This is a genomic window from Micromonospora chalcea, assembly GCF_028768405.1.
Taxonomy (GTDB): Bacteria; Actinomycetota; Actinomycetes; order Mycobacteriales; family Micromonosporaceae; genus Micromonospora; species Micromonospora chalcea.
The window spans coordinates 3,325,738-3,381,233 of sequence record NZ_CP118233.1 but is presented as its reverse complement, the minus strand read 5'-3'; the positions used below and the strand labels follow the sequence as shown (position 1 = coordinate 3,381,233).

At 73.0% G+C, this 55,496-nt stretch carries 57 protein-coding genes and 1 riboswitch (2 of these 58 only partly in view); of the genes, 38 read left to right on the top strand and 19 right to left on the bottom strand.

Annotated elements, in window-relative coordinates; translation table 11 throughout:
- The 4 genes from PVK74_RS14600 to PVK74_RS14585 all read left to right on the top strand — a co-directional run.
- Positions 1 to 633, top strand: partial view of a ComEA family DNA-binding protein gene (locus tag PVK74_RS14600; RefSeq protein WP_210887421.1) — the 3' portion only. Its footprint begins 246 nt before the window's first position; only the last 633 of its 879 coding nucleotides appear in the window; the start codon falls outside the window, past its left edge; the stop codon is at positions 631 to 633.
- Positions 630 to 3,044, top strand: coding sequence for a ComEC/Rec2 family competence protein (locus PVK74_RS14595; RefSeq protein ID WP_420800528.1), 2,415 nt, complete (start codon positions 630 to 632; stop codon positions 3,042 to 3,044). Before PVK74_RS14600 ends, PVK74_RS14595 begins: the two co-directional genes overlap by 4 nt.
- 122 nt (positions 3,045 to 3,166) lie before the next feature.
- Positions 3,167 to 4,147, top strand: coding sequence for a DNA polymerase III subunit delta (holA, locus tag PVK74_RS14590; protein WP_043328991.1), 981 nt, complete (start codon positions 3,167 to 3,169; stop codon positions 4,145 to 4,147).
- Positions 4,144 to 4,608, top strand: coding sequence for a hypothetical protein (locus PVK74_RS14585; protein ID WP_043328992.1), 465 nt, complete (start codon positions 4,144 to 4,146; stop codon positions 4,606 to 4,608). Before holA ends, PVK74_RS14585 begins: the two co-directional genes overlap by 4 nt.
- A 173-nt stretch (positions 4,609 to 4,781) precedes the next feature.
- Here PVK74_RS14585 and rpsT read toward each other — a convergent pair whose 3' ends face one another.
- Both rpsT and PVK74_RS14575 read right to left on the bottom strand, forming a co-directional pair.
- On the bottom strand, positions 4,782 to 5,048 hold the full coding sequence (gene rpsT, locus PVK74_RS14580) for a 30S ribosomal protein S20 (protein ID WP_030503107.1): 267 nt from the start codon (positions 5,046 to 5,048) through the stop codon (positions 4,782 to 4,784).
- Between the two features lie 345 nt (positions 5,049 to 5,393).
- Positions 5,394 to 6,470, bottom strand: a complete 1,077-nt coding sequence (locus PVK74_RS14575; protein WP_274479220.1) for a phosphotransferase family protein — start codon at positions 6,468 to 6,470, stop codon at positions 5,394 to 5,396.
- Between PVK74_RS14575 and PVK74_RS14570 the strand changes: the two genes are divergently transcribed.
- The 7 genes from PVK74_RS14570 to PVK74_RS14540 all read left to right on the top strand — a co-directional run bounded on the left by PVK74_RS14570 (position 6,469) and on the right by PVK74_RS14540 (position 13,360).
- Positions 6,469 to 7,005, top strand: a complete 537-nt coding sequence (locus tag PVK74_RS14570) for a DUF4240 domain-containing protein (RefSeq protein WP_043328995.1) — start codon at positions 6,469 to 6,471, stop codon at positions 7,003 to 7,005. The genes PVK74_RS14575 and PVK74_RS14570 overlap by 2 nt on opposite strands.
- Before the next feature lie 106 nt (positions 7,006 to 7,111).
- Positions 7,112 to 8,989, top strand: a complete 1,878-nt coding sequence (lepA, locus tag PVK74_RS14565) for a translation elongation factor 4 (protein WP_069087980.1) — start codon at positions 7,112 to 7,114, stop codon at positions 8,987 to 8,989.
- A 220-nt stretch (positions 8,990 to 9,209) separates the two neighbouring features.
- Positions 9,210 to 9,497, top strand: a complete 288-nt coding sequence (locus PVK74_RS14560) for a GlsB/YeaQ/YmgE family stress response membrane protein (RefSeq protein WP_043328996.1) — start codon at positions 9,210 to 9,212, stop codon at positions 9,495 to 9,497.
- 250 nt (positions 9,498 to 9,747) lie between these two features.
- The gene (locus tag PVK74_RS14555) at positions 9,748 to 10,032 is read left to right on the top strand and encodes a GlsB/YeaQ/YmgE family stress response membrane protein (protein ID WP_043328998.1); all 285 of its coding nucleotides are present in this window, start codon (positions 9,748 to 9,750) and stop codon (positions 10,030 to 10,032) included.
- A 222-nt stretch (positions 10,033 to 10,254) separates the two neighbouring features.
- The gene (locus PVK74_RS14550; protein ID WP_064448694.1) at positions 10,255 to 11,547 is read left to right on the top strand and encodes a sugar ABC transporter substrate-binding protein; all 1,293 of its coding nucleotides are present in this window, start codon (positions 10,255 to 10,257) and stop codon (positions 11,545 to 11,547) included.
- On the top strand, positions 11,544 to 12,530 hold the full coding sequence (locus PVK74_RS14545) for a carbohydrate ABC transporter permease (RefSeq protein WP_166457759.1): 987 nt from the start codon (positions 11,544 to 11,546) through the stop codon (positions 12,528 to 12,530). The genes PVK74_RS14550 and PVK74_RS14545 overlap by 4 nt, the downstream gene beginning before the upstream one ends.
- Positions 12,527 to 13,360: a carbohydrate ABC transporter permease gene (locus tag PVK74_RS14540; protein ID WP_064448692.1), complete on the top strand. Its 834-nt coding sequence runs from the start codon at positions 12,527 to 12,529 to the stop codon at positions 13,358 to 13,360. The genes PVK74_RS14545 and PVK74_RS14540 overlap by 4 nt, the downstream gene beginning before the upstream one ends.
- A 14-nt stretch (positions 13,361 to 13,374) precedes the next feature.
- Here PVK74_RS14540 and PVK74_RS14535 read toward each other — a convergent pair whose 3' ends face one another.
- Both PVK74_RS14535 and PVK74_RS14530 read right to left on the bottom strand, forming a co-directional pair.
- Entirely contained in the window at positions 13,375 to 14,235 is an 861-nt protein-coding gene (locus tag PVK74_RS14535; protein WP_030503116.1) for a hypothetical protein, read from the bottom strand.
- Positions 14,236 to 14,384: 149 nt separating this feature from the next.
- Positions 14,385 to 15,170, bottom strand: a complete 786-nt coding sequence (locus tag PVK74_RS14530; RefSeq protein WP_043331020.1) for an enoyl-CoA hydratase-related protein — start codon at positions 15,168 to 15,170, stop codon at positions 14,385 to 14,387.
- A 19-nt stretch (positions 15,171 to 15,189) separates the two neighbouring features.
- On the opposite strand from PVK74_RS14530, the gene hemW reads away from it, so the two are divergent.
- Positions 15,190 to 16,413, top strand: coding sequence for a radical SAM family heme chaperone HemW (hemW, locus tag PVK74_RS14525; RefSeq protein WP_176722777.1), 1,224 nt, complete (start codon positions 15,190 to 15,192; stop codon positions 16,411 to 16,413).
- 39 nt (positions 16,414 to 16,452) lie between these two features.
- Here the strand turns inward: hemW and PVK74_RS14520 are convergent, their stop codons facing one another.
- Entirely contained in the window at positions 16,453 to 17,097 is a 645-nt protein-coding gene (locus PVK74_RS14520) for a DUF4870 domain-containing protein (RefSeq protein ID WP_274479219.1), read from the bottom strand.
- Between the two features lie 233 nt (positions 17,098 to 17,330).
- On the opposite strand from PVK74_RS14520, the gene hrcA reads away from it, so the two are divergent.
- From hrcA to PVK74_RS14505, 3 genes are all read left to right on the top strand, one after another.
- Positions 17,331 to 18,353 (top strand): heat-inducible transcriptional repressor HrcA, encoded by a 1,023-nt coding sequence (gene hrcA, locus PVK74_RS14515; protein WP_030503120.1) that lies wholly within the window; start codon positions 17,331 to 17,333, stop codon positions 18,351 to 18,353.
- Positions 18,354 to 18,426: 73 nt separating this feature from the next.
- Positions 18,427 to 19,572, top strand: a complete 1,146-nt coding sequence (gene dnaJ / locus PVK74_RS14510; protein ID WP_176722776.1) for a molecular chaperone DnaJ — start codon at positions 18,427 to 18,429, stop codon at positions 19,570 to 19,572.
- 1 nt (position 19,573) lies between these two features.
- Complete coding sequence (locus PVK74_RS14505; RefSeq protein WP_064448691.1) at positions 19,574 to 20,308, top strand: 16S rRNA (uracil(1498)-N(3))-methyltransferase; 735 nt, start codon at positions 19,574 to 19,576, stop codon at positions 20,306 to 20,308.
- Positions 20,309 to 20,323: 15 nt separating this feature from the next.
- Here PVK74_RS14505 and PVK74_RS14500 read toward each other — a convergent pair whose 3' ends face one another.
- Positions 20,324 to 21,085, bottom strand: a complete 762-nt coding sequence (locus PVK74_RS14500; RefSeq protein WP_274479218.1) for an SDR family NAD(P)-dependent oxidoreductase — start codon at positions 21,083 to 21,085, stop codon at positions 20,324 to 20,326.
- Between the two features lie 93 nt (positions 21,086 to 21,178).
- Here PVK74_RS14500 and PVK74_RS14495 point away from each other — a divergent pair, with 93 nt between their 5' ends.
- The 8 genes from PVK74_RS14495 to PVK74_RS14460 all read left to right on the top strand — a co-directional run bounded on the left by PVK74_RS14495 (position 21,179) and on the right by PVK74_RS14460 (position 28,587).
- Positions 21,179 to 21,523: a histidine triad nucleotide-binding protein gene (locus tag PVK74_RS14495; RefSeq protein WP_013475524.1), complete on the top strand. Its 345-nt coding sequence runs from the start codon at positions 21,179 to 21,181 to the stop codon at positions 21,521 to 21,523.
- Entirely contained in the window at positions 21,520 to 22,896 is a 1,377-nt protein-coding gene (locus PVK74_RS14490; protein ID WP_113972682.1) for a serine hydrolase domain-containing protein, read from the top strand. The genes PVK74_RS14495 and PVK74_RS14490 overlap by 4 nt, the downstream gene beginning before the upstream one ends.
- A 134-nt stretch (positions 22,897 to 23,030) precedes the next feature.
- Positions 23,031 to 24,089: a PhoH family protein gene (locus tag PVK74_RS14485; protein WP_030503125.1), complete on the top strand. Its 1,059-nt coding sequence runs from the start codon at positions 23,031 to 23,033 to the stop codon at positions 24,087 to 24,089.
- 38 nt (positions 24,090 to 24,127) lie between these two features.
- Complete coding sequence (gene ybeY / locus PVK74_RS14480) at positions 24,128 to 24,601, top strand: rRNA maturation RNase YbeY (protein WP_030503126.1); 474 nt, start codon at positions 24,128 to 24,130, stop codon at positions 24,599 to 24,601.
- Positions 24,577 to 25,986: a hemolysin family protein gene (locus PVK74_RS14475; protein WP_176722779.1), complete on the top strand. Its 1,410-nt coding sequence runs from the start codon at positions 24,577 to 24,579 to the stop codon at positions 25,984 to 25,986. The genes ybeY and PVK74_RS14475 overlap by 25 nt, the downstream gene beginning before the upstream one ends.
- On the top strand, positions 25,979 to 26,365 hold the full coding sequence (locus tag PVK74_RS14470) for a hypothetical protein (protein WP_030503128.1): 387 nt from the start codon (positions 25,979 to 25,981) through the stop codon (positions 26,363 to 26,365). Before PVK74_RS14475 ends, PVK74_RS14470 begins: the two co-directional genes overlap by 8 nt.
- Positions 26,362 to 27,258 (top strand): GTPase Era, encoded by an 897-nt coding sequence (gene era, locus PVK74_RS14465; protein WP_064448689.1) that lies wholly within the window; start codon positions 26,362 to 26,364, stop codon positions 27,256 to 27,258. Before PVK74_RS14470 ends, era begins: the two co-directional genes overlap by 4 nt.
- A 150-nt stretch (positions 27,259 to 27,408) precedes the next feature.
- A complete protein-coding gene (locus PVK74_RS14460) occupies positions 27,409 to 28,587 on the top strand; it encodes an acyltransferase family protein (protein WP_064448688.1) in 1,179 nt (392 codons plus the stop codon).
- A gap of 6 nt (positions 28,588 to 28,593) precedes the next feature.
- Here PVK74_RS14460 and PVK74_RS14455 read toward each other — a convergent pair whose 3' ends face one another.
- On the bottom strand, positions 28,594 to 29,373 hold the full coding sequence (locus tag PVK74_RS14455; RefSeq protein ID WP_043331022.1) for a DUF4097 family beta strand repeat-containing protein: 780 nt from the start codon (positions 29,371 to 29,373) through the stop codon (positions 28,594 to 28,596).
- A 102-nt stretch (positions 29,374 to 29,475) separates the two neighbouring features.
- On the opposite strand from PVK74_RS14455, the gene recO reads away from it, so the two are divergent.
- The 4 genes from recO (at position 29,476) to PVK74_RS14435 (ending at position 31,759) form a co-directional block, all read left to right on the top strand.
- Positions 29,476 to 30,348, top strand: a complete 873-nt coding sequence (recO, locus tag PVK74_RS14450; RefSeq protein WP_043329020.1) for a DNA repair protein RecO — start codon at positions 29,476 to 29,478, stop codon at positions 30,346 to 30,348.
- Complete coding sequence (locus tag PVK74_RS14445) at positions 30,345 to 31,157, top strand: isoprenyl transferase (protein ID WP_166457763.1); 813 nt, start codon at positions 30,345 to 30,347, stop codon at positions 31,155 to 31,157. The genes recO and PVK74_RS14445 overlap by 4 nt, the downstream gene beginning before the upstream one ends.
- 70 nt (positions 31,158 to 31,227) lie before the next feature.
- A complete protein-coding gene (locus tag PVK74_RS14440) occupies positions 31,228 to 31,413 on the top strand; it encodes a hypothetical protein (RefSeq protein WP_013287960.1) in 186 nt (61 codons plus the stop codon).
- Between the two features lie 121 nt (positions 31,414 to 31,534).
- Positions 31,535 to 31,759 (top strand): hypothetical protein, encoded by a 225-nt coding sequence (locus PVK74_RS14435; RefSeq protein WP_043329023.1) that lies wholly within the window; start codon positions 31,535 to 31,537, stop codon positions 31,757 to 31,759.
- 15 nt (positions 31,760 to 31,774) lie between these two features.
- On the opposite strand, the gene gndA is transcribed toward PVK74_RS14435, so the two are convergent.
- The gene (gene gndA, locus PVK74_RS14430) at positions 31,775 to 33,217 is read right to left on the bottom strand and encodes an NADP-dependent phosphogluconate dehydrogenase (protein WP_274479217.1); all 1,443 of its coding nucleotides are present in this window, start codon (positions 33,215 to 33,217) and stop codon (positions 31,775 to 31,777) included.
- 344 nt (positions 33,218 to 33,561) lie between these two features.
- On the opposite strand from gndA, the gene PVK74_RS14425 reads away from it, so the two are divergent.
- A complete protein-coding gene (locus PVK74_RS14425) occupies positions 33,562 to 33,855 on the top strand; it encodes a hypothetical protein (protein ID WP_274479216.1) in 294 nt (97 codons plus the stop codon).
- A gap of 258 nt (positions 33,856 to 34,113) precedes the next feature.
- Here the strand turns inward: PVK74_RS14425 and PVK74_RS14420 are convergent, their stop codons facing one another.
- The 3 genes from PVK74_RS14420 to PVK74_RS14410 all read right to left on the bottom strand — a co-directional run bounded on the left by PVK74_RS14420 (position 34,114) and on the right by PVK74_RS14410 (position 37,028).
- The gene (locus tag PVK74_RS14420) at positions 34,114 to 34,914 is read right to left on the bottom strand and encodes an energy-coupling factor transporter transmembrane component T family protein (RefSeq protein WP_043329026.1); all 801 of its coding nucleotides are present in this window, start codon (positions 34,912 to 34,914) and stop codon (positions 34,114 to 34,116) included.
- Positions 34,911 to 36,329 (bottom strand): ABC transporter ATP-binding protein, encoded by a 1,419-nt coding sequence (locus PVK74_RS14415; protein WP_274479215.1) that lies wholly within the window; start codon positions 36,327 to 36,329, stop codon positions 34,911 to 34,913. The genes PVK74_RS14420 and PVK74_RS14415 overlap by 4 nt, the downstream gene beginning before the upstream one ends.
- A 108-nt stretch (positions 36,330 to 36,437) precedes the next feature.
- Positions 36,438 to 37,028 (bottom strand): ECF transporter S component, encoded by a 591-nt coding sequence (locus PVK74_RS14410; protein ID WP_064448685.1) that lies wholly within the window; start codon positions 37,026 to 37,028, stop codon positions 36,438 to 36,440.
- Between the two features lie 75 nt (positions 37,029 to 37,103).
- Positions 37,104 to 37,210, bottom strand: a riboswitch (TPP riboswitch).
- Positions 37,211 to 37,286: 76 nt separating this feature from the next.
- Here PVK74_RS14410 and PVK74_RS14405 point away from each other — a divergent pair.
- The 4 genes from PVK74_RS14405 (at position 37,287) to PVK74_RS14390 (ending at position 41,546) form a co-directional block, all read left to right on the top strand.
- Positions 37,287 to 38,123: an alpha/beta fold hydrolase gene (locus tag PVK74_RS14405; RefSeq protein ID WP_199495982.1), complete on the top strand. Its 837-nt coding sequence runs from the start codon at positions 37,287 to 37,289 to the stop codon at positions 38,121 to 38,123.
- Positions 38,120 to 38,869, top strand: a complete 750-nt coding sequence (locus tag PVK74_RS14400; RefSeq protein WP_030503141.1) for a sugar isomerase domain-containing protein — start codon at positions 38,120 to 38,122, stop codon at positions 38,867 to 38,869. The genes PVK74_RS14405 and PVK74_RS14400 overlap by 4 nt, the downstream gene beginning before the upstream one ends.
- Positions 38,870 to 38,960: 91 nt before the next feature.
- Positions 38,961 to 39,464 (top strand): DUF6328 family protein, encoded by a 504-nt coding sequence (locus tag PVK74_RS14395; protein ID WP_043329032.1) that lies wholly within the window; start codon positions 38,961 to 38,963, stop codon positions 39,462 to 39,464.
- Between the two features lie 108 nt (positions 39,465 to 39,572).
- Entirely contained in the window at positions 39,573 to 41,546 is a 1,974-nt protein-coding gene (locus PVK74_RS14390) for an acyl-CoA dehydrogenase family protein (RefSeq protein WP_274479214.1), read from the top strand.
- Positions 41,547 to 41,945: 399 nt separating this feature from the next.
- Here PVK74_RS14390 and PVK74_RS14385 read toward each other — a convergent pair whose 3' ends face one another.
- The 6 genes from PVK74_RS14385 to PVK74_RS14360 form a co-directional block, all read right to left on the bottom strand.
- Complete coding sequence (locus PVK74_RS14385) at positions 41,946 to 42,551, bottom strand: hypothetical protein (RefSeq protein ID WP_274479213.1); 606 nt, start codon at positions 42,549 to 42,551, stop codon at positions 41,946 to 41,948.
- Positions 42,552 to 42,603: 52 nt separating this feature from the next.
- On the bottom strand, positions 42,604 to 42,906 hold the full coding sequence (locus PVK74_RS14380) for an ArsR/SmtB family transcription factor (RefSeq protein ID WP_030503145.1): 303 nt from the start codon (positions 42,904 to 42,906) through the stop codon (positions 42,604 to 42,606).
- 43 nt (positions 42,907 to 42,949) lie between these two features.
- Positions 42,950 to 43,825, bottom strand: a complete 876-nt coding sequence (locus PVK74_RS14375; RefSeq protein ID WP_043329036.1) for a metal ABC transporter permease — start codon at positions 43,823 to 43,825, stop codon at positions 42,950 to 42,952.
- Between the two features lies 1 nt (position 43,826).
- Positions 43,827 to 44,591: a metal ABC transporter ATP-binding protein gene (locus PVK74_RS14370; RefSeq protein ID WP_030503147.1), complete on the bottom strand. Its 765-nt coding sequence runs from the start codon at positions 44,589 to 44,591 to the stop codon at positions 43,827 to 43,829.
- Entirely contained in the window at positions 44,588 to 45,535 is a 948-nt protein-coding gene (locus PVK74_RS14365; protein WP_043329040.1) for a metal ABC transporter substrate-binding protein, read from the bottom strand. Before PVK74_RS14365 ends, PVK74_RS14370 begins: the two co-directional genes overlap by 4 nt.
- An 88-nt stretch (positions 45,536 to 45,623) precedes the next feature.
- A complete protein-coding gene (locus PVK74_RS14360; RefSeq protein ID WP_030503149.1) occupies positions 45,624 to 45,887 on the bottom strand; it encodes a DUF6703 family protein in 264 nt (87 codons plus the stop codon).
- A gap of 27 nt (positions 45,888 to 45,914) precedes the next feature.
- Here PVK74_RS14360 and PVK74_RS14355 point away from each other — a divergent pair, with 27 nt between their 5' ends.
- The 5 genes from PVK74_RS14355 to dusB all read left to right on the top strand — a co-directional run bounded on the left by PVK74_RS14355 (position 45,915) and on the right by dusB (position 51,099).
- A complete protein-coding gene (locus PVK74_RS14355) occupies positions 45,915 to 46,256 on the top strand; it encodes an antibiotic biosynthesis monooxygenase family protein (RefSeq protein WP_030503150.1) in 342 nt (113 codons plus the stop codon).
- A 94-nt stretch (positions 46,257 to 46,350) separates the two neighbouring features.
- Positions 46,351 to 46,824: a hypothetical protein gene (locus PVK74_RS14350; RefSeq protein ID WP_043329042.1), complete on the top strand. Its 474-nt coding sequence runs from the start codon at positions 46,351 to 46,353 to the stop codon at positions 46,822 to 46,824.
- A 113-nt stretch (positions 46,825 to 46,937) separates the two neighbouring features.
- The gene (locus PVK74_RS14345) at positions 46,938 to 48,317 is read left to right on the top strand and encodes a glycine--tRNA ligase (RefSeq protein WP_013475540.1); all 1,380 of its coding nucleotides are present in this window, start codon (positions 46,938 to 46,940) and stop codon (positions 48,315 to 48,317) included.
- Positions 48,318 to 48,473: 156 nt separating this feature from the next.
- Complete coding sequence (locus PVK74_RS14340) at positions 48,474 to 49,898, top strand: MFS transporter (RefSeq protein ID WP_274479212.1); 1,425 nt, start codon at positions 48,474 to 48,476, stop codon at positions 49,896 to 49,898.
- 37 nt (positions 49,899 to 49,935) lie between these two features.
- Entirely contained in the window at positions 49,936 to 51,099 is a 1,164-nt protein-coding gene (gene dusB / locus PVK74_RS14335; protein WP_104112439.1) for a tRNA dihydrouridine synthase DusB, read from the top strand.
- A gap of 59 nt (positions 51,100 to 51,158) precedes the next feature.
- On the opposite strand, the gene PVK74_RS14330 is transcribed toward dusB, so the two are convergent.
- Together PVK74_RS14330 and PVK74_RS14325 are read right to left on the bottom strand one after the other, a co-directional pair.
- Positions 51,159 to 51,815 carry a C39 family peptidase gene (locus tag PVK74_RS14330; RefSeq protein WP_274479211.1) on the bottom strand — a complete coding sequence of 219 codons (657 nt, stop codon included), beginning with the start codon at positions 51,813 to 51,815 and terminating at the stop codon, positions 51,159 to 51,161.
- 720 nt (positions 51,816 to 52,535) lie between these two features.
- Positions 52,536 to 54,296 (bottom strand): beta-N-acetylhexosaminidase, encoded by a 1,761-nt coding sequence (locus PVK74_RS14325; RefSeq protein WP_274479210.1) that lies wholly within the window; start codon positions 54,294 to 54,296, stop codon positions 52,536 to 52,538.
- A gap of 310 nt (positions 54,297 to 54,606) precedes the next feature.
- On the opposite strand from PVK74_RS14325, the gene ppdK reads away from it, so the two are divergent.
- Positions 54,607 to 55,496: the 5' portion of a pyruvate, phosphate dikinase gene (gene ppdK, locus PVK74_RS14320; protein WP_274479209.1), read on the top strand. It continues 1,819 nt past the right edge of the window; the window shows 890 of its 2,709 coding nt (coding positions 1-890); the start codon lies at positions 54,607 to 54,609; its stop codon lies off the right edge, out of view.

Sequence of the window (55,496 nt, the reverse complement as noted above, 5' to 3'; positions counted from 1 at the left end):
CCCGGCAGCCGGGGTGTGCGGGCGCTCGCGGCGGTGGCGGCAGTGGTGGTCGTGGTGGCCGCCGTCTGGGCCTGGCGCTCGCGTCCGAGCACCGAACCCGTGCCGCCGGTGACGGCGTCCTCCGAGGCGCCTGTGGGCGCGGCGACCGAGGCGGTCACCGGGGTGCCCGCGTCAGCCGGCGCACCGGGTCAGGTGGTCGTCGCGGTGGCCGGGAAGGTCCGCCGCCCCGGCCTGGTCCGGCTGCCGGCCGGCGCCCGGCTGGCCGACGCCGTCGAGGCAGCAGGCGGCGCGCTGCCCGGCGTCGACGTCGCGCTGCTCAACCCCGCCCGCAAGGTCACCGACGGTGAACTGATCCTGGTCGGTGTGACCGCCCCACCGGGACCGGGCGGGCCCGCCGCGGCGGGCGCAGGCGGTGCGCCGGGCGGACCTGCGGCGCCGGCCGGACCGGTCAACCTGAACACCGCGACGCTTGCCCAGCTCGACGCGCTACCCGGCGTCGGCCCGGTGCTCGCCCAGCGGATCCTCGACCACCGCGACCAGCACGGCGGCTTCCGGTCCGTGTCCGACCTGCGGCAGGTCGACGGCATCGGCGACGCCCGGTACGAGCAGCTCAAGGAACTGGTGACGGTGTGACCGGCCGGCGTGCCGCTGCCTCGCCCGTCCTCGACGGTGACCCTGCGCCTGTCCGCGACGTGCCCGACCTGCGGCTGGCCGGGTTGGCGGTGGCCGCGTGGCTCGCCGCGCTGGCCGGGCTGCACCTCACCGTCCGCGCGACCGTGTGGACGGCCGCCGTCGCCGCCGCGCTCGCCCTCCTGGCGGCCCTGCGCTGCTGCGGCGTGCTCGGCCGACCGGGGGAACCGACCCGCCGCTACGGCTGGATCGTGGTCGCCGTGCTGCTCGGCGTGGTCTGCGGGGCCGCCGCCACCGGCGCCCGGCTCGCGATCCGCGACGCCACGGCGGTACGCGCTCTGGTCACCGAAGGCGCAGTGGTCACCGCCGACCTGGTGCTGCGCGACGATCCCCGCCCGGTACGCGGTGCCCCCGGCCGGCCACCGATGCTCCTGGTCCGCGTCGACCTGGTCCGCCTCACCGGAGGCGACGGCGCGCGGGTCACCGGCCCGGTACGCGCCCTGGTGCTGGCCACCGACCCGGCCTGGCGGCCGCTGCTGCCGGGTCAGCGGGTCACCACCCAGGGGCGGCTGTCCGCCCCGCGCGGCGGTGACCTGACCGCCGCCGTGCTCTCCGCCGCCGATCCGCCCACGCTGCGCGGCAGCGCGTCCTGGCCGCAACGGGCGGCCGGGGTGCTGCGATCAGGGCTCCAGCGCGCCTGTGCGCCGCTGCCGGACGCGCCGGGCGGGCTGCTGCCCGGCCTCGTGGTGGGGGACACCAGCCGGCTGCTGCCCGAGGTGGAGGAGGACTTCCGGGCCACCGGGATGACGCACCTCAACGCGGTGTCCGGCTCCAACGTGGCGATAGTGGTCGGCGCGGTGCTGCTGCTGGCCCGCTGGGCGCGCGCCGGTCCGCGTACCGCCGCCACGCTGTGTGTGCTCGCCCTGGTCGGGTTCGTCATCCTGGTACGGCCCTCGCCGAGCGTGGTGCGCGCCGCCGCGATGGGTGCGATCGGGCTCGCCGCGCTGGCCGCCGGGCGGTCCCGGTCGGCGCTGCCCGCGCTCGCCGCGGCGGTCACCGGGCTGATCCTGTACGACCCGGACCTCGCGGGCGACCCGGGGTTCGCGTTGTCGGTCTGCGCCACCGGGGGACTGCTGCTGCTCGCGCCGGGATGGCGGGACGCGCTGCGCCGCCGGGGCGTACCGCCCGGGCTGGCCGAGGCGCTCGCCGTGCCGGCCGCCGCGCAGCTCGCCTGCGGCCCGGTGATCGCCGGACTGTCCGCGACGGTGAGCCTGGTGGCGGTGCCGGCGAACCTGTTGGCGGTGCCGGCCGTCGCGCCCGCCACTGTGCTCGGTGTGCTGGCGGCGGTGCTGTCGCCGGTGTGGCCGGGCGGCGCGGAGTTCCTGGCCTGGCTGGCGAGTTGGCCGGCGCGCTGGCTGGTGGCGGTGGCCGCGCACGGGGCGGACCTGCCGGCCGGGAACCTGCCCTGGGTGGGCGGGGTGGCCGGGGCCCTGCTGCTGGCGGGGGTGAGCGTGGCGCTGCTGCTCGCCTTCCGCCGACGCCGGGCGCGGCGGCTGGTCGCGGTCGTGGTGATGGCGGTGGTGCTCGGCGCGGTGCCGATCCGGTTGCTTGCCTCCGGCTGGCCGCCGCGCGGCTGGGTGGTGGTGGCGTGCGCGGTGGGACAGGGGGACGCCGTGGTGCTGCCGGTGGCGGCCGGCCGGGCCGTGGTGGTCGACGCCGGACCGGACCCGTCCGGCGTGGACGCCTGCCTGCGCCGCCTGCGCGTACGTGAGGTGTCGCTGCTGGTGGTCAGTCACTTCCACGTCGACCACGTCGGCGGCGTGGCCGGGGTGTTCCGGGGCCGGCGGGTGGGCGCGGTGGTGGGTCCGTCCTGGTCCGAGCCGCCCTACGGCGCCGCCCAGGTACGCGAGGCGGCCCGCCGGGCCGGTGCGCCGCTCGCCGCCGCGCAGGCGGGCTGGCGGTGGCGGGCCGGAGCGGTGGACCTGGTCGCGGTCGGGCCGCCGTACCCGCTGCGGGGCAGCCGGTCCGACCCGAACAACAACTCACTCGTCCTGACCGCCACCGTGGCCGGGGTACGGGTCCTGCTCGCCGGTGACGCCGAGACGGAGGAGCAGCGGGCGATGCTGGAGACGATGCCGGCCGCCGCGATCCGGGCCGACGTGCTGAAGGTGGCCCACCACGGCTCGGCGTACCAGGATCCGCAGTTCCTCGCCGCGGTGCGCCCGGCGGTGGCGCTGGTGTGCGTGGGCGTCGACAACGACTACGGGCATCCCAACGCCGGGCTGCTGGACCGGCTGACCCGGGGCGGCGCGCGGGTGCTGCGTACCGACACCGGCGGTGACCTGGCCGCCGTGCGCGTCGGCACCGGCCTCGCCGTGGTGACGCGCGGCCCCGATCCGGTACGACAGCGGTGAGGTGGCGAGTCTTGTTGCGATAGATGGTGCATCAAGGCAAATGTCTGGATTTGCGCTGAGTGCGGGCTGTGCCGTCACAGTCCTCGATGACCAGGTCCGATCGGGTCGGAGGGCGTGCGAGTATGGGCGACGTGACCCCCGCCGACCTGCCTCCTATTGTGCTCGTCCTCGGCGACGAGGAGCTGCTCGCCACGCGAGCGGTGACCGAAGCCGTCGCCCGGGCCCGCGAGGTGGACCCCGACGTGGACGTGCGGGAATACCAGGCCGGCACGCTCACCGTCGGCGAGATCGCCGAGATGCTCAGCCCGTCGCTGTTCGGCGGCCGCCGGGTGCTGGTGCTCCGCTCCGGTCAGGACGCCCGCAAGGACCTGTCCACCGCGCTACTGGCGTACGCGAAGAACCCCGACCCGGACGTGCAGCTCGTCGTGCTGCACCTGGGCGGGGCCAAGGGCAAGGCGTTCGCCGACGGGCTTCGGGCGGCCGGTGCCACTGTGGTGCCGGCGATGAAGCTCAAGGGCGACCGGGAACGGGCCGCCTTCGTGCGGGACGAGATCCGTCGCAACGGGGGCAAGTGCACGCCGGACGCGGCCGACGCCCTGGTCGCGGCAGTCGGCAACGACATGCGTGAGCTGGCCGCCGCCTGCTCGCAGCTGCTCGCCGACACGGACGGGCGGATCAGCGCGGACACGGTGGCCCGCTACTACCGGGGGCGGGCCGAGGTGACCGGCTTCACGGTGGCCGACGCGACGATGGTCGGCGACGTGCCCGGCGCGCTGGAGGCGCTGCGCTGGGCGCTGCACGTCGGCGTCGATCCGGTGCCGATCGCCGACGCGCTGGCCGACGGCGTACGAACCGTGGCCCGGGTCGCCGCCGCCGGGCGGGGAAGCCCGTTCCAGCTGGCCAAGACGCTGGGCATGCCGGCCTGGAAGATCGAGAAGGCTCAGGTGCGGGCACGGGGCTGGACACCCGAGGGCCTGGTCGAGGCGATGCGGGTGGCCGCCGAGTGCAACGCGGCGGTCAAGGGCGGCGCCGACGACCGGGCGTACGCGCTGGAGCGAGCCGTGTTCTCGGTGGCCGCGGCCCGGCAGGGCGGCGCCCGGTGACCCGATCGTGGTCGACTGTGGCCACGGACGAGGAGCGGTACCGCCCGCTCTACGCCCGGGTGCTGGGCCTGCGCTTCGTCAACCCGGGCGGGGTGCTCTGCTTCCTGTTCTTCGAGGGCGCGATGGCGCTCGCCGTGCTGCTCGCGCTCGCCGAACTGGTGAGCTGGTGGGCGGTGCTGGTGCTGCCGGTCGCGGTGGCCGCGATGGTCAAGCTCAACGACGTGGTCGCCGAGATGGTCGTCCGCACCGCGGCGCTGGTGCCCGAGCAGGAGCGGGACCGCTTCCGGCGGCAGATGGAGCCGGTGGTCGGCCGGGCCCGGGTGCCCGCGAGCGCCCGCGCGCTGCCGAGCGGCGCGGTCCGGAGCGTCCGGTCGTTGCCGGGCGGCACGCCAGCCGACTCCCGGGGCGTCCGCTACCACCACCCGCAACGCGCGACGTTCGACCGCCCGACCGAGCGCTAGCAGCGCCTCTTCCCCCGCGCCGCGCCCCGCGCCTTCGCGCGGAGATCTTGGTACGGAACCGCCCCTCAGGGGGCCGTTTCGTACCAAGATCTGCGGCGTGATCGGAGTGGGACAGCCGGAAGCCCCGTGGGCTCGATGGCCCCGGGGCTTCCGGTCGGGATCTGCGGTGCCGGTCAGGCAGAGAACGAGGCGACGCGCTTGGCGATCGCCGACTTCCGGTTGGCCGCCTGGTTGGCGTGGATGACACCCTTGCTGGCAGCCTTGTCCAGCTTCCGGGTGGCCTCACGCATCAGCACGGTGGCCTTCTCGGCGTCGCCCGCCTCGGCAGCCTCGTGGAACTTCCGGATGGCGGTCTTCAGCGACGACTTGACCGACTTGTTACGCAGCCGGCGCTTCTCGTTCTGCCGGTTGCGCTTGATCTGGGACTTGATGTTCGCCACGCGACAGCCTCGTCTTGATAGCTCGGGTTGGTCTGCTTTCGCGCACGACGAGCATGCGTCATCGCCGCGCGAAAAGCCAGGCTACCAGGTCGGTCCCCGACGAGCCAAAACGCCTCCGGCCGGGGCCCACCTGCCACCGTCACCAGCATGCCGTCGCACCCAGCGATCACACCAGTCCGATCGGCGTTTCCAGGCTGGTCGAGCGGCGCGCCACTTCGGGGAAGTGGCGGGGCCAGGGCCGGTGTGATGCGGCCACCTCCCCGTGCTGGTGTGGATCAAGGGGGCGGTGGGATGCGCGCCACCTTGTTGAGCTGGGGTGGGTCATGGGGAACCGGCGGGGTGGGGTCAGGACCAGCCTCGCCGCTCGGCCAGCCAGCTGAGCGCCTGCTCGCCGCTCCAGCGCTGGTGGGCGCGCAGGTGCGGGGACGCCGTCGACGGTTCGGCGGCGGCCCCGGTCAGGTAGTAGCCGGCCAGCGCGGCCAGCGTCACGTCCAGCGCATCAGCGGGCGCCCCTGCCACCGCCGGGTGACCGGCGAACGCGCCGTCCGCGTCCAGGCCACTGGCGTACGCGGTGAGCAGCAGCCCGGCCAGGTCGAACCAGGCCGGCCCGTGACAGAGCCACGGCCAGTCGCACAGCCAGGCGCGCCCGCCGGAGTCGATCAGGAGGTTGTCCACCCGCAGGTCGCCGTGGGCCAGCCCGGGGGCCGCGTCGGCGTACCCGGGCAGGCGCGACTCCAGCGCCACCAGCTCGGCCAGCGGGGCGCCGGCGGCCTGCTCGGGCAGTGGCTCGCGCCCGGCGGCCACCTCGCCCCACCAGAGGATGTCGTCGCGGGCCAGGTCCGCGAGCCGGGGGAGCGGGAGCGCGGCCAGCTGCGCAGGCGGGTCGGCGAGGGCGGCGGCCACCTCGGCGTACGTGGCGAGGGCGGCGTCCAGCTCGGCCGGCGCCCAGGGCAGCGCGGGGGTGTGCCCGTCGATCGCGTCGAGCGCCAGCGCGTACCAGCCGGACTCGGTGAGCGCCCAGCGCGGCCGGGGCACCGGCAGGCCGGCCGGGAGCCGGGCCAGGATCGCCGCCTCGTGGGCGTACCAGTCGACCAGGTGCCGTTGCCCGTGCAGCGCCGCCGCCTTGACGAACACGCGCTCACCGTCTGGGCCGGTCAGCACGGCGGCGAATCCGCTGGTGAACCCGCCGGCGGCCACCCGTACCGCCGCCGGTGGGCCGCCGAGCCGGGCGGCCAGCGCGTTCCGCAGCCCGGCCGGCAGGTCGGCCCAGCCCGGCCGCACGGCCGTCGACCCGTACGCGACGGGCGGGAGTGAGATCGCACGCACCGCACCATGCTGCCGCACGCGGGCCGCGCCGCCCCGCCGCACCGGTGGCGCGCGGCGAACCGGCGCGTCGGAGGGCTCTGCCAGACTGCCTGCCATGAGGACCGACGAGTTCTGGCAGCTGATCGACGACGCCCGCGCCGGGGCCGGGGGAGAGCCCGACGCGGTCGCCGCCCGGGCGGTCGCGCTGCTGGCCGAGCGCGACCCGGAGGAGATCGTCGGGTACGCCCACCACCAGCGGCGGGTGCTCGCCGCCTCCTACCGGGTGGATCTCTGGGGCGCGGCGTACCTGATCAACGGCGGCGCCTCGGACGACGGCTTCGAGTATTTCCGGGGCTGGCTGATGACCCAGGGCCGGGCGGTGTTCGCCAAGGCGGTCGGCGACCCGGACTCGCTCGCCGAGTTGCCGCAGGTGCGGGCGGCGGCGCTCAGCGGCGAGGAGTTCGAGTGCGAGGACATGCTGGCGGTGCCGTGGGACGCGTACCGGAAGGCCACCGCGACCGACCTGCCGGCCGAGCGTGACCCGGTGCCGGTGCCCGACCTGAACGACTTCTGGGACTTCGACGACGAGGAGGAGGCCCGGCGTCGGCTGCCGAGACTGGCCACCCTCTTCGTGGAGCCGCCCGTGGAATAGCAGTGGAGTAAAGGGGGAGTCCGGGCGCTCCCGGGGCGACGTGGGACCATGGAGGGGGCCGGCGGCGCGCCGGCCCGCTCACGTCAGCCGACCAGAACGGACCGCTGTGCCACCGACGCTCGATCCCGGCGCGAACGCTCCTGGTGCCACCGACCCGGCGCGCATCCGGAACTTCTGCATCATCGCCCACATCGACCACGGGAAGTCGACCCTGGCCGACCGGATGTTGCAGCTCACCGGTGTGGTCGACCCACGGCAGATGCGCGCGCAGTACCTGGACCGGATGGACATCGAGCGCGAGCGCGGCATCACCATCAAGAGCCAGGCCGTGCGGATGCCGTGGACGATCCGCGAGGGCGACCGGGCCGGTGAGACGGCCGTGCTCAACATGATCGACACTCCGGGCCACGTGGACTTCACCTACGAGGTGTCCCGTTCGCTGGCTGCCTGCGAGGGTGCGATCCTGCTCGTCGACGCCGCGCAGGGCATCGAGGCGCAGACGCTCGCCAACCTCTACCTGGCGCTCGAGAACGACCTGCACATCATCCCGGTGCTCAACAAGATCGACCTGCCGGCCGCCCAGCCGGAGAAGTACGCCGAGGAGCTGGCGCACCTGATCGGCGGCGACCCGGCGGACTGCATCAAGGTCTCCGGCAAGACCGGCGAGGGCGTGCCGTACCTGCTGGACGAGATCGTCCGGCAGTTCGTGCCGCCGGTGGGTGACGCCGAGGCCCCGGCCCGCGCGATGATCTTCGACTCGGTGTACGACGTCTACCGGGGCGTGGTCACGTACGTCCGGGTGATCGACGGCCGGATCTCGGCCCGGGACCGGATCAAGATGATGTCCACCGGCGCGGTCCACGAGCTGCTGGAGATCGGTGTCATCTCGCCGGAGATGGTCAAGGCCGACGCGCTCGGCGTCGGCGAGGTGGGCTACCTGATCACCGGCGTGAAGGACGTGCGCCAGTCCCGGGTCGGTGACACGGTCACCATCAACAACAACCCGGCCAAGGAGGCGCTCGGCGGTTACAAGGACCCGAAGCCGATGGTCTACTCGGGGCTCTACCCGATCGACGGCTCGGACTACCCGAACCTGCGCGAGGCGCTGGACAAGCTCAAGCTCAACGACGCCGCGCTGGTCTACGAGCCGGAGACCTCTGGCGCGCTGGGCTTCGGCTTCCGCTGCGGCTTCCTCGGCCTGCTGCACCTGGAGATCATCCGGGAGCGGCTGGAGCGGGAGTTCAACCTCGACCTGATCTCCACCGCCCCGAACGTGGTCTACCGGGCCATCCAGGAGGACGGCGAGGAGATCGTGGTCACCAACCCGAGCGAGTACCCGACCGGCAAGATCGCGGAGGTGTACGAGCCGACGGTGCGGGCGACGGTGCTGACCCCGAACGACTACGTCGGCGCGGTGATGGAGCTGTGTCAGGGCCGCCGGGGCAGCCTGCTCGGCATGGACTACCTCTCCGCCGACCGGGTGGAGCTGCGCTACACGCTGCCGCTGGCCGAGATCATCTTCGACTTCTTCGACCAGCTCAAGAGCCGTACCAAGGGTTACGCCTCACTGGACTACGAGCCCTCCGGCGAGCAGGCGTCGGACCTGGTGAAGGTGGACATCCTGCTGCACGGCGAGCCGGTCGACGCGTTCAGCGCGATCGTGCACAAGGACAAGGCGTACACGTACGGCACGACGATCGCGGCGAAGCTGCGTTCGCTGATCCCGCGCCAGCAGTTCGAGGTGCCGATCCAGGCGGCGATCGGCAGCCGGGTGATCGCCCGGGAGACCATCCGCGCGATCCGCAAGGACGTGCTCGCCAAGTGCTACGGCGGTGACATCAGCCGCAAGCGCAAGCTGCTGGAGAAGCAGAAGGAGGGCAAGAAGCGGATGAAGATGGTGGGCCGGGTGGAGGTCCCCCAGGAGGCGTTCATCGCGGCGCTCTCGTCCGACTCCGGTGACGGCAAGCCCGCCGGCAAGAAGTAGCGGTCCGGCTCCGCGCAGCGGCCGGCGTCCCCTCGCAGGGGCGCCGGCCGTTCGCGTACCCAGGAGATTTTCAGCCTCTGGCAGCGCTCCCACCTGCGGGTTCGCGTCAGTCGGGAGGGTGGCGGTCGATACGGCCGGTTTCGGTTTTCGATGCGTCGGGCACTTAGCGGTCACGACAGCAACCGCACAGAACGTGCGAAATCGCTTTAGGAGGACGACCGTGGAGTTCACCGTCTGGGGCATCATCACCGCGCTGGTCGTGGGTCTGATCGTCGGCGCGCTGGGCCGGCTGGTCGTGCCGGGCCGGCAGAACATGCCGATCTGGCTGCACATGGTGATCGGCGTCGGCGCGGCGCTGCTGGGCACCGTCCTGGCCCGCGCGCTCGGCATCGCCACGCAGACCGCCGGCATCGACTGGGCCGAGCTGGCCGTGCAGGTCGTGCTCGCCGCCATCGGTGTGGCCCTGGTGGCCGGCGTCGGCCGCCGCAGCAGCGTCTCGCGTTACTGATCGCATCACGCGCCTCGACGGGTGCCCGGCCGCATCGGCCGGGCACCCGTCGGCGTATTCGGCGCATTGAACCCCGTCGGTGTGCCGGGCCCGCCCGCCGCGCCCGGTTTCGGGGAGAAGCAGCAGGTCAGGGTACGTCTGAACAATTCGTCATCGGAGTCGGTTTGGATTTCCGGGCGGTCGGGAACTTAGCGATCACGACAGTAACCACACAAAAACGTGTGACCGGATCTTAAGGAGGAGGGCGACCATGGAGCTCACCGTTTGGGGCATCATCACGGCGCTGGTCGTTGGTCTGATCGTCGGCGCGCTGGGCCGGCTGGTCGTGCCGGGCCGGCAGAACATGCCCATGTGGCTGCACATGCTGATCGGCGTCGGCGCCGCGCTTCTGGGCACGCTCGTCGCCCGGGCCTCCGGCTTCGCCGAGACCGCCGGCATCGACTGGCGCGAGCTGATGCTGCAGGTGCTGTTCGCCGCGATCGGCGTGGCCCTGGTGGCCGGTGTCGGCCGTCGCCGCGGCGTCTCGCGCTACTGACCCCGCACCACGCGCCTCGACGGGCGCCCGGCCTCACCGGCCGGGCGCCCGTCGGCGTTCGTGGGCTCTGAACTGCCCGGACGGCATCGATGTCGGCCGGGCCCCGGCTGCGATACGGTCGCCTGTGCCCTCCGTCACGAACACCCCCTGTTGTAAAGGAAATTTTCCTACTAAGGTGCGGCGGAGAAGGTTAGTGCCAAACGGCCCTGAGGGAGATATGGCGTGAACAGGTGGAAGCGGCTGGCTCCGGTCACCGCCATCGTGGCGTCGGCCGCGTTGGTGCTGACCGCGTGCGGTGGCTCCGGCGACGACGACAAGGCCGCCGACAACAGCAAGCTCACTGTGTGGATGATGGGTGAGGGCGGCGACGCCCAGACCGCGTTCCTCGACAGCGTCGAGGCGGAGTTCAAGAAGAAGCACCCCGAGACCGACGTGGTGGTGCAGTACATCCCCTGGCTCGAGGCGCCGAAGAAGTTCCAGGCCGCGCTCGCCGGTGGCGAGGGCCCGGACGTCACCGAGCTGGGCAACACCGAGACCCAGGGCTGGGCCGCTCAGGAGGCCCTGGCCGACGTCTCGGACAAGTTCAACGCCTGGTCCGAGGGCAAGGACATCCTGCCCGACCTGGTCAAGAACGCTCAGCTCGACGGCAAGCAGTACGGCGTGCCGTGGTACGCCGGCGTGCGCGCCGTCTACTACCGCACCGACTGGTTCGCCGAGGCCGGCGTGAAGCCGCCGACGACCTGGGACGAGATGGTCGCCGCCGCGAAGGCCGTGCAGGCCAAGAAACCCGGCACCTACGGCATCGCCCTGCCCGGCAACTCCGAGCTGCCGTTCTACTCCTTCCTCTGGAGTGCCGGCGCGGAGATCGCCACCAAGGAGGGGGACAGCTGGAAGTCCGGCTACAACACCCCCGAGGCGCAGAAGGCGGTCAAGTTCTGGACCGACCTGGTGACAGTGCACAAGGTCGCCCCGCCGGCCGCCGCCGGATGGAACGAGGTCGACGCCCGTACCCAGTTCGCCACCGGCAAGGCCGCGATGGCGTTCGCCGGTAGCTGGCAGGGCGGCGCGATGAAGAAGGACAACCCGGACATCGAGAAGGTCTGGGGCACGTTCCCGATCCCCGGTCCGGACGGCAAGGCCGCCCCGGCGTTCGCCGGTGGCTCCGACATCGCCATCTGGAAGGACAGCGAGCGGCAGGCGCTGGCCTGGGACTACATGACCGTGCTGCTGAGCAAGCAGAAGGACAAGGAGTTCGCCAGCAGCCTCGGGTTCTTCCCGGTCTACCAGGACCTGGTCAGCAGCGGTGACTACGCCAACGACAAGGTGATGGCGGCGTTCGCCACGGCCATCCAGAACACCAAGCTGACCCCGCTCACCCCGAAGTGGGTCGAGGTCAGCCGCACCAAGACGGTGACCCAGGCGATGAACAGCTCGGTCATCAAGGGCCAGAAGACGGTCGAGAAGGCCACCGCCGACGCGGCCACCGAGATCGAAAGCATCCTCAACGCCAAGTGACCACGCTGACCGAGGCCACCGGCGAGGCCGCCGCGCGGGAGACCCCCGCGCGGCGGCGCCGTCGCCGGGTGGACCACCTTCCGTACCTGCTGCTCCTGCCCTGCCTGGCGATCATCGCCGTGCTGCTGCTCTGGCCGCTCGGCCAGGTCGTGTGGATGTCCTTCCACAAGCTGGACAGCGTCCGGCAGCTGCGCGGCGACCGCGAGTGGCCGTGGATCGGCCTGGCCAACTACGCGCAGATCCTCGGCGACCCGTTCTTCCGTACGGTGCTGCGCAACACGGTGCTGTTCGCGGTCGCCAACGTGGCGCTCACGATGGTCCTCGGCACGCTGGTCGGGCTGCTGCTCAACCGCCTGGGCAAGAAGATGGCCACGTTCGTGGCGAGCTGCGTGATGCTCGCCTGGGCCACCCCGGCGCTGACCGGCACGATCGTCTGGAAGTGGATCTTCGACGACACGAGCGGCCTGGTCACGTGGCTGTTCAACAAGCTCCCGGACGGGCTGTCCACGGCGCTGTTCGGGCGCAGCGACTGGACCGGGTACGGCTGGTTCAACGACCCGCTGCTGTTCTTCGCCATCCTGACGCTCGTGGTGGTCTGGCACTCGTTCCCGTTCATCGCGGTGAGCGTGCTGGCCGGGCTCAAGAGCGTGCCGGCGGAGTTGCAGGAGGCGGCCCGGGTCGACGGCGCCGGCCCGTGGAAGGTGTTCTGGAAGGTGACGTTCCCGATCCTGCGGCCGGTCTTCGGCATCCTCGTGGTGCTCTCCACGATCTGGGACTTCAAGGTCTTCACCCAGCAGTTCGTGCTGGCCGGCGGCACCCAGGACCGGTCGACGTTCATGCTGTCGATCTACTCGTACGCGGAGGCGTTCTCACCGCCGCCGAAGTACGGCCTCGGCTCCGCCATCGCCGTGATCCTCACCGTGATCCTGCTCGTGGTGACCGCCCTGTACGTCCGCATGGTGCTGCGGCAGGAGGACGAATGATGAAGAAGATCGCCCTCAACGGCGCGGGCCTGCTGGTCGCGCTCTTCGCCGCGTTCCCGGTCTACTGGATGGTGGCGACGTCGCTGAAGCCCAACCGGGAGATCTTCTCGTCCACGCCCCGGCCGGTGCCGGCCGAGCCGACGCTGGAGCACTACCGGGAGATCCTCACCGGCAACCTGATCCCGGGCGTGACGTTCACCGACTTCTTCCTCAACAGCGTGCTCGTCGCGGGGGCCACGGTGCTGCTGAGCGGGCTGGTCGCGCTGCTCGCCGCGACAGCCGTGGCCCGGTTCCGGTTCAAGCTGCGCACCACGTTCCTGATCATGCTGCTGGTGGTGCAGATGATCCCGCTGGAGGCGCTGGTCATCCCGCTGTTCCTGATGATCCAGCGGCTCGGTCTCTACAACACGCTGCCCAGCCTGATCCTCACGTACCTCGGCTTCTCGCTGCCGTTCGCGGTCTGGATGCTGCGCGGCTTCGTCGCAGCGGTGCCGAAGGAACTGGAGGAGGCCGCCGCCATCGACGGCGCCAGCCGGGCCCAGACGTTCCGCAAGGTGCTGTTCCCGCTGGTCGCGCCCGGCCTGGTCGCCACCAGCATCTTCTCGTTCATCACCGCCTGGAACGAGCTGATCTTCGCGCTGACCTTCATCAACGACCAGCAGAAGTACACGCTGCCGGTGGCGATGACGTTCTTCTTCGGCCGCGACGACACCGCCTGGGGCTCGGTGATGGCCGCGTCCACGCTGTTCACCCTGCCGGTGATCGTCTTCTTCCTGCTGGTGCAGCGCCGGATGGTCTCCGGCCTGGTCGCGGGAGCTGTGAAGGGCTGAGGGCGGCGGGCCGGTCAGGCCGCGGCGAACACCTCGGCGCGTACCTCGGTGGCCGGGTCGCCCTTCACCCGGGCCCAGGAGCCCTGCTCGGCGGTCCACTCCAGGTTGCCGAAGCGGACCTTCTTCACGCCGTGGTCGTCGGCGTGCGAGACCAGCCAGTGCGCGTACCGCCAGCCGTTGCGGTCGTCGCCCGCCGGCACGGTGAGCGCGGTCAGGTCCGTCGCCGTGGCCAGCCGGGGCAGCCCCCAGTCCAGCGACAGGCTCTCCAGCACGGCGCTGGCGGCGGCCGGCCCGCGCATCGTCGGCGGCGAACTCACCGTGCAGGCCACCGCGCCGGTCGCGTGGCCGAGCAACGCGCGGGTCAGGACCTCCGACTCGTCGGCCCACTTCTCGTACGCCTCGGGGAAGGCCGACCGCTGCACCCGCTGGGCGGCGTCGGTGACCCGCATCCGCTCCCAGCCCTTGACCTTCTTCAGCGCGGCGTAGAACTTGTTCGCCGCGTACCGCGGGTCCTGGACCTGCTCCGGGGTGCCCCAGCCCTGGCTCGGGCGCTGCTGGAACAGGCCGAGCGAGTCGCGGTCGCCGTGCGCGATGTTGCGCAGGTGCGACTCCTGGTACGCGGTCGCCAGCGCCACCACCACCGCCCGCTCGGGCATCCGGCGCTGCATGCCGATGGCCGCGATGGTCGCCGCGTTCGCCATCTGGTCGGCGCCGAGCACCACCTCGCCGTCGGCCTGCACCGTGCAGGTCCGGCTGGCCAGGGGGAGCCGCAGGTGCTCGCCGAACTGCTTGGTCACGACATAGACCGCGAGCAGCGCCAGTACGCACACCGCAACACCAGATGCCACGATCGCCGCTCGCGTCCGCACCCGCACCCCCTGTCCCGACAGTCCGACAAGCGTACGTCGGCCCCGCGCCGCCGCGTCTCGGCCGAGTGGCCGTCCCGCCACCACGTGACCGGCGCCGTGCCGCCGCGCGGGGCCCGCCACCACCGAAGGTGACCAGCCGGGCCCCGCCGCGTACCTCAGTCTCCGGCGGGCACCCAGGCGGCGGGACGCTTCTCCCGGAACGCCATGACGCCCTCACGCCCCTCGTCGGAGAGGAAGTACCCGGTGGACAGCGCCGCCAACTCGGCGATCTCGGCCCGCAGGTCCGTGGCGGCGGGCCGGCGCAGCAGCTCCTTCGCCCCGGCCAGCGCCCCCGGCGCACCCCTGACCAGCGAGGCGCAGTAACGCTCGACGGCGGCGTCCAGCTCGCCGGCCGGCACCGCGGCGGTGACCAGGCCGACCTCGGCGGCGCGGCGGCCGTCGAACGTGTCGCCGGTCAGGTACAGCTCGGCGGCGGCCCGCTGGTCCAGCCGGGGCAGCACGGTCGCCGAGATCACCGCCGGGATCACCCCGATCCGCACCTCGGTGAACGCGAACGTCGCCTCCTGCGCGCAGACCGCCAGGTCAGCGGCGGCGATCAGGCCCAGCCCACCGGCCCGGGCCGGCCCGGCGACCTTCGCGACCACCGGCTTCGGGCACTCCCGCACCGCCACCAGCACGTCGCCGAGCATCCCGGCGGGCACCGTGCCGCTGGCGTACGCGGCGGCGGTCTCCTTCAGGTCGGCGCCGGAGCAGAAGACCGGGCCGGTGTGGTCGAGCACGATCGCGCGTACCGCGTCGTCGGCGACCGCGTCGGCGAGCCCGGCCAGCAGCTGGGTCATCAGGGGGGTGGAGAGCGCGTTGCGGTTGTGCGGGCTGTCCAGGGTGAGGGTGGTCACCCCACGGGCCGTGGCGACTCGCACGAGAGCGTCCGGAGAGGTCATGCCGGGCACACTAGTGGCCATGCCCGGCGTCCTTCCAGAAGGCGAACCCGTCCCGCGCGACGGATCGCTGCCCGCCACCGCCCGTCGCGCCGTCGGCGCGCGCGGCTTCGGCGTGTACGTCCACGTGCCGTTCTGCGCCAGCCGGTGCGGTTACTGCGACTTCAACACGTACACCGCCTCCGAGCTGGGCGGCGGGGCGAGCCGGGAGACGTACGCCGACTCGGTGCTGGCCGAGCTGGCGCTGGCCGCCCGGGTGCTGGGCGACTCGCCGCCGCAGCGGGTCGACACCGTCTTCGTCGGCGGCGGCACGCCGACCCTGCTGCCCGCCGACGACCTGGCCCGGATCCTCGACGGCATCGACCGCGTCTGGGGGCTGGCCGCCGACGCGGAGGTGACCACCGAGGCCAACCCGGAGTCGGTGACCCCGGAGTCGCTCAAGACGCTGCGGGCGGCCGGCTACACCCGGATCTCGCTGGGCATGCAGTCCGCCGCGCCCGGGGTGCTCGCGGTGCTGGACCGGCGGCACAGCGCGGGCCGGGCCACCGCCGCCGCGCTGGAGGCGCGCGACGCCGGGTTCGAGCACGTGAACCTGGACCTGATCTACGGCACGCCGGGCGAGACGGCCGACGACTTCGCCGCCTCGCTGGCCCAGGTGGTCGACGCGGGGGTGGACCACGTCAGCGCGTACGCCCTGATCGTGGAGGACGGCACCCGGCTGGCCGCGCGGATGCGCCGGGGCGAGCTGCCGTACCCCTCCGACGACGTGGCGGCGGACCGCTACCTGGCCGCGGAGGCGGCGCTCGGCGCGGCCGGCTTCTCCTGGTACGAGGTGTCGAACTGGGCCCGCTCGGCGGCGGCGGCGTGCCGGCACAACCTGCTCTACTGGACCGGCGCCGACTGGTGGGGCCTGGGCCCGGGGGCGCACAGCCACGTCGGCGGCGTGCGCTGGTGGAACGTCAAGCACCCGAGCGCGTACGCGGCGCGGCTGGCCGAGGGCGCCTCGCCGGCACTGGCCCGGGAGGTGCTCAGCGCGGACGAGCAGCACATGGAGGACGTGATGCTGCGGGTGCGGCTCGCCTCCGGGCTGCCGCTGGACGTGCTGGACGAGCCCGGCCGGGCGGGCGCCGAGCGGGCCCGGGACGCCGGGCTGCTCGACGCCGGGGCGTACGCGCGGGGGCTTGTGGTGCTGACGCTGCGCGGACGGCTGCTGGCCGACGCGGTGGTACGCGACCTGCTGCCGTGACCGGCGCCGGCCGGCCGCCCCCTCGGCCGGCCGGCGGTGTCACTTCACGAAGTTGTAGGTCATCGGGTAGCGGTAGAGCATACCCTCGTTGGCCTTGACCCCGCCGATGATCCCGAAGATCAGCGGCACCAGCCAGACCAGCATCGGGACGAAGAACAGGATCCCGCAGGTGATGACCGTGATCACCCAGGCGAGGACGCTGGCGATGGTCCAGGTGATCTGGAAGTTCAGCGCCGCGACCGCGTGGGCGCGTACGGTCGGCGACTGCTGGCCGCGGGTCATCATCGCGATCAGCGGGGCGACCCAGCCGAGCAGACCGCCACCGATGATGACGCCCGCGGCGCCACCGAAGTGCGCCACCAGGGCCCAGGTCTTCTCGTCGTTGTTGGCGTACCCGGCCGGGCCGTAGCCGCCACCGCCGGGATAGCCGCCACCGGCGCCGTAGCCCGGCGCGCCGGCCGGCGGGGGGTAACCACCAGGGGGCGGGTAGCCGCCCGGCGGAGGCTGGGCACCGGGGGGCGGGTAGCCGCCCGGGGGCGGATAGTCACCGGGCGGGGGATACCCGCCCGCGCCCGGCGCGCCGGACAGTGGAGCGGTGGGCGGCTCGCCGGAGCCGTAGGGCGCCGACGGGTCGGGCTGGGGGCCGGAGTCCCCTGCTCCGGGAGGGCGAGGAGGTTCAGTCATGGAGGTCACGGTAGGGCCAGCGGGCAAGTCGCACCAGGGCGACACAGACCGAGCGTGACCGGCTGTTCGGCCCTGGCGTGCCGCGTGGTGTGGTGGGCCGCACCGCAGGTCCGTCAGGCGATCATCGCGTCGGTGGGGGTGCCGACGTAGACTGGCACTCGCTACAGTCGAGTGCCAGCCGCCCGGCGGATGCCGCGTGCCGGCCCGGCCGAGGTGTGTCAGGAGGTGGGGACATGGGTCTCGACGACCGCAAACTCGCCGTGCTGCGCGCGATCGTCGAGGACTACGTCGCCACGCAGGAGCCGGTGGGCAGCAAGGCCCTGGTCGAGCGGCACCAGCTCGGCGTCTCCCCGGCGACGGTGCGCAACGACATGGCGGTGCTGGAGGAGGAGGGCTACATCCGGCAGCCGCACACCAGCGCCGGCCGGGTGCCCACCGACCGCGGCTACCGCCTCTTCGTGGACCGGCTCTCCCGGGTCAAGCCGCTCAGCCCCGCCGAGCGCCGCGCCATCGAGCGCTTCCTGGTCGGCGCGGTCGACCTGGACGACGTGGTGCACCGCACGGTCCGGCTGCTCGCCCAGCTCACCCGGCAGGTCGCCGTGGTGCAGTACCCGAGCCTGGCCCGGTCCAAGGTGCGTCACCTGGAACTCGTGCCGATCTCCACCACCCGGCTGATGGTCGTCATGATCGCCGACACCGGCCGGGTCGAGCAGCGGCTCGTCGAGCTGCCCGCCCCGGTTCCCGCCGACGACGTGACCGACCTGCGCCGGCTGGTGAACGAGAAGCTCGTCGGCAGCCAGCTCTCCGAGACGCCGCCGCTGGTGCAGGCCCTGGTGGACGAGTCCGCGCCGCACCTGCGCCCGGCCATGACCACGCTGTCCACGGTGCTGCTGGAGACACTCGTGGAACGGCACGAGGAGCGCCTCGCGCTGGCCGGCCAGGCCAACCTCACCCGGGGCGGCCTGCTCGACTTCCAGGGCTCGCTGCGGCCGATCCTGGAGGCGCTCGAAGAAGAGGTAGTGCTGCTCAAACTGATCGGCGAGACCGAGCCGAGCACCACCCGCGTGCTGATCGGCGACGAGAACGAGTTCGACAACCTGCGGGCCGCCTCGGTGGTCAGCACCGGCTACGGACCGGGCAGCACCATCGTCGGTGGGCTCGGCGTGCTCGGGCCGACCCGGATGGACTACCCCGGCAATATCGCCATGGTGAGGGCCGTGGCACGCTACGTGGGCGAACTGCTGGCCCAGAACTGACCAGTCAGGGCCGACGGCCGGTTGCGGCCGACGACCGGAGCGACGCGAGACGAACATGAGGACACCTAACGCAGTGGCCAGGGACTACTACGGCATTCTCGGCGTGAGCCGGGAAGCCTCCGACGACGAGATCAAGCGCGCCTACCGCAAGCTGGCGCGGCAGTACCACCCGGACGTCAATCCGGACCCGGAGGCCCAGGAGAAGTTCAAGGACATCAACGCCGCGTACGAGGTCCTCTCGGACGACCGGAAACGGCAGATCGTCGACCTCGGCGGCGACCCGCTCGCCCCCGGCGGCGGTGGCATGGGCGGCCCGGGCGGGCCCGGCGGCGCCGGTCCGTTCGTCGGTTTCCAGGACATCATGGACGCGTTCTTCGGCGGCGCGGCGGGCGGCAGCCGGGGACCCCGGCCGCGCACCCGGCCCGGCGCGGACGCGATCCTGCGCCTGGAACTGGACCTCAACGAGACCGCGTTCGGCGTCGAGGCGCCGATCACCGTCGACACCGCGGTGCTCTGCACCACCTGCTCCGGCGCCGGCACCGCCGCCGGCACCCACCTGGCCACCTGCGAGGCGTGCGCCGGCCGGGGCGAGGTGCAGTCGGTGCAGCGCACGTTCCTCGGCCAGGTGGTCTCCGCCCGGCCGTGCACCGTCTGCCAGGGCTACGGCACCACCATCCCGCATGCCTGCCCGACCTGCGCCGGTGAGGGCCGGGTGCGTACCCGCCGCTCGCTGACCGTCAAGATCCCGGCCGGCGTCGAGGACGGCATGCGGATCCGCCTGGCCCAGCAGGGCGAGGTCGGCCCGGGCGGCGGCACCGCCGGCGACCTCTACGTGGAGATCCACGAGCGGCCGCACGACGTCTACTCCCGCAAGGGCGACGACCTGCACTGCCGGGTGACGGTGCCGATGACCGCCGCCGCGCTCGGCACCCGGCTGACCATCAAGACGCTGGACAGCGAGGAGACCGTCGACGTCAAGCCCGGCACCCAGCCCGGCAGCACGCTGCGGCTGCGCGCCCGGGGCGTACCGCACCTGCGCGGCACCGGCCGGGGTGACCTCTACGTGCACCTGGACGTGCGTACCCCGACCAAGCTCGACGCCGACCAGGAGCGGATGCTGCGCGACTTCGCCAAGACCCGCGGCGAGGAGGTCGCCGAGCTGACCAAGCAGGGCGGCTTCTTCTCCCGGATGCGCGACGCCTTCAACGGGCACGCCTGAGGTGTCCGCCCCGCTGTTCCTGGTCGAGGCGCTGCCCACCGGTGACACGCTGACGCTGGACGGCCCGGAGGGCCACCACGCGGCCACCGTGCAGCGGCTGCGGGCCGGTGAGGAGCTGCTGCTCGCCGACGGCCGGGGCGGCACCGCCGCCGCGGTGGTCACCGCCGTCGGCCGGGGCACGCTCGACCTGCGCGTCACCAGCCGGGGGTACGCGGACGCGCCCGTCCCGCGGCTCGTCGTGGTGCAGGGCATCGCCAAGGGTGACCGGGGTGAACTCGCCGTGCAGGCGATGACCGAGGTCGGGGTGGACGAGATCGTGCCGTGGGCGGCGTCCCGCTCGGTGGCGCAGTGGCGCGGCGACCGGGGCGTACGGGCCCGGCAGAAGTGGGTGGCCACCGCCCGGGAGGCGGCCAAGCAGGCCCGCCGCCCGTGGCTGCCGGTGGTGGCCGGCGCCCCGGACGAGTCCACCGCCACGGTGGCCCGCCGGATCGCCGGCGCGGCTGCCGCGTTCGTGCTGCACGAGGGCGCGCAGGACCGGCTGACCACAGTCGACCTGCCGACGGCCGGGGAGATCGTCCTGGTGGTCGGCCCAGAAGGCGGCATCGCCGACCACGAGCTGGCCACGTTCGCCGAGGCGGGCGCCCGCACGGTCCGCCTGGGCCCGTCGGTGCTGCGTACGTCCACAGCGGGCGTGGCCGCCCTGACAGTCCTGGCCACCCGCCTGACCCACTGGTAGCGGGGGAGGGGTGGGTCAGGAGCGGAGGTAGGAAGCGCCGTTCAGGTCGATGATCGTTCCCGCCGCCCACTCGGCCTCGGGGCTCGCCAGCCAGTGCACCGCCGCCGCGATCTCCTCCGGACGCGCCACCCGGTGGAACGGGGACTGCGCGCGTACCGCCTCGCCCCGCTCTGCCTTCAGGTGCTCGTTGGTCATGTCCGTCTCGACGAAGCCGGGCGCCACGCAGGCCACCCCGATGCCGTACGGCGCCAGGGCCACCGCCAGCGACTGGGCCATCGCGTTCATCCCGGCCTTGCTGGCCCCGTACGCCGGGTTGGCCGGCTCGCCCCGGAACGCGCCCCGGGACGAGACGTTGACGATCCGGCCCCCACTGTCGCGCATGTGCTGCGCGGCGCACCAGGCCGCGTTCGCCGCGCCGACCAGGTTGGTGTCGAGCACCTCCCGCCACCGCGCCCGCCACTGCTCGTAGCTGCTCTCGAAGACCGGGTGCGGGGGATCGGCCGGCCCGAACACACCGGCGTTGTTCACCAGCACGTCGAGGCCACCGAGCCGCTGGGCCGCCTCGTCCACCATGGCGCGTACCGCGTCGGGGTCGGCCAGGTCGGCGCGCACCACCACGTGCCCGTCGCCGGGCAGCTCGGCGCGCAGCCGTTCCGCCAGCTCGGCGGAGTCCCGGTGGTGGATCGCCACCCGGTCCCCACCTGCGGCGAACGCTCGCGCCACCGCCCGCCCGATGCCCCGCGAGGCCCCCGTCACCAGCACCGCCCGTCCCGCCATGGCGGCCATCCTGCCGCACCGGCCCGGGGTGTTAAGAAGGGCCCCTTCCCATGCCGGAGGCGTTAAGCGGGGGCCCTTCCTTACACTGCTGCGATGGACTGCCTCTTCTGCCGGATCGTCGCCGGGGAGATTCCCGCCACCATCGTCCGCGAGACCGCCACCACCCTGGCCTTCCGGGACATCGACCCGAAGGCGCCCACGCACGTGCTGGTGATCCCGAAGGAGCACTACGCCGACGTGGCCACGCTGGCCCAGGGCGCGCCCGAACTGGCCGGGGAGGTGCTCCAGACCGCCGCCGTGGTGGCCGAGGAGGAGGGCCTGACCGTGGACGGGTTCCGGCTGATGTTCAACACCGGCCCGTACGGCGGCCAGGAGGTCTTCCACGTGCACGCCCACCTGCTCGGCGGCGCGCCGCTCGGCCCGATGCTCTGCCGATGACCGACGTGTCCGACCGGCTCGGCCGGATGGTGCGCCAGGCGCAGGCCACCGGGCGGATCCCGGCGGTGTCGGCCGCCCTGCACCGCGCCGACCGGCCGCTCTGGACCTGCGCCGTGGGCGACACCGGCAACGACACCCCGCTGGGGCCGGAGACGGTGTTCCGGATCGGCTCGGTCACCAAGACGTTCACCGCGGCACTCGTCATGCAGTGCCGCGACGACGGCCTGCTCGACCTGGACGACCCGGTCGGGCGGCACCTCGACCTGCCGGCGCACGGCGAGCTGACCGTACGCCGGCTGCTGTCGCACACCGCCGGCCTGCAACGCGAGCCCCACGGCGACGTGTGGGACAGCCTGCGCGCCCCGGCCGTGGAGGAGCTGCTGGCCGATCTGGCCCGGGTCGAGCGGGTGCTGCCCACCGGGCGGCGCTTCCACTACTCCAACCTCGGCATGGCCCTCCTGGGCGAGATGGTGGCCCGGCTGCGCGGCGGGACCTGGGCCGAGGTGCTGGCCGACCGGGTCCTCGCCCCGCTCGGGCTGACCGCCACCGGTCCGGCCCCGACCGAGCGTGCCGCGACCGGGTTCCTGGTCGACGCGTACTCCGACGAGGCCCACCCGGAGCCACCGGCCGACTTCGGCGCGGTGGCCCCCGCAGCCCAGCTCTGGAGCACCGCGCCGGACATGGCCCGCTGGGCCGCCTTCCTGGCCGACCCGGCGGCGCTCGACCCGGACGGCGCGGTGCTCGCCGCGGCCACCGTCGAGGAGATGCGCTGGCCGCTCACCACCACCGACGAGTCGGTCTGGACGGCCGGCTTCGGCCTCGGGCTGATCCTGGTGCCGCAGCCCGAGCGGGTGACCCACGTGGGGCACGACGGCGCGATGCCCGGATTCCTCGCCGCCGTCTACGGGCGGCGCGGCGGGCAGGGCACCGCCGGGGCGATGGGCGCCGCGGTGCTCGGCTCGTCCGGCGCCGGCGTGGAGGTGTTCGACCTGGCGCACCGGCTGCTCGCCGCCGCCGCCGAGCACGACCCGGCGGAGATCGAGCCGTGGCGTCCCGGCCCGCCCGCGCCGGCGCACCTGCGCGGCATGCTGGGCCGCTGGTGGGGCGAGGGTTTCGAGTACGTCTTCTCCTGGCACGACGGGACGCTGCGGGCCCGGGGCGCGGACGACCCGGCCGGGAAGCCGCCTGCGGTGTTCGCGCCGCTGCCGGACCGGCCGGACGTGTTCCGCACGGTCTCCGGCCGCGAGGTGGGGGAGCTGCTGCGGCTCACGCGCGACGAGCACGGCGTCGTGGTCCGGATGCACTGGGCGACCTACCGCTTCACCCGCCGCCAGGAGACCTTCGACGGGTACGACTTCCGCGCCGGTGACTGATCGCCGAGCGCCGGAAATGGGCGCGGTGTGCGCGGTGCCGACCCGATACGATGGGAGGTAACCGTACGCCGCGCCAGCAGGGCCCGGCACAGAGAAGCGGAGAGCAGGTGGCGCAGGGCCCGACGGCCCGACCTATGACCGGCACCCCACCTCCCGGCACGCCGCGCGTGCAGACCAGGATCACGGTCGGAGACCAGAAGATCATGGTGAACCTGCTCGGCGCGGGCGACGAGATCCTGCGACTCGTCGAGCGTTCGGTCAACAGCGACGTCCACGTGCGCGGCAACGAGATCACCATCACCGGCGCGCCCGCCGACAACGCCCTCGCCGAGCGTCTCTTCAGTGAGCTGCTCGAACTGATCGAGAAAGGCGAGACCCTGACCACAGACGCGGTACGGCGTACCGTCGGCATGCTCGAGCAGGGCGGCGCCGAGCGGCCCGCCGAGGTTCTGACGCTCAACATCCTCTCCCGGCGCGGCCGCACCATCCGTCCCAAGACGCTCGGGCAGAAGAAGTACGTCGACGCGATCGACGCGCACACCATCGTCTTCGGCATCGGGCCGGCCGGCACCGGCAAGACCTACCTCGCGATGGCGAAGGCAGTGCAGGCGCTGCAGGCCAAGCAGGTCAACCGGATCATCCTGACCCGCCCGGCGGTCGAGGCGGGGGAGCGGCTGGGCTTCCTGCCCGGCACCCTGAACGAGAAGATCGACCCCTACCTGCGCCCGCTCTACGACGCGCTGCACGACATGCTCGACCCGGAGACCATCCCGAAGCTGATGGCCGCCGGGACGATCGAGGTCGCGCCGCTGGCATACATGAGGGGCCGCACGCTTAATGACGCGTTCATCATCCTGGACGAGGCGCAGAACACCACGCCCGAGCAGATGAAGATGTTCCTCACCCGGCTCGGCTTCGGCTCCAAGATCGTCGTCACCGGTGACGTCACCCAGGTGGACCTTCCCGGCGGGACGACCAGCGGCCTGCGCGTGGTCCGGGAGATCCTGAACAACGTCGAGGACGTGCACTTCGCCCAGCTCTCCAGCTCCGACGTGGTCCGCCACAAGCTGGTGGGTGAGATCGTCGACGCGTACGCCCGCTGGGACGCCGAGCGGGAGAACCAGCAGGCCCAGAGCGTGCACGCCGTACCCGGGCGGACCGCCCAGGGCGGCCGGGCCGGCCGGCGCCGCTGACCACCGGCGCAAGCCGTCACACCATCAGAGGAAGACAGTTGTCCATCGAGATCGCCAACGAGTCGGGTGTCGAGGTCGACACCGACGCCGTGCTCGCCGTCGCGCGGCACGCCCTCGACGAGATGGGGGTCAACCCCCTCGCCGAGCTGTCCGTGCTGCTCGTCGACATCGAGTACATGTCGGAGCTGAACCACCGCTGGATGGGCGGCGACGGCCCGACCGACGTGCTCGCCTTCCCCATGGACGAGGGCAGCGTCGACCACGGCCCGGGCGAGAGCGCCCCGGCCGGCGGTGAGCCGGCCCTGCTCGGCGACATCGTGCTCTGTCCGGAGGTGGCGGCCAAGCAGGCCGCCGTGGCCGGGCACTCGGCGGCCGACGAGCTGCACCTGCTCACCGTGCACGGCGTGCTGCACCTGCTGGGCTACGACCACGCCGAGCCCGAGGAGGAGCGGGAGATGTTCGGTCTCCAGGCCCGGCTGCTGGCCAGCTGGCGGTCGACCCGGTCGCGGTGATGGACACCTTGGCGGCGGTCCGCGCGCCCGCCGGCCTGCCCGATCTTCAACTCCTGGTCTTCGCCGCCGGGCTGGTGGTCCTCGCCGGCCTGATCGCGATGACCGAGGCGGCGCTCGCAGCGGTCTCCCCGGCCCGCGCCGCGGAGCTGACCCGGGACGGGGCGCGCGGCGGGCGGGCCCTGCAGGTGGTCGCCGGTGACGTGGTCCGCCATCTGAACCTGCTGCTCCTGCTGCGGCTGCTGGCCGAGCTGACCGCCACCACGCTGGTCGCGCTGGTGGCTGTGGACACGTTCGGCGCGGGCTGGCGGGCGGCGCTGGTGACCGCCGGCGCGATGACGGTGGTGAGCTTCGTGGTGGTCGGGGTCGGGCCGCGCACGATCGGCCGCCAGCACGCGTACGCGGTCGGCCGCGCGGTCGCGCCGCTGGTGCGCTGGCTGGGCCGCGCGCTCAACCCGCTGGCGTCGCTGCTGATCCTGATCGGCAACGCGGTCACCCCGGGCAAGGGCTTCCGCGAGGGGCCGTTCGCGACCCAGGTGGAGCTGCGGGAGCTGGTCGACCTGGCCGAGCAGCGCGGCGTGGTGGAGCACGGCGAGCGCCAGATGATCCACTCGGTCTTCGCGCTCGGCGACACCATCGCGCGCGAGGTGATGGTGCCGCGTACCGAGATGGTGTGGATCGAGGAGCGCAAGACGCTCGCCCAGGCGCTGGCGTTGTTCCTGCGCTCCGGGTTCAGCCGCATCCCGGTGATCGGCGAGAACGTCGACGACGTGCTCGGCGTGCTCTACCTCAAGGACCTGATCCGGCGGGTGCAGGGCGACCAGGGCGCCCGGCAGATGCCGGTGGCCGAGCTGATGCGCCCGGCCACGTTCGTGCCGGAGTCCAAGCCGGTGGACGACCTGCTCTCGGAGATGCAGGCGGCCCGCAACCACCTGGTCATCGTGGTCGACGAGTACGGCGGCACCGGTGGGCTGGTCACCATCGAGGACATCCTGGAGGAGATCGTCGGGGAGATCACCGACGAGTACGATGTCGAGCGCCCGCCGGTCGAGCATCTGCCGGACGGGGCCGTGCGGGTGACCGCGCGGCTGCCGGTGGAGAATTTGGGCGAGCTGTTCGACACCGAGCTGCCCACCGACGAGGTGGAGACGGTCGGTGGCCTGCTGGCGCAGGCGCTCGGCCGGGTGCCCATCCCGGGCGCCGAGGCCGAGGTGGCCGGCCTGCGGCTGATGGCCGAGGGCACCACCGGCCGGCGCAACCGGATCGACACGGTTCTGGTGAGCCGCGTCGACCGGGGCGACGCGCCGGAGGGCGCGAACCGAAACGACCCGCCCGATTCCCGTGGCGACAACAACCGTTCCGAGGAGAGGCAATCCGCCGATGCCTGAGACACCCGCCGTGCCCGCCGCCCTGCCCACCCCGGCTGATCCGGCCGAGCTGAGCGCCGAGGACGCCAAGCTCGTCGTGCTGGCCCGGGGCGCGCGGGGCCGGGTGGCGGCAGTGGAGGGCGCCGCGGTCCGCGACCAGGACGGCCGGACGTACGCGGCGGCGAGCGTTGCGCTGCCGTCGTTGACGCTCACCGCGCTTCAGCTGGCTGTCGCTTCGGCGGTGGCGGCGGGCGCGAGCCGGCTGGAGGCCGCGGTGGTGGTGACCGAGGCGTCGACGCTGGACGGGGCGGGGCACGCGGCGGTGCGTGACCTGTCCGCCGACGCGCCGATCCACGTGGCCGCGCCGGACGGCGCCGTGCTCGGCACGGTGGTCGAGTGACCACGCCTGAGGCGCGTCCCTACCGGGCCGGTTTCGCCTGTTTCGTCGGGCGGCCGAACGCCGGCAAGTCGACGCTCACGAACGCGATCGTCGGCACCAAGATCGCGATCACCTCGAACAAGCCGCAGACCACCCGGCACATCATCCGGGCGGTGCTGCACCGGCCGGACTCGCAGCTCGTGCTGGTCGACACCCCGGGCCTGCACCGCCCCCGCACGCTGCTGGGGGAGCGCCTCAACGACCTGGTCCGGGAGACGTGGAGCGAGGTCGACGTGATCGGCCTGTGCGTGCCGGCGAACGAGCCGGTCGGCCGGGGCGACCGCTTCATCACCGGCGAGCTGGCCAGCCTGAAGGCCACCGTGCTGGCGGTGGTGACGAAGACCGACCTGGTGGACAAGAAGCGGCTGGCCGAGCAGTTGCTGGCGGTGAGCGAGCTGGGCGAGTTCGCCGCCGTGGTGCCGGTCAGCGCGGTCTCCGGGCACCAGGTCGACACGCTCGTGGACGTGATGACCGGCTACCTGCCGCCCTCGCCGCAGCTCTACCCGGACGACATGCTCACCGACGACCCGGAGCAGGTCCTGGTGGCGGAACTGGTCCGCGAGGCGGCGCTGGAGGGCGTACGCGACGAGCTGCCGCACTCCATCGCGGTGGTGGTCGAGGAGATGATCCCGGAGGGCAACCTCACCAAGATCTACGCCGACGTGTACGTCGAGCGGTCGAGCCAGAAGGCCATCGTCATCGGCCACCGGGGCAGCCGCCTCAAGCACGTCGGCACCACCGCCCGGCGGCAGATCGAGGAGCTGCTCGGCACCCGGGTCTACCTCGACCTGCACGTACGGGTGGCGAAGGACTGGCAACGCGACCCGAAGCAGCTGCGCAAGCTCGGCTTCTGAGCCCTCGGCCGGGCGTGCTCGGCGACGGGTGATCAGGATCAGTCAGGCCTATGGGACATCTCACTTTTAATAGGCGTCTGTGGTTGTTTCGAGGTGTCCGGGAGCAGGGTAGGGACCATTGTCTCTGCCCCCGGACCCCGCCGCGAGCTGATGCGAAACCGCTATCTGGACCTGCTGCGCTTCCTGGCCATCCTCCGAGTCGTCACGTACCACGTCACCGGCTACGCCACGCTCACGCTGGTGTTCCCGGCGATGTCGGTGATGTTCGCCCTGGCCGGGTCGCTGATGGCCGCGTCGCTGGACCGCAGCGGGGTGGGCGCGGTCGGGCGGCGGCTGCGCCGGCTGCTGCCGTCGCTGTGGGTGGTCGCCGCCGTCTTCGTGCCGGCCATGCTGCTCACCGGGCTGGCGTTCGGCCCGAAGGTGCTGCTCTGGCTGTTCCCGATCAGTGACCCACCGGCCAACTACTGGGGCGGGCTGGCGCTCAGCCCGATCTGGTACCTGCGGGACTACCTGTGGTTCGTGCTCGCCTCACCGTTCGTGCTGTGGCTGTTCCGCCGGGCGCCGCTGCCCACGCTGGCCGCGCCGTACCTGCTCCTGGTCGCGATCGAGGCCGGCATCCTGGCGAACCCGCCGACGGTGCTGCGCGAGTTCGGCCTCTACTTCGGCGCCTGGCTGCTCGGCTTCGCCCACCACGACGGGCTGCTGCGCCGGATGCGCAACCGGGTGCTGCTGCCGGTGGCCGCCGTCGTCGGCGCGGCCGGCCTGGCCTGGATCTTCACCCATCCCGGCCCGCGCGGGTACGACATCAACGACATCCCGCTGGGCAACGCGCTCTGGTCGGCCGCGTTCATCCTGGTCGCGATCGGCCGCGCGCCGACCGGGGTGACCTGGGTCGACCGCGTGCCGGCGCTCGGCCGCGCGGTGACGGTGGTGAACCGGCGCGCGCTGACCATCTACCTCTGGCACATGCCGTTCGTGGTGGCGCTCACCCCGCTCGTCGGCCTGGTCGGCTGGTCGCCACGCGACCCGGTCGGCCTGTGGCTGCGGGTGGGGCTGGTCTTCGCGCTGGTCGGCGTGGTGACGCTGATGGTCGGCTGGGTCGAGGACGTGGCCGCCCGGCGTACCCCGGAACTGCTGCCCGGCAGGCCGCGGCGGACCGTGGCGGAGCGGGCGGCGGCCGCCCCGGCCAGCCCGGCTCCCGCCGGCGCCCAGGACGGGCTGGTGGGCGCCGGCGCCCGGATCCCGTCGCCGCGCCGCGCGGTGGACCGGGCGGACGACCCGCCGCCGGGCGCGGGCGGCCACCGGCGGGACGCCCCGGCCGCCGACTGACCGCGCTCAGCGGCTGGTGACCGTCACGTTCCCGCTGGTGGCGGAGACGTCCAGCAGCACTGACGCGCCCGGGTCGTCGGTCACCGTCACGTCGGTGTCCCCGGATCTCGCCTCGGCCCGCACCCGGTAGCGGCCGGCCGGCACGGCCAGGTCCACGTCCCCGCTGGTGGCGTGCAGCCGGGCCGGAGCGGGCTGGTCCAGTTCCACGACGACGTTGCCGGAGGTGGTCTCGGCGTCGACCGCGGAGGCGAGGCGGCGGGCCTCGATGTCGCCGGAACGGGCCCGCAACCGCACCGGGCGGGCCGCCTCGACCACCCGGATGTTGCCGGACGTGGACGACGCGCGGACCTCTCCGGTGGCGCCCCGGATGGTCAGGTCGCCGGAGCTGAGCGTGAACTCCACCGCCCCGATCTCGGTCAGGTCGACGTTGCCCGAGGCGGTCCCGCCCTTCACCGCCACGCCGGGCGGCGCGGTCACCTCCCAGGAGATGCTGCACCGGTGACCGCAGTCGGTGGGCAGCACGAGTTCGTCGCCCTTGATCTCGTACCGGCTGGTCGGCTCGTCGCCCTGGTAGCGGACGACGCGCTTGATCCGTACCTGGTCGGCCGGGCCGTTGGCCCGGACCACGACGTCCCCGGAGCCGTCTTCCGTCACGGTGATCCGGGTGATCTTCGCCTGCTCGGTGTGGTCGTAGTCGAGCCGGCGGAACGAGAGGGTGTCACACCCGGAGAGAACGATGAGCGTGGCGGCAGCGGTCGCGGCCACCGCGGTACGGAGCGAAGCCATGGCCAGCACACTAGGTCCGGCCCGGCGCCCGGCACATCGGGGATCGCCCGCCGGTCCACCCCGAGCCGACCCTGAGATCGCACCCGGAGGGAGAATGGCCTGATGGCCGGGTACCGCCGACAGCTCTACCGCGACGACGCGGTGGTGTTGCGTGTGCAGAAGCTGGGCGAGTCCGACCGGATCATCACGCTGTTCACCCGCCGGCACGGCCGGTTGCGCGCGGTGGCCCGGGGCGTGCGGCGCACCACGAGCCGGTTCGGCGCCCGGCTGGAGCCGTTCGGGCACGTCGACCTCCAGCTCGCCGGTGACCCCAAGGGCAACCAGGGCAGCTCGCTGCACACCGTCAGCCAGGTCGAGGCGATCGAGCTGTACGGAAAACGGTTCCTCGGCGACTACCCCCGCTACACGGCCGCCAGCGCGATCGCCGAGACCGCCGAGCGGCTCACCCCGGTCGAGCGCGAACCGTCGCTGCGGCTGTTCCAGCTCACCCTCGGCGCGATGAAGTCGCTGGCCCGCGGCGAGCACGCCACCACGCTGGTGCTCGACGCGTACCTGCTGCGCGGTATGGCGTTCGCCGGCTGGGCGCCGGCGCTCGCCGCCTGCGCCGTCTGCGGCGAGCCGGGCCGGCACCGCGCGTTCTCCGTACCGGCCGGCGGCGCCGTCTGCCCGGACTGCCGGCCCCCCGGCGCCGCCCACCCCGCGCCCGCCACGCTGGAGCTGATGTCCGCGCTGACCTCCGGCGACTGGGGGTACGCCGACGCGGCCGAGACCGGCGTACGCCGGGAGTGCAGCGGGCTGGTCGCGGCGCACCTCCAGTGGCATCTGGAACGCGCGCTACGCTCGCTGCCGCTGGTCGACCGGGGCGCCCCGGCGGCCGGCGCGGTCCCGTCGCCCGGCGGCGCGGGACCGGATGTGGCCCCGCCGCGCTCCGGCGCCGGGCCCGTCGCCGGTGTGAACAGGGAGATGACCGAGTGATCCGATCGACGAGGGCGACCCGCCGCGAGCCGGTCCCGCCGACCCCGCACCCCTCCGGGGCCCGTCCGCCGGCGCTGCCGCCCGCCGCGGTGCCCCGGCACGTCGCCATCGTGATGGACGGCAACGGCCGCTGGGCCAAGGAGCGCGGCCTGCCCCGCACCAAGGGGCACGAGCAGGGCGAGCACAGCCTCTTCGACACCGTCGAAGGCGCGATCGAGATGGGGATCCCCTACCTGTCGGCGTACGCGTTCTCCACCGAGAACTGGCGGCGCTCGCCCGACGAGGTCCGCTTCCTGATGGGCTTCAACCGCGACGTCATCCGTCGCCGCCGCGACCAGCTCGTCGACCTGGGCGTACGGGTGGTCTGGTCGGGCCGCGCGGGCCGGCTGTGGAAGAGCGTCATCTCCGAGCTGCAGACCGCCGAGGAGATGTCGCGCGGCAACTCGACGCTGACGCTGCAGTTCTGCGTCAACTACGGCGGCCAGGCGGAGATCGCCGACGCCGCCGCCGGGATCGCCCGGGACGTGGCCGCCGGCCGGCTGGACCCGGCCAAGGTGAACGAGAAGACTGTCGCGCGGTACCTCTACCACCCCGAGGTGCCCGAGGTCGACCTGTTCCTGCGCCCCTCCGGCGAGCAGCGCATCTCCAACTTCCTGCTCTGGCAGACCGCGTACGCCGAACTGGTCTACCTGGACACGCTCTGGCCCGACTTCGACCGCCGCCACCTCTGGTACGCCTGCGAGCTGTACGCCCAGCGCGACCGCCGCTTCGGCGGCGCCCTGCCCAACCCGGTCGCCCCGGGCGCCTGAGGGGGCAGGCTTACCGGCGCGCCGCTCTGGGTACCGATACCTCCAGACAGCAAACGCGGAGGTGAACCACATGATTCAGAAGCGGATCGCGCAGTGGGCGGTCATGGCGGTCGCCGTGCCGCTGGCGGCGGCCGGCGCGCGCCGGCTCAGCCACACCCTGGAGGCCCGTCGCGGCCCGTCCGGGGTGAGCCGTCTGCTGACCAAGGGCGCCGACCTGATCCGGCCGCAGAAGGCCAGGCGTCGCCGGTTCTTCTGACCTGCGACGTCGGCCCGACCGGTACGCCCCGCATCCGGCTTTCCCGCCGGGCGCGGGGCGTTGCGCTCTACGATCGGCGCAGGGCGCGCCGCCGGGTGCGCGCCCGCCACGGGGGTGGAGGATGCGCGATCTCCGGTACGAGATGACTGCTGCCCTGGCCGCCGCCGACCTGGTGGAACCGGACCGCCGGGACGCGGTCGCCGGGCTGTGCGCCGAGCTGGCCGAGCGGTGGTGCGCCGAACTGGGGCACACCCCGGCGGTCCGCTCCGGCGAGATCGGCGAACTGGCGGCCGGCGAGCCGGCGGCCGGCTGGGCGCCCGACCCGCACGCCCAGCGGGCCTGGTGAGGTGTCCGGCCGGGCTCACGCCTCCACTTCGGAGCGGTCGCCCGCCCAGAGCGTGTGGAACGAGCCGTCCCGGTCCACCCGGTGGTAGGTGTGCGCGCCGAAGTTGTCCCGCAGCCCCTGGATCAGCGCGGCCGGCAGCCGCTGCGCCCGCAGCGCGTCGAAGTAGGCCAGCGACGACCCGAAGGCCGGTGCCGGCACGCCCGCCCGGGCCGCGTCGGCCACCACCCGTCGCCAGGCCGGTACGCCGGCGCTGACCCGCTCGGCGAACCACGGCGCGACGAGCAGCGTCGCCAGGTCCGGCTCCGCGTCGTACGCCTCGCGGATGCGGTCCAGGAAACCGGCCCGGATGATGCAGCCACCCCGCCAGATGGTGGCCGTGCCGCCCAGGTCGATGTTCCAGTCGTACTCCCGGCTGCCGGCGCGGATGTGGTCGAAGCCCTGCGCGTACGCGACGATCTTGCTGGCCAGCAGCGCGCGGCGCACGTCCTCGACGAACGTCTCCCGGTCGTCCACCTGCCACTTCTCGCCCGCGTCGGCGAACACCCGGCGGGCGGCCTCGCGCTGGCCGGCGTGCCCGGACAGCGACCGGGCGAACGTGGCCTCGGCGATGCCGGTGATCGGAATGCCCAGGTCGAGCGCGCTCTGCACGGTCCAGCGGCCGGTGCCCTTCTGCTCGGCCTGGTCGAGCACCACGTCGACGAACGCCTGACCGGTGGCCGCGTCGGTGTGGCCGAGCACGTCGGCGGTGATCTCGATGAGGAACGACCCCAGCTCGCCGCCGTTCCACTCCCGGAAGATCTCCGCGATCTCCGCCGGGCTCGCCGACAGACCGGCCCGCAACAGGTCGTACGCCTCGGCGATGAGCTGCATGTCGGCGTACTCGATGCCGTTGTGCACCATCTTCACGAAGTGGCCCGCGCCGTCCGGCCCGACGTGCCGGCAGCAGGGCTCGCCGTCCACGTGCGCGGCGATCTTGGAGAAGATCGGCCCCAGCTTGCGGTACGACTCGGCCGACCCGCCGGGCATGATGCTCGGGCCGAGCAGCGCGCCCTCCTCGCCGCCGGACACGCCGGTACCGACGAAGTGCAGCCCGTGCGCGCGCAGCGCCTCCTCCCGGCGGCGGGTGTCGGCGAAGTGCGCGTTGCCGCAGTCGACGACGATGTCGCCCTCCTCCAGCAGCGGGACCAGTTCGTCGATCACCGCGTCGGTCGGGGCGCCGGCCTTCACCATCACGATCACCGCGCGGGGCCGCTCCAGCGAGCCGACGAAGTCCGCGAGCGACTCCGACGGCACGAACGTGCCCTCGTCGCCGTGCTCCGCGACCAGGCTGCGGGTACGTTCCGGCGACCGGTTGTGCACCGCCACGGCGAAGCCGTTGCGGGCCAGGTTCCGGGCCAGGTTGCGGCCCATCACCGCCAGACCGGTGACCCCGATCTGCGCCGTCGCCTGCTCTGCCATGCGTACCGCCACCTCTCGTCCGTACTGCCGTGCTGCGACCGTATCGCGGCCGTCGAGGATGTGGGCCACGGTGTCCACAGGGTGTGACCGGTGGGTGGCCGTACGTCCCTCGGCTTAATTCGGCTGCGGGACTCGCCGGTGGCGCGATAGCGTTGCCGCATGCGTATGTGACGCCCCACCTCCGAGCCCGGTCCACCGCCGCGAGTGCCGTGGACCCGTCCTGCTCCGGGCGTCCGCATCCTTCCCCGCCACCGTCGGTCGCGGTGTCTGTCGTGATCGGAATGCGCCGGAGCCTTCGCTCGGCGCGTCCCGGTCGGCGCGCCCGCACGACAGGAGGCCCGCGAATGCCCGCGAAGCGCAATCCGAAGAAGTCCCGCAAACAGTCCTCGCCGCAGGTGATCGCGCCGGCGCTCGACGCGCTCACCGCGCCGCCCGCAGTGGTGCTCCCGACGGAGCCGGTGGCGTCCGCCGGGTCCCTGGACGCGGCGCCGCATTCGGCGTCACCGGAGACTCCGGTCCTGCCCAGCGCACCCGCGACGCCGCCCCGATCCGGCCCACCGGCAGGGCGGCAGGCCCGGGTCACCGGGCGCAGCCAGCGCGCCGGCCAGACCCGCTTCTACGCGTTCCGCCGGAGCTGACCGGCAGGCCGGTTCCCGTCGCCCGCTGCCCGGGCAGGCCCCTCATCCGGGTCCTTGCCCGGGCAGCGTTTCTCCTTCCCGCCGCTCGCCCCCACCGCCGGTGTCCCTAGAGATCTTGGAAGATTTCGGCCCCTATAGGGACCATTTCCTACCAAGATCTTCACCGACGCCGGTCGATCATGAAGTTGGCGGCGACAAAACGGGCAACCCGTGCCGTCAACTTCATGATCAACGGGGCGGGGCGAGGCGAGGTGCGGGTCAGCCGATCAGGGGGCGGAAGGTGCCCAGGGCGATGCTTGTCGCCAGAGCGGCGGCGGCCAGGAGGGCCGCTCCCACGACCAGCAGCGTGTCCGCGCCGGTGAAGCGCTGCGGGCGGGCCACGGTGCGCGGCGTACCCGCGTCGAAGCCCCGGGCGTCCATCGCGACGGCGAGCCGTGTACCGCGCCGGATCGCGCCCACCAACAGCGTGAACGCGGTCGACCCGAACAGCCGCAGCTTCGCCACCGGATTGCGGCCGGCGTCCACGCCACGGGCCCGCCGGGCCATGCTGATCATCCGCCACTCCTGCTCCAGCAGAGGCACCATGCGGAACGCGGCCAGCGCGCCGATGGCGAACCGGGCGGGCGCCTTCGCGTTCTGGATCAGCGCGTCGGCCAGGTCGGTCGGGTCGGTGGTGGCGAACACGACGATGCCGGGCAGCGCCACCGCGAGCATCCGCAGCACCAGGCCCAGCGCCGTGACGAGCACCCCTTCGGTGACCAGGACCGGCCCGGCCTGGAGCAGCACCGGGCCGGAACGGTCGGCCGCGAAGAGCACAAGCGTGACCAGGATGCCGACGGCACCGGCGAGCAGCGGCCAGGCGCGGCGGGCCAGCACCCGGTAGCGGACGCCGAACAGCGGCAGCACCGCGAGTTCGACGGCGATGGCGACGGCCGGGGCCACCGGATCGAGCGTCGCCACCAGGATCAGCGTGAACACCATCGCGGCGGCCAGCTTCGCCACCGGGTTGCGCCGGGCCAGCGGAGCGCCCGGCGCGGCGACCGGTTCGACGTTGATCACGAGGACGCCCCCAGGGTGAGCGTCCGGTCGGCCAGCGCGGCCACGAAGTCCTCGTCGTGGGTCACCGCCACCACGCCGTGCCCGGCGTTGCGCAGCTCGGCGAGCAGGTCGATCAGTTCCAGCCACGTGCGCCGGTCCTGGCCGAACGTGGGCTCGTCGCAGATCAGCAGGCGGGGCGCGGTGGCCAGGGCCGTCGCCACGCTCAGCCGCCGCGCCTCGCCACCCGAGAGGGTGTACGGGTTGGCGCCGGCCAGCCGGTCCAGCCGCAGCCGCTCCAGCAGTGCGTCCACTGTGGCGCTGACCGCTGCCTCGGGCTGCCCGGTGCGGCGCGGGCCGAGCGCCAGCTCGTCGCGGACGGTGGCGGTGACGAACTGGTGTTCCGGGTCCTGGAACACCGAGCCGATCCGGCGTACCAGCGCGGGCGCCCGCCAGCGGTGCGGGGGAGTGCGCGCGTCCCGCCCGGCCAGTTCCGCCGACGCGGTGACGCCGCCCGTGCCGGGTTTCAGCAGGCCGCCCAGGAGCAGCGCCAGCGTGGACTTGCCGGCCCCGTTGGGGCCGAGGACGGCGAGCGCCTCGCCGGCGCGTACCCGAAGATCGGTGGGGTCGAGCCGCGGCGTCAGGCCGAGCCGCTCCGCGGTGAGCAGCACGTCGCCGGGCGGCGTGGTGGCGTGCCGGGGTGGCGTGACGTGGCCGGGTACCCAGACCCCGGCGGCGGCCAGCGCGTCGCCGTGCGCGGCGAAGACCGCAGCGGGCGGCCCGTCGGCGCGCACCCCGCCGCCCGGTTCCAGCACCACCACGCGGTCGACCAGCGGCAGCGCCTCGGTGACCCGGTGCTCCACCAGGACCATCGTGGTGTCCGTGTCGAGCGCGTCCGCGACGGCCCGGCGGATCAGCGCGGCGCCGGCCGGGTCGAGGTTGGCGGTGGGCTCGTCGAGCAGCAGCAGTCCGGGGCGCAGCGCGAGCGTGCCGGCCAGGGCGAGCCGCTGCTGCTCGCCGCCGCTGAGCGCGGCGGTCGGGCGGTCCCGGTCGTACGGGAAGCCGACCCGGCGCAGCGCCTCGTCGACGCGGGGCCAGATCTCCCCGGCGGGCACGCCCCGGTTCTCCAGCCCGAACGCGACGTCGTCGCCGGAACGGGCCATGACGAGCTGGGTCTGCGGATCCTGGAACAGGATGCCGACGCGCTCGCGGGCCTTGCGCGGGTCCAGCCCGTCGATCTCGACGGTGCCCTCCTGCTCGCCGGAGTCCTCCGGCAGCAGCCCGGCCAGCGCCGCCAGCAGCGTGCTCTTACCGGCGCCGGAGGGTCCGAGCAGCAGCACCCGCTCGCCGCTCTCCACGCGCAGATCCACCCCGCGCAGAGCCCAGCGTTTCCGTCCCCCGTGCCGCCACCCGAACCCCCGCAGCACCACCCCGCTCACCGCCCACCACCCCCTCTCCCGGCCCAGCCTGCGTGATCAAGGAGTTCGCGTCCGGAAAACCGTGCCCGGCGGACGCAAACTCCTTGATCACCGGGGCGGGGCGAGCCGTCAGACCAGGGCTCGGTCGCGGCCGGCGGGGAAGCGGTCCAGGACGCCGGTGTTCGCCAGCGCGCGGGTGAGGGCCACCGCACCCAGGCCGGCCACCAGCAGACAGCTGAGCACGCCGAACGCGATGTAGGGCAGCCGGAACGTCGTCCAGCTCGTGCCGGGGTACCAGTAGAGAGCGTCGAACAGCGTGGCGAAGAGGCCGCCGCACGCGCCGGCGAGCGCCGCCGTGAGCGGCCGGTGGAGGCGGTACCGGGTGGCCGCGAAGACCGCCTCGACGCCCAGGCCCTGCACCGCGCCCTGGAGGATCGCCATCGCACCGTAGGGGGAGCCGAGCAGCACCGAGACGGCCGAGGCGACGGTCTCGGTGAGCAGCGCCGCTCCCGGCTTGCGGACGATGAGCGCGCTCAGCACGGCCGGGATGAGCCAGACGCCGTACATGACCGACTGGAGCGGGGCGAAGAAGGCGAACGGCCCGTCGCTGCCCTTCCAGAGGATGTTCCAGAGCTGGAACACGACGCCGAAGGTGACGGCGATGACCGAGGCGACGACGATGTCGACGGTACGCCAGCGGTTGCTGTCGGTGTGGTTCACGGTTGGCTCCCAGTTCGTCGAGGTGAACCAGGAGAAGACGCACGCCGCGCCCGGTGGTCACCGGACGGCGACGCGGCTGGAGGTCGACCGAACTCCCTGCGCTGGCATTACCCAGATCAGGTTCGAGGGTCTGCGGGCACCGGCCCGCACTCTCAGCGCTGTGCGCTCCCCTGTCGGATGTGAAGTTGTCTCGTCGCAGACGCTAGCACCGACCACGGGCCCCGGCCCAGCAGGGCGAGTGTCGGTATGGTGGCGATCATGCTGGTGGATGCGCGGGGACTGACGTTCGAGGTACGCGCCGGCGGCCCCGAGGGCGGTGACCCGGTCCTGCTGCTGCACGGATTCCCGCAGCACTCCGGCGAGTGGGACGCGGTGACGCCCGCGCTGCACGCCGCCGGGCTGTGCACGTACGCGCTCGACCAGCGCGGCTACTCGCCCGGCGCGCGTCCGGCGGACGTCGGGGCGTACCGGATTCCGGAGCTGGTGGCCGACGCGGCCGGCGTGCTGGATTCCCTCGGGGTGACCCGCGCCCACCTGGTCGGCCACGACTGGGGCGCGATCGTGGCGTGGGGTCTGGCGGCGGCGCACCCGGAGCGGGTGCGGACGCTGACCGCGGTGTCGGTGCCGCACCCGGCCGCGATGGGGCACGCGCTCGCCACCGACCCGCGGCAGAAGGTCAAGTCCGCGTACATAGCGTTGTTCCGTAAGCCCGGTACGGCGGAGCGGGTGCTGCTGGCGTGGAACGCCGCCACGCTGCGCAAGCTGCTCAGCGGCGTGGGCGACGCCGGCGCGGTGGCCCGGTACGCCGAGCCGATGCGCGAGCCGGGGGCGTTGACGGCGGCGCTGAACTGGTACCGGGCGATGACCGGGGCGGACATGAAGGCGGTCGCCCCGGTCGGGGTGCCCACCACGTTCGTCTGGAGCGACAAGGACGTGGCGATCGGCCGGACGGCCGCGCAGGCGTGCGCCGCGCACGTCACAGGTGACTACCGGTTCGTGACGCTGCCCGGCGTCAGCCACTGGATCCCGGACGAGGCGCCCGGCCCGCTGGCCGAGGCGATCCTCGCCCGGTGCGCAGGAACGGAGGAGGCATGACGGTGAGCGCCGAGGCGTACCTGGCGGTGGTGACCGAGACGATCGGCCGGGTCGCCGCCGAGCAGCGGCGCAACGTGGCCGACGCGGCCGACCTGATCGCAGCGGCGCTGCGCGCCGATGGTGTGGTGCACGCGTTCGGCACCGGGCACTCCGAGGCGCTGGCCATGGAGATCGCCGGTCGGGCCGGCGGGCTGGTGCCCACGAACCGGATCGCGTTGCGTGACCTGGTGCTGGTCGGCGGCGATCCGGCCGACGTGCTCGGCCCGAAGCTGGAACGCGACCCGGCGGTGGCGCACCGCCTCTACGAGCTGGCGCCGATCCGGCCGCAGGACGTGTTCGTGCTCGCCTCGAACTCGGGCGTGAACGGGGCGATGGTCGAGTTCGCGTCCATCGTGAAGGAACGCGGGCACGGGCTGGTGGCGATCACGTCGGCGCAGCACTCGGCCCGGATGACGTCGCGGCACCCGTCCGGCCGCAAGCTCGCCGACTTCGCCGACGTGGTGCTGGACAACGGCGCCCCGTACGGCGACGCCACGCTGCCGCTGCCGGGCGGCGGCGCGGTGGGCGCGGTCTCGTCGATCACCGCGGCGCTGCTCGCCCAGCAGATCGTCGCCGAGGTGGTGGCCCGGCTGGTCGCGGCGGGGGAGCGTCCGCCGGTCTACCTGTCCGCGAACATCACCGGCGGCGACGAGCACAACGCCGAGCTGGAGGCACGGTACGCGGGGCGGATCCGCCGCGGTTCCTGAACCGGTTTCGTGATCATCCGTACGGGGCACAGGCGGTCCTGCCGGTGGGCGTTCACCCGCCGGCCGTGCCGTCTCCCGGGGAGGTCCGCGAGTGTCGAAGGAATCCGAGAAGCAGCGCTGGCAGCGCAACTTCGCCGATCTGTTGCAGGAGCTGCGCGTCGCGCAGACCGGCGTGCAGATCCTGTTCGCCTTCCTGCTGACGCTGCCGTTCAGCGCCGGGTTCGACCGGACCACCGAGTTCCAGCGTGACGTCTACATCCTGGCGCTGCTGACCGCCGCCGCGTCCGCCGCGATGATCATTTCTCCGGTGGCGTTCCACCGGGCGCTGTTCCGCCAGGGCCGCAAGCCGGAACTGGTCCGCTTCGCCCACCGGATGGCCACCGGCGGCCTGTTCTTCATGCTGATCGCGATGGTCAGCTCGGTCCTGCTGGTCTCCGACTTCGTGCTGGACCGGCCGATCGCGTTCCTGCTCAGCGCGCTCACCGGCCTCTGGTTCCTGATCTTCTGGGCGATCCTGCCGTTCAGCCGCCGCAACTGGGGCGACGACGACATCGACGACGAGGACGACGACCCGCAGACGCTCACCGGCGGCTGACCGTCCGCCAAATCGGACGTGCACGCGGCGCTACCCCTGGGTAACACCCGGGGGTAGCGTCGTTTTCGTCGAGCGCGTCGACGCAGCCGGACCGACGAGGAGGCAGCCGTGACCACGACACAGAACAGCCGGCCCGAGTCCCCCGACGGCGCGGAGCCGCTGCCCGGAGAGGCGGGCCAGGTCACCGAGAAGGAGGCCCGCCAGGTCGCCGAGGCGGCCCGCGAGTCGGCCTGGGACCGGCCCAGCTTCGGCAAGGAGTTGTTCCTCGGCCGGTTCCGGCTCGACCTGATCGACCCGTGGCCCCGCCCCGACCCGGCCGAGGTGGCCCGTGCCGACGAGTTCCTCGGCTCGCTGCGGGCGTACCTGGGGTCCGAGGTGGACGGTGAGGCGATCGAGCGGGACGCGCGCATCCCTGACGAGGTGTTCCACGGACTGGCCGGGCTGGGCGCGTTCGGCATGAAGATCGACCGCAAGTACGGCGGACTGGGGCTGAGCAACCTGCACTACTGCCGGGCGCTGATGCTCGTCGGCTCGGTGAGCCCGGCGGTCAGCGCGCTGCTCTCCGCGCACCAGTCGATCGGCGTGCCGCAGCCGCTGAAGATGTTCGGCACGCCCGAGCAGAAGGACCGGTTCCTGCCCCGGCTAGCCGCCGGTGAGGTTTCCGCGTTCCTGCTCACCGAGCCGGACGTCGGCTCCGACCCGGCCCGGCTCGCCACCACCGCCGAGCCGACGGCGGACGGCACCGGCTACCGGCTCAACGGGGTGAAGCTGTGGGCCACCAACGGCACGCTCGCCACCCTGCTCGTGGTGATGGCCCGGGTGCCGGCCGGCGAGGGGCGGCGCGGCGGCATCACCGCGTTCGTGGTGGAGGGCGACAGCGACGGCATCACCGTCGAGCGGCGCAACTCCTTCGTCGGGCTGCGCGGCCTGGAGAACAGCCTCACCCGCTTCCACGACGTGTTCGTGCCGGCCGAGAACGTGATCGGCGGCGAGGGCAAGGGCCTGAAGATCGCGCTGACCACGTTGAACACCGGCCGTCTCTCGCTGCCGGCCATGTGCGTGGGCGCCGGGAAGTGGGCGCTGAACGTGGCCCGGGAGTGGGCGGCGGACCGGGTCCAGTGGGGCCGACCGGTGGCCGAGCACGAGGCGGTGGCGAAGAAACTGTCGTTCATCGCCGCCACCACGTACGGCATGGAGTCCATGCTCGACCTGTCCTGCATGCTCGCCGACGACGACCGCAACGACATCCGGATCGAGGCGGCGCTGGTCAAGCTCTACGCCAGCGAGATGGCGTGGCGGATCGCCGACGAGCTGATCCAGATCCGCGGCGGACGCGGGTACGAGACGGCCGACTCGCTCGCCGCCCGGGGCGAACGGCCCGCCGCCGTCGAGCAGCTCCTGCGTGACCTGCGGATCAACCGGATCTTCGAGGGCTCCACCGAGATCATGCACCTGCTTATCGCCCGCGAGGCGGTCGACGCGCACCTGTCGGTGGCGGGCGACATCATCGACCCGGACGCCGGGCTGGGCCGCAAGGCGAAGGCGGGCGCGCGGGCCGGCGCCTTCTACGCGAAGTGGCTGCCCACGCTCGCTGTCGGCAAGGGGCAGACGCCCGGGGCGTACCAGGAGTTCGGGCCGCTGGCCGGGCACCTGCGCCACGTCGAGCGGACCTCCCGCAAGCTGGCCCGGTCGACGTTCTACGCGATGTCCCGGTGGCAGGGGAAGATGGAGCGTAAGCAGGCGTTCCTCGGCCGGGTGGTGGACATCGGCGCGGAGCTGTTCGCGATGAGCGCGGTCTGCGTCCGGGCCTACGCCGAGCGGGACGCGCACCCGGAGAACGTCGAGCTGGCCGACCTGTTCTGCCGTCAGGCGCGGCTGCGCGTCGACGAGCTGTTCACCGGCCTGTGGTCGAACACCGACTCGGTCGACGTGGCCGCCGCCAAGCGGATCGTCGCCGGCCGGTACGCCTCGCTGGAGGACGGCGTCCTCACGCCGCCCGCCGACCTGCCGTGGGTGGCGCGCTGGGAACCGGGGCCGTCCACCGCCGAGGACGTGCGCCGCCGCATCCCGCCGGCCCGCTGACCAACCGCTACGCCTCGGCGCGCCCGCGCGGCGGTCGTCGTCCGCCGGTGCGGTGCCGGGTTCCGGCGTGCTGCGCCTGCGGACGGCGTCGCCCGTCGGTCCACGCGGGCGACTGCCCGGCCGCGCAGGAACTTCGGCCGCGCCCCACCGGTCTCCGTTCCCGAACCGGGGGAGCGAGCTGGTGTCGCGGCGTGGCCCGGGCCCGTGGCCGTGGTGCCGGACCTGCGGCGTGCCGTCGGACCGGCGGTCCTCAGGCGGGGCCAGCGACCCGTTACGCGGTGTCACGTGGTGCCAGAGGAAGGACTCTGTTTTTGGCGTTATGCCTCTCAGGCATATTTAAATATGACTCAGAGGCATAACGCCGAGAAGTGCATCAGCCGGGAGCCGGGAGCCGGTCCGTCAGCGGCCGCCGCGCAGCCCCAGCCCGCGCAGCTCCAGCGCGGCGAGCGCGTCGACAGTCGCGTCGTCGCCGCGCCGCCACGCCTCGGCGACGTCCGGCGCGATCCGGTTCAGCTTCGACAGCGGCTGACCGGCCAGCGCGCGCAGCGCCAGCAGGTCCCGGCCGGCCGGCGCGCCGGCCAGGGCCTTCGCCGCGGCGGCCCGGCGCATCCAGCGCACCCGCAGCGGCAGCCAGCCGAACAGCACCAGGCCGAGCGGGAACACCAGCACCGCGATGGTCAGCCCGAGCGCCAGCTGCCCGACCATCTCCTGCTGGTCGCGGCCGGCCTCGGCGACCGCGCGGGCGGCGTCGGCGGCCCGGGTGAACGGCGCGGTCAGCTCGTCGCCGACCAGCGGCACGCGGCCGACCTTGCCGCCGGCGTCGGCCAGGTTGTCGGCGAGGCCACCGCCGGCCCCCTCCAGCTTCTGCCCGGGTACGGCGAGCTTCTCGACCACGTCGTGCAGCCACAGCGCGAAGCGGATCGCCGCGTACACCCAGACCACCACGAGCAGGTCGGTGAGGAACTGGCGGGCGGCGGTGGGAAAGCGGTCGGCGTAAATCTTCACGCCGGACAGCCTGCCACGGCTCGGCCCTGCCGGCACGAGACAGTTTCGCGCCTCAGGAGGGCCCTTCACCGGCGTGGCTGACCGCGTCCGCCACGATGTGCGCGACGTGGTCGTCCACCAGGGCGTACGCGATCTCCCGGCCGCGCCGCGACCCGCGTACCACCCCGGCGCCGCGCAGCACCCGCAGGTGCTGGGAGACCAGCGGCTGTGGCGCGCCGAGCTTCTCGACCAGCTCGTGCACGCAGCGCTCGCCCTCGGCCAGCTCGCTGACGATCGCGAGCCGGATCGGGGCCGAGAGCGCGCGCAGCAGGTCACCCGCGCCCTCGAAGGCGTCGTACCCGTTCGTGCCGGTCACCCTGTAACGGTAACCAATCCCAGCTGCGTCAGCCGGTAGGGCCTCATCCGAGCAGCACCTCGTGCTCGGCGGGCTCGACCGGCGGCGCGGCCCGGTCGCTCCCGCTCCGGCGTCGCAGCGCCCGCACACCGGCCGCGCCGAGCGCGACCAGCAGGAACGAGCCGATCGCCACCAGCACCACCGACGCGCCGGGCGCGGTGTCCGCGGTGGCCGCCACCCAGACCCCGGCGCCGGCGGCGAACAGCCCCAGGGCCATGGCCGCCGCCATGGTGGACCGGAAGCCCCGGGTCACCTGCTGCGCGGTGGCCACCGGCACCACCATCAGCGCGCTGATCAGCAGCACCCCGACCGCCCGCATGGCGATGGTCACCGTGATCGCGGTGCCGACCGCGATGATCAGGTTCAGCGCGCGTACCGGCAGGCCGGAGACGCGCGCGTACTCCTCGTCGTGGCAGACCGCGAACAGCGCCGGGCGCAGCACCAGCATGGTCACCAGCAGCGCCGCGCCGAGCACGCCGATGGTGACCAGGTCGCCCTGCGAGGTGGTGGTCAGCGACCCGAACAGGTACGCGTTGAGCGCCCCGCTGCTGGCGTCGGAGAGCCCGACCAGCACCACGCCACCGGCGATGCCGCCGTAGAACAGCAGTGCCAGCGCCAGGTCGCCGGAGGTGCGCCCGTACGCGCGGACCAGCTCGATGACGATCGCGCCGAGCGTCGCGGCGATCACCGCCACCAGCACGGGGGAGCGGTTGAGCAGCAGGCCCGCGCCGACGCCGGTGAGCGCCACGTGCCCGATCCCGTCGCCGATCAGGGCCAGCCGCCGCTGCACCAGGTAGATGCCGAGCGCCGGCGCGGCCAGCCCGATGATCAGCGCGCCGACCAGGGCGCGGAGCATGAAGTCGTACTGGAAGAGGTCCATCTCAGATGCCTGTCCAGAGCCGGGCGGGCTCCTCGTCGCAGTGCGGGTGCACGTGCTCGTGGTCGGGGTCGGCGTGGTGGCCGGCGGGTTCCGGCACGGCGCCGTCGTGGGCGATGCCGCCCTGGTGCACCACCACGGCCCGGCTGATCAGCGGGCGCAGCGGGCCCAGCTCGTGCGCGACGAGCAGCACCGTGCCGCCGCCGTCGCGGAACGAGCGCAGCGCCCCGGCGAACGCCTCCTGGCTGGCCGCGTCCACCCCGGCGGTCGGCTCGTCGAGCACCAGCAGCTCCGGCCCGCCGGCGAGCGCGCGGGCGATCAGGGTGCGCTGCTGCTGGCCGCCGGAGAGCGTGGACACCGGGTCGCCGGCCCGGTCGGCGAGCCCGACGGCGTCCAGCGCTGCCGCCACCGCCTCCCGGTCCGCCCGTCCGGCGGGCCGCAGCACGCCGCGGCGGGCCAGCCGCCCGGACGCCACCACCTCGCGTACGGTGGCGGGCACTCCGCTGCCCGCGCCGAGCCGCTGCGGCACGTACCCGATTCGGTGCCACTGCCGGAAGCGGCGCTGCGGCGTGCCGAACAGGGCGACCGACCCGGCGCCGACCGGCACCAGGCCGAGCGCGGCGCGCACGAGCGTCGACTTGCCGGAGCCGTTGGCGCCGAGCACGGCGACCACCTCGCCGGCGGTCACTGTCAACGAGACGTCACGCAGCACCGGGCGGCCGTCGTAGCCGACTGTGGCGTGCGCGATCTCGATCACGGGTGGGGTCATGAACAGTCCAGAGCGGTTCGCAGGGTCTGCAGGTTGGTACGCATCGCGGAGAGGTAGTCGCCGTCGGCGGGCGGGCCCTCCAGCGGGTCCAGCACCGCCGTCTTCGCGCCCACCTCACGCGCGATCGTCTCGGCGACCTTCGGGCTGACCAGCGTCTCGAAGAAGATCGTGCCGGCCTGGTGCTCGCGGGCCTCCTCGGCGACCTCGGCGAGGCGCTGCGGCGACGGCTCGGACTCCGGGGTGAGCCCGCTGATGCCGATCTGCTCCAGTTGGTAGCGCTCGGTGAGGTAGCCGAACGCGGTGTGGCTGGTGACGATCTCGCGGCGCTTGCAGGTGCGCAGGCCGTCGGCGTACTCGGTGTCCAGCTTCGTCAGCTCGGCGCGCAGCGCGCCTGCGCGGGCGGTGTAGTCGGCGGCGTGCTCCGGGTCGGCCTTGCCGAGGCGCTCGGCGAGCTTGTCGCCGATGGTGGCCAGCCGGGTCGGGTCGAGCCAGACGTGCGGGTCCTTGCCGCCGCCCTCCCCGGAGTGCCCGGCCTCGCCCTCGTGGTCGTGGTCGTGGCCACCGGCGGCGGCGTCGCGCAGCGGCGTCACGCCCGCCACGTCGAACGCGCGGTCGCCGCCGTTCTGCTCCACCGCCTCGTCCACCGCCGGCTGGAAGCCGCTGAGGTAGACGACCACGTCGGCGTCGACGACCTGGCCGACCTGCCGCGGGTTGAGTTCCAGGTCGTGCGGCTCCGCGCCGGGCTTGGTCAGGTTGCTGACCGAGACCGTGTCGCCGCCGATCCGCTCGGACAGGAACTGCAGCGGGTAGAACGCGGCCACCACGCCGACCTTGCCCGGCTCGCTCGCGGCGCCGGTGCCGTCCGCGCAGGCGGTCAGGCCGGCGGCGGCGAGCAGGGCGGTTGCGGTGGCGGTCAGGACACGGCGGGGTGCGCGAACGGTCATGGGCTCAACTGTCCGCGACAACGAAAACTATTGTCAAAAACGCATGATTGCATGTCAGCGCAGGTCAGCTCGGCTCTGCTTCCGTACGTCAGCCGACCATGAGCTTCGCCAGCGCCACCGCGATCAACAGGGTGAGCATCACCAGCCGGAACATCCGGGTCGCCGGCGCCTGCACCGGCCAGGTGACCGACATCAGCCACACCAGGCCGCCGGCCAGCGCCAGCAGCAGGACGCCGCCCGCCGGGCCGGGCGCGAAGAGGCCGACCAGCATCAGGGCCAGTACGGCGAGGAACACCGCCGTCGGGTTGAGCCGTGCCAACCGGGACAGCACGGGACTCTGCGTACGCTGCATGCCACAAACTCTACGAGGAGGAACGCCGTGCTGGTCACCAACCGGTTCGTGGTGGAAGCCGAAACGGTGGACGAGTTCACCCGGGAGGCGCACGCCGCGCTGGCCGCGCTCGCCGCCCGCCCCGGCTACCTGCGCGGTGAGCTGCTGCGGGCGCTCGACGACCCGGACCACTGGTGCCTGCTCACCGAGTGGGAGTCGGTCGGGGCGTACCGGCGGGCGCTCGGCGGGTTCGACGTCAAGGTCACCGCCGTCCCGCTGCTCGCCCGATCGGTGGACGAGCCGTCGGCGTACGAGACGCTCGCCAGCGCCGCCCCCGAGGGTGAGATCGTCGTCGTCGCCAGCGATCGGGCCGCAGGTCCTTACCGGTGAGTGCCGGGGCACTACCCTGGCGCGTATGACCGCTCCCGGACCGGCCGCACCACCCCCGTCGTCAGTTCCGCCCGCGCCGCCGGCGGACCCCGGGGTGCCCGCGCCGCCGCAGGGGCCCGGCGCCGCGCCGCCGTTCGCCGCCCCGCCCACCGAGGGCGGGCGGACCCGGCTCTGGCTCGGCCTCGGCGCGGGCGCGCTCGCCGTGCTGATCTGCTGCGGCGGAGGCGGCGCGGCGGTGGTCGGCCTGGCCGTGAGCAACGCCCAGGCGATCGGCGAGCAGGGCCGGGCCGTCACCAGCGACTACTACCAGGCACTGGTCGCCCGGGAGTGGTCCAAGGCGTACGACACGCTCTGCGACGACCTCCGCCGACGCGAACCGCGGCCCGAGTTCGTGCGGCGCGTCGCCACCGAGCCGCAGATCTCCGGCTACCGGGTCGGCGAGGTCGACATCACCACGCTCACGGTCCCGGTGGACGTCACGCTGGCCGGCGGCCGGCGGGAGGCGCAGACCGTGACGCTGGCGCCGGACCAGCAGACGGGCGGCGTGGAGGTCTGCGGGGTGAGCTGACCGGCCCCCGGTATTCTGCTGGGCTCGGGACGAACGCGGTCGTACCGTTGTCCCGAACAGCCCGGTTTTATCCATCTCAACCGCGCCGACCGCCAGCCGGCGTAGGAGGAAACATGCCAGCCGACCGTATCGACGCCGTCACCAGCCTCGCCAAGCGCCGGGGCTTCGTCTTTCCCTCCAGCGAGATCTACGGGGGCACCCGGTCGGCGTGGGACTACGGTCCGCTCGGCGTCGAGCTGAAGGAGAACGTCCGCCGGCAGTGGTGGCGGACCATGGTGCAGCAGCGCGACGACGTCGTCGGCCTCGACTCGGCGGTCATCCTGGCCCGCAAGGTCTGGGAGGCCAGCGGCCACATCGCCGAGTTCGTCGACCCGCTCACCGAGTGCCAGTCCTGCCACAAGCGGTTCCGGGCCGACCACCTGGAAGAGGCGTACGAGGCCAAGCACGGCAAGCCGCTGACCTCGCTGACGGAGCTCAACTGCCCCAACTGCGGCAACAAGGGCACCTTCACCGAGCCGAAGATGTTCAACGGCCTGATGAAGACCTACCTGGGCCCGGTGGAGAGCGACGAGGGCATGCACTACCTGCGCCCGGAGACCGCCCAGGGCATCTTCGTCAACTACAAGAACGTCGAGACGGTCGCCCGCAAGAAGCCGCCGTTCGGCATCGCGCAGACCGGCAAGTCGTTCCGCAACGAGATCACCCCCGGCAACTTCATCTTCCGGACCCGCGAGTTCGAGCAGATGGAGATGGAGTTCTTCGTCGAGCCCGGCACCGACGAGCAGTGGCACGAGTACTGGCTCTCCGAGCGCTGGAACTGGTACCTCGACCTCGGCCTGTCCGAGGAGAACCTGCGCTTCTACGAGCACCCCAAGGAGAAGCTCTCCCACTACTCGAAGCGCACCGTCGACATCGAGTACCGGTTCCGGTTCGGCGGCAGCGAGTTCGCCGAGCTGGAGGGCATCGCCAACCGCACCGACTTCGACCTGTCCACGCACAGCAAGCACTCCGGCGTCGACCTGTCGTACTTCGACCAGGGCAAGGGCGAGCGCTGGATGCCGTACGTGATCGAGCCGGCCGCCGGCCTCACCCGCGCGGTGCTGGCGTTCCTGCTCGAGGCGTACGACGAGGACGAGGCGCCGAACACCAAGGGCGGCGTGGACAAGCGCACCGTCATGCGCTTCGACCCGCGGCTGGCCCCGGTCAAGGTCGCCGTGCTGCCGCTGTCGCGTAACGAGGCGCTGTCGCCGAAGGCCAAGCAGCTCGCCACCGACCTGCGCAAGCGCTGGGTGGTCGAGTTCGACGACTCGCAGGCGATCGGCCGCCGCTACCGCCGGCAGGACGAGATCGGTACGCCGTTCTGCGTCACCGTCGACTTCGACACGCTCGACGACAACGCCGTGACGGTCCGGAACCGGGACACCATGGCCCAGGAGCGCGTCTCGCTGGACCAGGTCGAGCGCTACCTGATCGAGCGCCTCCCCGGCTGCTGACGTATCACCGAGAAGGGCGCCGTCGCCGACGGCGCCCTTCTCCGTGTCCGCCCGGGCCGGACGACACGTCGACGTGTCTGAATCCCGCGAGCCCGTTGGCGTTAGCCGGCGGGAGCGCCGGGTAGCAGATCCCTCACCGGCAGCGGAGGGGGCGAGATGCGGCACGCGACCACCGAACCGTCCGCGACCCCGGCGCCCGCGGTGGTGGCGCATCGGTGGCCCACCGCACTGGTCCTGGCCAGCGCCATGTTCCTGGTGCTGTTCGACAGCCTGGCGGTGGCCACAGCGCTGCCGCGCATCGGTGACGAGTTCCGCCTCGGCCCGGGCCGCCTCCAATGGGTCGTGACGTTGTACTCGCTGAGCATCGGCGGCCTGCTGCTGCTCGGGGGCCGGCTGTGCGACCTGTGGGGACGACGCCGGCTGATCGTCGTCAGCCTCGCGCTGGCCACTCTCGGCTCGGCCCTGGCCGGGCTGGCGACCGCGTTGGCCCCGCTGCTGCTCGGCCGGGTGTTGCAGGGCGCCGGCGCGGCCCTCGCCATCCCGGCGACGCTGGCGTCGGCGGCGACGTACTTCCCCGACGAGCCGTGGCGCAGCCGGGTGTTCGCGGTGGTCGCCGCCGCCGCGAACACGGCAGGTCTGGCCGGGGCGATCGTCGGCGGCCTGATCACGTCGCACCTGGGCTGGCGCTGGGTCTTCCTGGCCACCGTGCCGGTCGGACTCGCGGCGATGGTGGCGGCCCGGCTGCTGCTGCCGGCGAGCCGGCCCGAACCGGGCGGCCGGCAGCGGCTGGACCTCGCCGGGGCGGTCCTCGCCACCGGCATGCTGCTCGCGCTGCTCTTCGGCGCCAACCGGATCGCCGAGTCGGGTCCGGACCCGGTCGGGCTCGGCGCTGTCGCCGCCTCCGTGGTGCTGCTGTTCCTGCTGGTGCGCGTCGAGCGGCGGGTGGCCGACCCACTGGTCCGGCCGGCCCTGCTCCGGTCGCGCCCGCTGGTCGCCGGTTGCCTCGCCTTCGCCGCCCACTCGGCCGCGTACGCGGTGGTGGTGGTCGTGGGCAGTCTCTACCTCCAGGAGGTCCACGGCCTGTCCCCGGCGGGCGCCGGGCTGGTGCTGGCCCCGGTGCTGCTCGGCGCGCTGGTCAGCGCCGCTCCGGCGGGCGCGCTGATCCGCAGGTTCGGCGCGCGCCGGGTCGTGGCTGTCGCCCTGGGCCTGTGCGCGGTCACGCTCGCGTTGGTGGCGGTCAACGCGGGCGGTCCGCTGCCGGTCCTGGTGACGATTCTGGTCGTGTGGGGCCTCAGCGCCGGCCCGATCTACGTCGGGCTGACCCGGGTGTGTGTCGGCGACGCCCCGCCGGGCGACCAGGGAACGGCTTCGGCGGTGTTCGAGTCGACCACCCACGTGGCCGGGGCGATCTCCGTGGCGGTCTTCCTCACGCTGCTCGCCGCCGGGGTCGGCTACGGCGTCGTGCAGTTCGTCGGCGCCGTAGCGGGTGGGCTGGGCGTCCTCGCGCTGCTGCTGATCATGCCGGCGGGGCAGCCCGAGACCGCGCCGTCGCCCGCGCCGCAGCGGGTGGCGGCCCGGTAGGCGTCGATACCCGAGAACGCCTCCCTACACTGGTCAGGTGACTGCCCCGACGCTGCCCGCGCTGACCATCGGCCCGCACCAGGTGTGGCCACCGGTGGTGCTCGCGCCGATGGCCGGGATCACCAACGTCGGCTTCCGCCGGCTCTGCCGCGAGCAGGGCGGCGGCATCTACGTCTGCGAGATGATCACCACCCGGGCGCTCGTCGAGCGGAACCCGAAGACGCTCCGCATGATCGCCTTCGGCGCCGAGGAGCAGCCCCGCAGCCTCCAGCTCTACGGCACCGACCCGGAGATCACCGCCGCCGCCGTGCGGATCGTGGTCGAGCGCGACCTCGCGGATCACATCGACCTGAACTTCGGCTGCCCCGTACCCAAGGTCACCCGGCGCGGCGGCGGCTCGGCCCTGCCGTGGCGCCGCCGGCTGTTCGCCCGGCTGGTCAAGGCCGCGGTGGACGCCGCGTCACCCGCCGGGGTACCGGTCACCGTCAAGATGCGCAAGGGCATCGACGACGACCACCTGACGTACGTCGAGGCGGGGCTGGCGGCCCAGGACGCGGGCGTCGCGGCGGTCGCCCTGCACGGGCGTACGGCCGCGCAGCGCTACTCCGGCACCGCCGACTGGGACGCGATCGCCACGCTCAAGTCGGCGCTCGACGTGCCGGTGCTCGGCAACGGTGACATCTGGGAGGCCGACGACGCGCTGCGGATGGTCGCGCACACCGGCGTGGACGGCGTGGTGATCGGGCGCGGCTGCCTGGGCCGGCCGTGGCTGTTCGCCGACCTGGAGGCCGCGTTCAACGGCAGCCCCGAGCGGCGGCTGCCCTCGCTCGGCGAGGTGGCGGTGACCATGCGCCGGCACGCCGAGCTGCTGGTGGAGCAGTTCGTGGCCGGTGCCCGCAACCCGGCCCGGGGCGAGCGGGACGGCTGCACCGACTTCCGCAAGCACGTCGCCTGGTACCTGAAGGGCTTCCCGATCGGCAGCGAGCTGCGCCGCTCGCTCGCCATGATCGAGAGCTTGGCGCAGCTCGACGACCTGCTCGGCAAGCTCGACCCGGCCGTACCGTTCCCGGTGGAGAACCTCGGCCAGCCGCGCGGCCGCACCAACTCCCCGGGCAAGGTCTTCCTGCCCGACGGGTGGCTGGCCAGCCGCGACGACGACACCCCGCCGGACGGCGCCGAGCTGGACGACTCCGGCGGCTGACAACCCGGGTACGCCGAAGGGCCCGACCCCGTGGTGGGGGTCGGGCCCTTCGTGTTCGGTCAGGAGCTGTAGCCGCGGCTGGCGATCCAGCGGGCGAGCTCGTCCACGTCCATCCGGTAGGAGGCCTGGTTCGGGTTCGCCGAGTCGGCGATCGTCACGACCTTCCCGCCGTCGCGGTAGCCCACGACGCTGATGTAGTGGCCGCCCTCGAAGGAGTGGGCGTTGCCGTCGGTGTCGGTCGCGGTGCCGGCGATGTTGGCCACCACGGCACGGCCGTCGTCGACGGTCTTGACCACGTCGGCGCGCAGCTTGTCGACCTTGTCGCGGTCGCGGGCCTTGTCCACGGGGATCTCGGTGGACTTGTAGACGTCCTTACCGGTCTCCTTGTTCAGTACCGGGGTGATGTCGTTGATGGAGTTGGTGCCGGCTTCGGTGGTGCCCATCTCGCGGGCCATGGCGTGTACGTCGATGTTCTTGCCCTGCACGCTCAGCGCGTTGCGGGCGGCGGCGGGGCCGCAGAAGTAGAAGTTGGGCTGGGCTTCGTAGCGGACGTCGAGTTCCCGCTCGCCGTGGCCCTTGCGGTCGGTGGTGACCTGGGCGGCGGCGCGCTCGGCCGGGGTGGCCTGGGCGGCGATGGCGGGGCCGGCGATGCCACCGGCGGTGGCGACGACACCAGCAGCGGTCAGAACGGTCTTGCGCAGCAGAGTGGTAGCCATGATCAGTTGCCTCTCTGTCGGGGGTACGCGGCGATGGGGGATGCCGCAAAGAAAGATCAGGTGGCCCGGTATGTGCGTCGGGCCGGTGGCTCGCTCGGGCGGCCAGGGGGACGGCCTGCTCCGGCGGCTCGGGGATGTAACGACCGGCGTCCCGGCCTCATTCCCAGCCCGCCGGAGGTGGGGCGGGGTGGTCGGCGGGTGCGGCGCGGTCTGCCATGTACAACGCCCCGCACCCCGCCCCGATTCCAGCCCAGCCGTGGCGCCCACCACCCCGAACCCGGACAATCCACCCAGCGCCCGCCCGGCGTTGATCAAGGAGTTCGTGTCCGACAGACCACCCAGAACAGACACAAACCCCTTGATCACCACCCGAGCGCCCAACCCTCGATCGCGATCTTGCGCTTGCGGCCCTTGAGGTGCCCGATTCGCACCTTTTTCCGGGGCGGCAACTGCAAGATCCCGCAAACTCCTTGGTCGACAACGCGCTTGGTGAGGGGTGTTCGCGGCTCCGGCGGGCGTGAGCTGTCCGTTTTCCGGCGCGCTGCCCTGGCCCTGGGTGTGATCAACTCCAGCTCGCCGAAGTGGTGGTGTCGCGGAGCCTCTGATGCCACCACCTCGCCGAGCTGGAGTCGATCAAGCCGCGGTGCCCCAAGACCTCCCGCCAGCAGCGGGCGATCATGAGGTTGGCGGCGGTTTGTGTCCGGTTTGTCGCCGCCAACCTCATGATCGACGAGGGCTGTCCTCCGGGCGGCGGCGCGGGGTGGGGACGGGTGTGGGGGTGGGGGGCCAGGGGATCTCGGGGGATGGGTGGAAGGTGATGCCGGCGGTGGCCCAGCGCGGGCCGTGGCCGGCGAGGCGGCTACGGAACCGCTGCCAGTCGTGCGTGGCACGCGGTGACCAGCCCAGCTCCGCGACGGCGGGCAGGCGGGGGAAGAGCATGTACTCGACCTCGGCCCGCGTACTCACCGACTCGGTCCACAGCGGCGCCTCCACGCCCAGCACGGCCTCGGCCGGTACGCCCCGCACGTGGGTGCCCGGATCCCACTCGTACGCCCGGCGCACGTCGATGAGACCCGCCCAGTCGTGCCCGATCGGGGTGTCCGGCGCGTACTTCATGTCCAGGTACGCGTGGTTGGCGGGGGAGAGGATCACCCGGGCGCCCCGGCGTACCGCGTCGGCGGTCTCCGGGTCGTCGCCGTTCGTGCCCCACCACTGCAGGACGCGCCCGTCGACGTGCCCGGCCGGGGCGAGCTGGTGCCAGCCGACCACCGTCTTGCCGGTGGCCTGCACCAGCCGCTGCGCCCGTTCCACGAAGGCGCGGTAGCTCTCGGCCGGCACCTTGAACGCCTCGTCGCCGCCGAGGTGCAGCCACGGCCCCGGCGTGAGCGCGGCCACCTCGCCGACCACGTCCGCGACGAAGGCGTACGTCCGCTCGTCGGCGGGGTCGATGTAGCTGAACCCGACCTCGGTGCCGGTGTAGGGCGGTGGCGCGACCTTGCCGGGTGCCAGTTCGGGGTACGCGAGAAGCGCCGCGTTGGTGTGGCCGGGCAGGTCGATCTCGGGCACCACGGTGACGTGTCGGCGGGCCGCGTACGCGACGATGCGCCGGTAGTCGTCCCGGGAGTACCAGCCGCCGGGGCCGCCGCCGACAGCTGTCGCGCCGCCCACCTCGGCGAGCCGGGGCCAGGAGTCGACGGCGATCCGCCAGCCCTGGTCGTCGGTGAGGTGCAGGTGCAGGTGGTTGAGCTTGTACCGGGCAAGGTGGTCGACCACCCGCAGCACGTCCTCGACGGGGAAGAAGTGCCGGGCCACGTCGAGCATGGCGCCCCGGTAGGGGAAACGCGGACGGTCGACGATGGTGCCACCGGGCACTGCCCAGCGGGTGGCGACCGGCGTGGGGCTCTCGATCGCCGCCGGCAGGAGCTGCCGTAGCGTCTGCGCGCCGTGGAACAGGCCGGCCGGGGTGGCGGCGGTGATCCGGACGCCGGTGGCGGTCACGTCGAGGCGGTAGCCCTCGCCCCCGAGCCCGCCGACGGCCGGCCCGCCGGAGCCGTCGTCCGTCGCCCGGGTCCCGGGAGCAGCGGCGGCATCCGGGGCGGACGGGGACAGCGTGAGCGTCAGCGGGCCGTCCCCCCGGGCGGGGACGTCGGTGACCGGCAGCGGGAAGCCGGTGGCCGGACGCAGCCAGGCGGCGAGCTGCTCGGCCACGTCCCGCCCGGCGGGGCTGACCCGCAGCGCCGCGTCCGCGCCCAGCGTGAAGTCGCCCGCGGGGTCCGGGAACACCTGCTCGGGCGCGGGCACCACGTCGTCGAGCCGGACCGGCGCCGGTCCGGCGAGCACCTCGGTGGCACGGCCCGCGGCGACACGCGCCAGCTCGGCGGCAGGCGTCGCCACGCCGGGCAGCAATTCACCCGGCGTGCTGGTGGGACGGGTGTCGGTCGGCTCCGGCCCGGTCTCCGGGGCGGTGGGTGTGGTCGGCACGGCGACGGCTCCGAGGGGTGTATTCGCGCGGGATATGGCAAAGGTGAGGATCCGCGGGACGCAGTCAGTCAAGAGTACGAGGGGAAGCGGAATTGCGTGATCGTGCTCGTGGAAGCGTTCCCAACAACCCGTACGAACGCGCATAGTGGCGACCGTTGTGCCGAAAGTCACCGAACGCTCCCAGGTTTCACGAAACTCGCCTAGCCTTCGGCCCACCGACGCTGACGAGCCGGGATTACCGGTGGTCACTCCCGGGGTATGTCCGAACTAAACCTTCGTTAAGTGTCAATGGCGCGCGTTGGAGGCTCTGGTGGAAGCGCAGGAATCGGGCGAGCACAAGTACGTGTACGACTTCGCCGAGGGCAACAAGGATTTGAAGGATCTGCTCGGCGGCAAGGGGGCCAACCTGGCCGAGATGACCAACCTCGGCCTGCCGGTTCCGCCCGGCTTCACGATCACCACCGAGGCCTGCAAGGCGTACCTGACGACCGGGCGTGAGCCCGACGGCCTGGCCGCGCAGATCGAGGCGCACCTGGAGTCCCTGGAGCGCGAGATGGGCCGCCGCCTCGGCGACCCGGACGACCCGCTGCTGGTCTCGGTACGCTCCGGCGCCAAGTTCTCCATGCCCGGCATGATGGAGACCGTCCTCAACGTGGGCCTCAACGACCGCAGCGTGGTCGGCCTCAGCAACCAGGCGGGTGGGAACGACAGGTTCGCCTGGGACTCCTACCGCCGGCTGATCCAGATGTTCGGCAAGACCGTCTGCGAGGTGCCGGGCGAGGAGTTCGAGCACGCGCTGGACGAGATCAAGAGCGCCAAGGGCACCCACAACGACCTCGACCTGGACGCCGACGACCTGCGGGGGCTGGTCGACGCGTACAAGAAGATCTTCGCCAAGCACACCGGCCGCGAGTTCCCGCAGGAGCCGCGTGAGCAGCTCGACCTCGCCATCCGCGCGGTCTTCGACTCGTGGAACGCGGAGCGGGCGATCCTCTACCGCCGCCAGGAGCGCATCCCGGCCGACCTGGGCACCGCCGTCAACGTGGTGGCGATGGTCTTCGGCAACCTCGGCCCCGACTCGGGCACCGGCGTCGCGTTCACCCGCGACCCGGGCAGCGGCGCGCAGGGCATCTACGGCGACTACCTGGCCAACGCCCAGGGCGAGGACGTGGTCGCCGGCATCCGCAACACCGTGCCGTT

Bases quoted from the DNA above. Each gene is read 5' to 3' on its own strand.
- holA (WP_043328991.1), top strand. From the start codon at position 3,167: ATGGGCGACGTGACCCCCGCCGACCTGCCTCCTATTGTGCTCGTCCTC.
- PVK74_RS14570 (WP_043328995.1), top strand. From the start codon at position 6,469: ATGAGGACCGACGAGTTCTGGCAGCTGATCGACGACGCCCGCGCCGGG.
- PVK74_RS14575 (WP_274479220.1), bottom strand. From the start codon at position 6,470: ATGGCAGGCAGTCTGGCAGAGCCCTCCGACGCGCCGGTTCGCCGCGCG.
- PVK74_RS14555 (WP_043328998.1), top strand. From the start codon at position 9,748: ATGGAGCTCACCGTTTGGGGCATCATCACGGCGCTGGTCGTTGGTCTG.
- PVK74_RS14540 (WP_064448692.1), top strand. From the start codon at position 12,527: ATGATGAAGAAGATCGCCCTCAACGGCGCGGGCCTGCTGGTCGCGCTC.
- PVK74_RS14530 (WP_043331020.1), bottom strand. From the start codon at position 15,170: ATGACCTCTCCGGACGCTCTCGTGCGAGTCGCCACGGCCCGTGGGGTG.
- hemW (WP_176722777.1), top strand. From the start codon at position 15,190: ATGCCCGGCGTCCTTCCAGAAGGCGAACCCGTCCCGCGCGACGGATCG.
- PVK74_RS14520 (WP_274479219.1), bottom strand. From the start codon at position 17,097: ATGACTGAACCTCCTCGCCCTCCCGGAGCAGGGGACTCCGGCCCCCAG.
- hrcA (WP_030503120.1), top strand. From the start codon at position 17,331: ATGGGTCTCGACGACCGCAAACTCGCCGTGCTGCGCGCGATCGTCGAG.
- PVK74_RS14500 (WP_274479218.1), bottom strand. From the start codon at position 21,085: ATGGCGGGACGGGCGGTGCTGGTGACGGGGGCCTCGCGGGGCATCGGG.
- PVK74_RS14495 (WP_013475524.1), top strand. From the start codon at position 21,179: ATGGACTGCCTCTTCTGCCGGATCGTCGCCGGGGAGATTCCCGCCACC.
- PVK74_RS14490 (WP_113972682.1), top strand. From the start codon at position 21,520: ATGACCGACGTGTCCGACCGGCTCGGCCGGATGGTGCGCCAGGCGCAG.
- PVK74_RS14485 (WP_030503125.1), top strand. From the start codon at position 23,031: ATGACCGGCACCCCACCTCCCGGCACGCCGCGCGTGCAGACCAGGATC.
- PVK74_RS14470 (WP_030503128.1), top strand. From the start codon at position 25,979: ATGCCTGAGACACCCGCCGTGCCCGCCGCCCTGCCCACCCCGGCTGAT.
- PVK74_RS14460 (WP_064448688.1), top strand. From the start codon at position 27,409: ATGCGAAACCGCTATCTGGACCTGCTGCGCTTCCTGGCCATCCTCCGA.
- PVK74_RS14455 (WP_043331022.1), bottom strand. From the start codon at position 29,373: ATGGCTTCGCTCCGTACCGCGGTGGCCGCGACCGCTGCCGCCACGCTC.
- recO (WP_043329020.1), top strand. From the start codon at position 29,476: ATGGCCGGGTACCGCCGACAGCTCTACCGCGACGACGCGGTGGTGTTG.
- PVK74_RS14440 (WP_013287960.1), top strand. From the start codon at position 31,228: ATGATTCAGAAGCGGATCGCGCAGTGGGCGGTCATGGCGGTCGCCGTG.
- PVK74_RS14435 (WP_043329023.1), top strand. From the start codon at position 31,535: ATGCGCGATCTCCGGTACGAGATGACTGCTGCCCTGGCCGCCGCCGAC.
- gndA (WP_274479217.1), bottom strand. From the start codon at position 33,217: ATGGCAGAGCAGGCGACGGCGCAGATCGGGGTCACCGGTCTGGCGGTG.
- PVK74_RS14425 (WP_274479216.1), top strand. From the start codon at position 33,562: ATGCCCGCGAAGCGCAATCCGAAGAAGTCCCGCAAACAGTCCTCGCCG.
- PVK74_RS14405 (WP_199495982.1), top strand. From the start codon at position 37,287: ATGCTGGTGGATGCGCGGGGACTGACGTTCGAGGTACGCGCCGGCGGC.
- PVK74_RS14400 (WP_030503141.1), top strand. From the start codon at position 38,120: ATGACGGTGAGCGCCGAGGCGTACCTGGCGGTGGTGACCGAGACGATC.
- PVK74_RS14375 (WP_043329036.1), bottom strand. From the start codon at position 43,825: ATGGACCTCTTCCAGTACGACTTCATGCTCCGCGCCCTGGTCGGCGCG.
- PVK74_RS14370 (WP_030503147.1), bottom strand. From the start codon at position 44,591: ATGACCCCACCCGTGATCGAGATCGCGCACGCCACAGTCGGCTACGAC.
- PVK74_RS14365 (WP_043329040.1), bottom strand. From the start codon at position 45,535: ATGACCGTTCGCGCACCCCGCCGTGTCCTGACCGCCACCGCAACCGCC.
- PVK74_RS14360 (WP_030503149.1), bottom strand. From the start codon at position 45,887: ATGCAGCGTACGCAGAGTCCCGTGCTGTCCCGGTTGGCACGGCTCAAC.
- PVK74_RS14345 (WP_013475540.1), top strand. From the start codon at position 46,938: ATGCCAGCCGACCGTATCGACGCCGTCACCAGCCTCGCCAAGCGCCGG.
- PVK74_RS14340 (WP_274479212.1), top strand. From the start codon at position 48,474: ATGCGGCACGCGACCACCGAACCGTCCGCGACCCCGGCGCCCGCGGTG.
- PVK74_RS14330 (WP_274479211.1), bottom strand. From the start codon at position 51,815: ATGGCTACCACTCTGCTGCGCAAGACCGTTCTGACCGCTGCTGGTGTC.